The organism is Buttiauxella brennerae ATCC 51605, from assembly GCF_001654925.1.
GTDB classification, from domain to species: Bacteria; Pseudomonadota; Gammaproteobacteria; order Enterobacterales; family Enterobacteriaceae; genus Buttiauxella; species Buttiauxella brennerae.
The window spans coordinates 345,594-403,264 of record NZ_LXER01000006.1 but is presented as its reverse complement, the minus strand read 5'-3'; the positions used below and the strand labels follow the sequence as shown (position 1 = coordinate 403,264).

Annotated in this window: 50 protein-coding genes, 6 tRNA genes and 1 pseudogene (1 of these 57 only partly in view); 39 read left to right on the top strand and 18 right to left on the bottom strand. The window is 49.7% G+C overall.

Annotated features, from left to right (window positions below; genetic code table 11):
* The 3 genes from chiP to nagE form a co-directional block, all read right to left on the bottom strand.
* On the bottom strand, positions 1 to 477 hold the 5' portion of the coding sequence (gene chiP, locus M975_RS03100; RefSeq protein WP_064557223.1) for a chitoporin ChiP. Its footprint begins 921 nt before the window's first position; the window shows 477 of its 1,398 coding nt (coding positions 1-477); it begins with the start codon at positions 475 to 477; its stop codon lies beyond the left edge, outside the window.
* Between the two features lie 474 nt (positions 478 to 951).
* Positions 952 to 2,619 carry a glutamine--tRNA ligase gene (gene glnS, locus M975_RS03095; protein WP_064557222.1) on the bottom strand — a complete coding sequence of 556 codons (1,668 nt, stop codon included), beginning with the start codon at positions 2,617 to 2,619 and terminating at the stop codon, positions 952 to 954.
* A gap of 303 nt (positions 2,620 to 2,922) precedes the next feature.
* On the bottom strand, positions 2,923 to 4,944 hold the full coding sequence (gene nagE / locus M975_RS03090) for an N-acetylglucosamine-specific PTS transporter subunit IIBC (RefSeq protein ID WP_074388312.1): 2,022 nt from the start codon (positions 4,942 to 4,944) through the stop codon (positions 2,923 to 2,925).
* A gap of 336 nt (positions 4,945 to 5,280) precedes the next feature.
* Between nagE and nagB the strand changes: the two genes are divergently transcribed.
* The 13 genes and pseudogenes from nagB to M975_RS03020 all read left to right on the top strand — a co-directional run bounded on the left by nagB (position 5,281) and on the right by M975_RS03020 (position 14,194).
* A complete protein-coding gene (gene nagB, locus M975_RS03085; RefSeq protein WP_034494036.1) occupies positions 5,281 to 6,081 on the top strand; it encodes a glucosamine-6-phosphate deaminase in 801 nt (266 codons plus the stop codon).
* 83 nt (positions 6,082 to 6,164) lie between these two features.
* Positions 6,165 to 7,313 carry an N-acetylglucosamine-6-phosphate deacetylase gene (nagA, locus tag M975_RS03080; RefSeq protein ID WP_064557221.1) on the top strand — a complete coding sequence of 383 codons (1,149 nt, stop codon included), beginning with the start codon at positions 6,165 to 6,167 and terminating at the stop codon, positions 7,311 to 7,313.
* A gap of 7 nt (positions 7,314 to 7,320) precedes the next feature.
* Entirely contained in the window at positions 7,321 to 8,541 is a 1,221-nt protein-coding gene (nagC, locus tag M975_RS03075) for a DNA-binding transcriptional regulator NagC (RefSeq protein WP_064557220.1), read from the top strand.
* Positions 8,542 to 8,614: 73 nt separating this feature from the next.
* Positions 8,615 to 9,367, top strand: a complete 753-nt coding sequence (locus tag M975_RS03070) for an HAD-IIA family hydrolase (RefSeq protein WP_034456689.1) — start codon at positions 8,615 to 8,617, stop codon at positions 9,365 to 9,367.
* Positions 9,368 to 9,667: 300 nt separating this feature from the next.
* Positions 9,668 to 11,332 carry an asparagine synthase B gene (gene asnB, locus M975_RS03065; protein ID WP_064557219.1) on the top strand — a complete coding sequence of 555 codons (1,665 nt, stop codon included), beginning with the start codon at positions 9,668 to 9,670 and terminating at the stop codon, positions 11,330 to 11,332.
* 250 nt (positions 11,333 to 11,582) lie between these two features.
* Positions 11,583 to 11,659: transfer RNA gene (locus M975_RS03060), tRNA-Met, on the top strand.
* 16 nt (positions 11,660 to 11,675) lie between these two features.
* A tRNA-Leu gene (locus M975_RS03055) sits at positions 11,676 to 11,760 on the top strand.
* 19 nt (positions 11,761 to 11,779) lie between these two features.
* A tRNA-Gln gene (locus tag M975_RS03050) sits at positions 11,780 to 11,854 on the top strand.
* A gap of 39 nt (positions 11,855 to 11,893) precedes the next feature.
* Positions 11,894 to 11,968 (top strand) — tRNA-Gln (locus M975_RS03045).
* 25 nt (positions 11,969 to 11,993) lie between these two features.
* A tRNA-Met gene (locus M975_RS03040) sits at positions 11,994 to 12,070 on the top strand.
* Between the two features lie 6 nt (positions 12,071 to 12,076).
* Positions 12,077 to 12,151: transfer RNA gene (locus M975_RS03035), tRNA-Gln, on the top strand.
* 134 nt (positions 12,152 to 12,285) lie between these two features.
* A complete protein-coding gene (locus M975_RS03030) occupies positions 12,286 to 12,870 on the top strand; it encodes a hypothetical protein (protein ID WP_064557218.1) in 585 nt (194 codons plus the stop codon).
* Between the two features lie 118 nt (positions 12,871 to 12,988).
* Positions 12,989 to 14,194: pseudogene (locus M975_RS03020) on the top strand (ISL3 family transposase).
* A 6-nt stretch (positions 14,195 to 14,200) separates the two neighbouring features.
* Here the strand turns inward: M975_RS03020 and ubiF are convergent.
* Positions 14,201 to 15,376, bottom strand: a complete 1,176-nt coding sequence (gene ubiF, locus M975_RS03015; protein ID WP_064557215.1) for a 3-demethoxyubiquinol 3-hydroxylase — start codon at positions 15,374 to 15,376, stop codon at positions 14,201 to 14,203.
* A gap of 135 nt (positions 15,377 to 15,511) precedes the next feature.
* Between ubiF and miaB the strand changes: the two genes are divergently transcribed.
* The 9 genes from miaB (at position 15,512) to M975_RS02970 (ending at position 24,940) form a co-directional block, all read left to right on the top strand.
* Positions 15,512 to 16,939: a tRNA (N6-isopentenyl adenosine(37)-C2)-methylthiotransferase MiaB gene (gene miaB, locus M975_RS03010; RefSeq protein WP_064557214.1), complete on the top strand. Its 1,428-nt coding sequence runs from the start codon at positions 15,512 to 15,514 to the stop codon at positions 16,937 to 16,939.
* Between the two features lie 201 nt (positions 16,940 to 17,140).
* Positions 17,141 to 18,202, top strand: a complete 1,062-nt coding sequence (locus tag M975_RS03005; protein ID WP_064557213.1) for a PhoH family protein — start codon at positions 17,141 to 17,143, stop codon at positions 18,200 to 18,202.
* A complete protein-coding gene (ybeY, locus tag M975_RS03000; RefSeq protein WP_064557212.1) occupies positions 18,199 to 18,666 on the top strand; it encodes an rRNA maturation RNase YbeY in 468 nt (155 codons plus the stop codon). Before M975_RS03005 ends, ybeY begins: the two co-directional genes overlap by 4 nt.
* Positions 18,667 to 18,766: 100 nt before the next feature.
* Positions 18,767 to 19,645, top strand: coding sequence for a CNNM family magnesium/cobalt transport protein CorC (gene corC / locus M975_RS02995; RefSeq protein ID WP_064557211.1), 879 nt, complete (start codon positions 18,767 to 18,769; stop codon positions 19,643 to 19,645).
* Between the two features lie 7 nt (positions 19,646 to 19,652).
* On the top strand, positions 19,653 to 21,194 hold the full coding sequence (lnt, locus tag M975_RS02990; protein ID WP_064557210.1) for an apolipoprotein N-acyltransferase: 1,542 nt from the start codon (positions 19,653 to 19,655) through the stop codon (positions 21,192 to 21,194).
* A gap of 366 nt (positions 21,195 to 21,560) precedes the next feature.
* Entirely contained in the window at positions 21,561 to 22,472 is a 912-nt protein-coding gene (locus M975_RS02985; protein WP_064557209.1) for an amino acid ABC transporter substrate-binding protein, read from the top strand.
* Between the two features lie 328 nt (positions 22,473 to 22,800).
* Positions 22,801 to 23,541, top strand: coding sequence for an amino acid ABC transporter permease (locus M975_RS02980; protein ID WP_064557208.1), 741 nt, complete (start codon positions 22,801 to 22,803; stop codon positions 23,539 to 23,541).
* Positions 23,541 to 24,215, top strand: coding sequence for a glutamate/aspartate ABC transporter permease GltK (gene gltK, locus M975_RS02975; RefSeq protein WP_064557207.1), 675 nt, complete (start codon positions 23,541 to 23,543; stop codon positions 24,213 to 24,215). Before M975_RS02980 ends, gltK begins: the two co-directional genes overlap by 1 nt.
* The gene (locus tag M975_RS02970; protein WP_064517051.1) at positions 24,215 to 24,940 is read left to right on the top strand and encodes an amino acid ABC transporter ATP-binding protein; all 726 of its coding nucleotides are present in this window, start codon (positions 24,215 to 24,217) and stop codon (positions 24,938 to 24,940) included. The genes gltK and M975_RS02970 overlap by 1 nt, the downstream gene beginning before the upstream one ends.
* 51 nt (positions 24,941 to 24,991) lie before the next feature.
* On the opposite strand, the gene dctP is transcribed toward M975_RS02970, so the two are convergent.
* Positions 24,992 to 26,038 carry a TRAP transporter substrate-binding protein DctP gene (dctP, locus tag M975_RS02965; protein ID WP_064557206.1) on the bottom strand — a complete coding sequence of 349 codons (1,047 nt, stop codon included), beginning with the start codon at positions 26,036 to 26,038 and terminating at the stop codon, positions 24,992 to 24,994.
* Between the two features lie 24 nt (positions 26,039 to 26,062).
* A complete protein-coding gene (locus M975_RS02960) occupies positions 26,063 to 26,545 on the bottom strand; it encodes a zinc ribbon-containing protein (RefSeq protein ID WP_064557205.1) in 483 nt (160 codons plus the stop codon).
* A 253-nt stretch (positions 26,546 to 26,798) separates the two neighbouring features.
* Between M975_RS02960 and leuS the strand changes: the two genes are divergently transcribed.
* The 4 genes from leuS to nadD are packed head-to-tail and all read left to right on the top strand — an operon-like array spanning position 26,799 to position 31,693.
* Positions 26,799 to 29,381 (top strand): leucine--tRNA ligase, encoded by a 2,583-nt coding sequence (gene leuS / locus M975_RS02955; protein ID WP_064557204.1) that lies wholly within the window; start codon positions 26,799 to 26,801, stop codon positions 29,379 to 29,381.
* A 14-nt stretch (positions 29,382 to 29,395) separates the two neighbouring features.
* Positions 29,396 to 30,019, top strand: a complete 624-nt coding sequence (lptE, locus tag M975_RS02950) for an LPS assembly lipoprotein LptE (protein ID WP_064557203.1) — start codon at positions 29,396 to 29,398, stop codon at positions 30,017 to 30,019.
* Positions 30,016 to 31,047, top strand: coding sequence for a DNA polymerase III subunit delta (gene holA / locus M975_RS02945; RefSeq protein WP_064557202.1), 1,032 nt, complete (start codon positions 30,016 to 30,018; stop codon positions 31,045 to 31,047). The genes lptE and holA overlap by 4 nt, the downstream gene beginning before the upstream one ends.
* Positions 31,040 to 31,693 carry a nicotinate-nucleotide adenylyltransferase gene (gene nadD, locus M975_RS02940; protein ID WP_064557201.1) on the top strand — a complete coding sequence of 218 codons (654 nt, stop codon included), beginning with the start codon at positions 31,040 to 31,042 and terminating at the stop codon, positions 31,691 to 31,693. Before holA ends, nadD begins: the two co-directional genes overlap by 8 nt.
* Here nadD and cobD read toward each other — a convergent pair.
* Complete coding sequence (gene cobD, locus M975_RS02935) at positions 31,665 to 32,759, bottom strand: threonine-phosphate decarboxylase CobD (RefSeq protein WP_064557200.1); 1,095 nt, start codon at positions 32,757 to 32,759, stop codon at positions 31,665 to 31,667. The genes nadD and cobD overlap by 29 nt on opposite strands.
* 91 nt (positions 32,760 to 32,850) lie before the next feature.
* Between cobD and M975_RS02930 the strand changes: the two genes are divergently transcribed.
* The 11 genes from M975_RS02930 (at position 32,851) to lipA (ending at position 43,721) form a co-directional block, all read left to right on the top strand.
* Complete coding sequence (locus tag M975_RS02930; protein WP_064557199.1) at positions 32,851 to 33,462, top strand: adenosylcobalamin/alpha-ribazole phosphatase; 612 nt, start codon at positions 32,851 to 32,853, stop codon at positions 33,460 to 33,462.
* 245 nt (positions 33,463 to 33,707) lie between these two features.
* Positions 33,708 to 34,025 carry a ribosome silencing factor gene (rsfS, locus tag M975_RS02925; RefSeq protein ID WP_064557198.1) on the top strand — a complete coding sequence of 106 codons (318 nt, stop codon included), beginning with the start codon at positions 33,708 to 33,710 and terminating at the stop codon, positions 34,023 to 34,025.
* A 3-nt stretch (positions 34,026 to 34,028) separates the two neighbouring features.
* Positions 34,029 to 34,499, top strand: coding sequence for a 23S rRNA (pseudouridine(1915)-N(3))-methyltransferase RlmH (rlmH, locus tag M975_RS02920; RefSeq protein ID WP_034456714.1), 471 nt, complete (start codon positions 34,029 to 34,031; stop codon positions 34,497 to 34,499).
* Between the two features lie 27 nt (positions 34,500 to 34,526).
* Positions 34,527 to 36,428: a peptidoglycan DD-transpeptidase MrdA gene (mrdA, locus tag M975_RS02915; protein WP_064557197.1), complete on the top strand. Its 1,902-nt coding sequence runs from the start codon at positions 34,527 to 34,529 to the stop codon at positions 36,426 to 36,428.
* Positions 36,429 to 36,430: 2 nt separating this feature from the next.
* Positions 36,431 to 37,543, top strand: a complete 1,113-nt coding sequence (gene mrdB / locus M975_RS02910; RefSeq protein ID WP_064557196.1) for a peptidoglycan glycosyltransferase MrdB — start codon at positions 36,431 to 36,433, stop codon at positions 37,541 to 37,543.
* Positions 37,544 to 37,559: 16 nt separating this feature from the next.
* Entirely contained in the window at positions 37,560 to 38,690 is a 1,131-nt protein-coding gene (rlpA, locus tag M975_RS02905) for an endolytic peptidoglycan transglycosylase RlpA (protein ID WP_064557195.1), read from the top strand.
* Between the two features lie 143 nt (positions 38,691 to 38,833).
* Positions 38,834 to 40,045, top strand: coding sequence for a D-alanyl-D-alanine carboxypeptidase DacA (gene dacA, locus M975_RS02900; protein ID WP_064557660.1), 1,212 nt, complete (start codon positions 38,834 to 38,836; stop codon positions 40,043 to 40,045).
* 111 nt (positions 40,046 to 40,156) lie between these two features.
* Entirely contained in the window at positions 40,157 to 40,420 is a 264-nt protein-coding gene (gene ybeD, locus M975_RS02895) for a DUF493 family protein YbeD (RefSeq protein WP_064557194.1), read from the top strand.
* A 101-nt stretch (positions 40,421 to 40,521) separates the two neighbouring features.
* Positions 40,522 to 41,157 carry a lipoyl(octanoyl) transferase LipB gene (gene lipB, locus M975_RS02890; RefSeq protein ID WP_064557193.1) on the top strand — a complete coding sequence of 212 codons (636 nt, stop codon included), beginning with the start codon at positions 40,522 to 40,524 and terminating at the stop codon, positions 41,155 to 41,157.
* Between the two features lie 451 nt (positions 41,158 to 41,608).
* Positions 41,609 to 42,532: a YbeF family transcriptional regulator gene (locus M975_RS02885; RefSeq protein WP_064557192.1), complete on the top strand. Its 924-nt coding sequence runs from the start codon at positions 41,609 to 41,611 to the stop codon at positions 42,530 to 42,532.
* Positions 42,533 to 42,755: 223 nt separating this feature from the next.
* Positions 42,756 to 43,721, top strand: a complete 966-nt coding sequence (gene lipA / locus M975_RS02880; RefSeq protein ID WP_064557191.1) for a lipoyl synthase — start codon at positions 42,756 to 42,758, stop codon at positions 43,719 to 43,721.
* A gap of 97 nt (positions 43,722 to 43,818) precedes the next feature.
* On the opposite strand, the gene tatE is transcribed toward lipA, so the two are convergent.
* Both tatE and M975_RS02870 read right to left on the bottom strand, forming a co-directional pair.
* On the bottom strand, positions 43,819 to 44,022 hold the full coding sequence (tatE, locus tag M975_RS02875; protein ID WP_064557190.1) for a twin-arginine translocase subunit TatE: 204 nt from the start codon (positions 44,020 to 44,022) through the stop codon (positions 43,819 to 43,821).
* Positions 44,023 to 44,150: 128 nt separating this feature from the next.
* On the bottom strand, positions 44,151 to 44,939 hold the full coding sequence (locus M975_RS02870; protein ID WP_064557189.1) for a deaminated glutathione amidase: 789 nt from the start codon (positions 44,937 to 44,939) through the stop codon (positions 44,151 to 44,153).
* 106 nt (positions 44,940 to 45,045) lie between these two features.
* Here M975_RS02870 and crcB point away from each other — a divergent pair, with 106 nt between their 5' ends.
* Positions 45,046 to 45,429 carry a fluoride efflux transporter CrcB gene (gene crcB, locus M975_RS02865; protein ID WP_064557659.1) on the top strand — a complete coding sequence of 128 codons (384 nt, stop codon included), beginning with the start codon at positions 45,046 to 45,048 and terminating at the stop codon, positions 45,427 to 45,429.
* A 212-nt stretch (positions 45,430 to 45,641) separates the two neighbouring features.
* On the opposite strand, the gene cspE is transcribed toward crcB, so the two are convergent.
* From cspE to M975_RS02830, 7 genes are all read right to left on the bottom strand, one after another.
* Positions 45,642 to 45,851, bottom strand: a complete 210-nt coding sequence (cspE, locus tag M975_RS02860) for a transcription antiterminator/RNA stability regulator CspE (RefSeq protein ID WP_004100146.1) — start codon at positions 45,849 to 45,851, stop codon at positions 45,642 to 45,644.
* Between the two features lie 201 nt (positions 45,852 to 46,052).
* Complete coding sequence (gene pagP / locus M975_RS02855) at positions 46,053 to 46,577, bottom strand: lipid IV(A) palmitoyltransferase PagP (protein ID WP_064557658.1); 525 nt, start codon at positions 46,575 to 46,577, stop codon at positions 46,053 to 46,055.
* A 219-nt stretch (positions 46,578 to 46,796) separates the two neighbouring features.
* The gene (locus M975_RS02850) at positions 46,797 to 49,916 is read right to left on the bottom strand and encodes an efflux RND transporter permease subunit (protein WP_064557188.1); all 3,120 of its coding nucleotides are present in this window, start codon (positions 49,914 to 49,916) and stop codon (positions 46,797 to 46,799) included.
* Positions 49,913 to 51,367: an efflux RND transporter periplasmic adaptor subunit gene (locus tag M975_RS02845; protein WP_064557187.1), complete on the bottom strand. Its 1,455-nt coding sequence runs from the start codon at positions 51,365 to 51,367 to the stop codon at positions 49,913 to 49,915. Before M975_RS02845 ends, M975_RS02850 begins: the two co-directional genes overlap by 4 nt.
* A gap of 2 nt (positions 51,368 to 51,369) precedes the next feature.
* The gene (locus tag M975_RS02840; RefSeq protein WP_064557186.1) at positions 51,370 to 52,623 is read right to left on the bottom strand and encodes a TolC family protein; all 1,254 of its coding nucleotides are present in this window, start codon (positions 52,621 to 52,623) and stop codon (positions 51,370 to 51,372) included.
* 11 nt (positions 52,624 to 52,634) lie between these two features.
* Positions 52,635 to 52,988, bottom strand: coding sequence for a copper-binding protein (locus M975_RS02835; RefSeq protein WP_083967830.1), 354 nt, complete (start codon positions 52,986 to 52,988; stop codon positions 52,635 to 52,637).
* A gap of 63 nt (positions 52,989 to 53,051) precedes the next feature.
* On the bottom strand, positions 53,052 to 53,408 hold the full coding sequence (locus tag M975_RS02830; RefSeq protein WP_245164277.1) for a hypothetical protein: 357 nt from the start codon (positions 53,406 to 53,408) through the stop codon (positions 53,052 to 53,054).
* Between the two features lie 502 nt (positions 53,409 to 53,910).
* Between M975_RS02830 and dcuC the strand changes: the two genes are divergently transcribed.
* A complete protein-coding gene (gene dcuC / locus M975_RS02825) occupies positions 53,911 to 55,293 on the top strand; it encodes an anaerobic C4-dicarboxylate transporter DcuC (protein WP_064557655.1) in 1,383 nt (460 codons plus the stop codon).
* Between the two features lie 11 nt (positions 55,294 to 55,304).
* Here the strand turns inward: dcuC and dpiA are convergent, their stop codons facing one another.
* Together dpiA and dpiB are read right to left on the bottom strand one after the other, a co-directional pair.
* Positions 55,305 to 55,985 carry a two-component response regulator DpiA gene (gene dpiA / locus M975_RS02820; protein WP_064557185.1) on the bottom strand — a complete coding sequence of 227 codons (681 nt, stop codon included), beginning with the start codon at positions 55,983 to 55,985 and terminating at the stop codon, positions 55,305 to 55,307.
* Positions 55,954 to 57,618: a sensor histidine kinase DpiB gene (gene dpiB / locus M975_RS02815; protein WP_064557184.1), complete on the bottom strand. Its 1,665-nt coding sequence runs from the start codon at positions 57,616 to 57,618 to the stop codon at positions 55,954 to 55,956. Before dpiB ends, dpiA begins: the two co-directional genes overlap by 32 nt.
* Positions 57,619 to 57,671 lie beyond the last annotated feature (53 nt).

The window sequence follows — 57,671 nt, the reverse complement described above, 5'->3', positions numbered from 1 at the left end:
GAGCAAGGTTTGCCCGGTTGGCTGAATGTAACCACCACGCGCCCAGACCGGGCCGTATTTGAATTTTGCTGCGGCTTTATAGAGGCTAATACCACTCTTATCGCCAGAGTAATCTTCGTCGTAAGCTTTATTCGAAGAGGAAAATGCGATTTCGTTCGGGTGGCCGCTATCGCCATTTTCTGCCATTTCGATAGCAGTAAAGGCCGCGATATCCAGACCGAACATGTCAGCGGCGAAACCAGACTGGAAGTCCAGGTTGGCGTTCCAGGTGGAGTGCGCAAGGTTAGTTTCATATTTATCAGTCGTGACATCTTTACGGTCACGTTCACGCTGCCAGTAATAAACACCACCGGTCAGAGTCGAATCATCAATAAAACCTGCTGCACTTGCCTGAGGGATGACAACCAGTCCTGAAAGAGCCGTGACACCTGCAATTGCAAGCGCCAGTGCACTACGTTTGCCACTAAACGTACGCATATATTATTCCTCTTTGACGTATCAATAATCGCCGGACGTTAAAAGACGCCTTATGGCGAAAAAAAGTAAAAATGCCTAACGGCTAAAGCGGTTATGAATATTTGCCCGCATTACTGCTGTGCTTAAGACTATTTTTCGCGACGCGAATTATCAACGACTTTGTAAGAGTTCATTCCGATATTATGACAGAGAGCACATAATTTATGAGTATTTGTAACAAATCATGCCTTGAGAGTTTTATCTTGATAATTACAACTTATAAAATATAAAACTCCACATGAGAGCGCTCACATAATTAAAACAAGAATTTTTAATGCTCTGAGATTGACCAGAGAAAAGAGGAAGGAAAGAAGTGTAAATAACATTAATTCGCAACGCGAATGTGAAGATATGTTTAACCAAATGATTATAAAGCGAAAAAAAAACGCCGCTATTCGCGGCGTTTTTGCCAGCTATTGACTTAGGACTGAGGGGCTATTCGCCCATTTTCGCCCAGGTATCACGCAAGCCAACGGTACGGTTAAATACCAATTTTTCAGCCGTTGCATAACGGCTGTCCAGGCAGAAATAACCTTCGCGTTCGAACTGATACGCTTTGCCTTTTTCCGCACTTTGCAGACTTGGTTCGACGAAACCTTGCTTGATAACCAGTGATTCAGGGTTAATCGTTGCGAGGAAATCTTCCGCACCACCAGGGTTTGCAACACTGAACAGACGGTCGTAAAGGCGAATCTCAACAGGTAAAGCATGTTCCGCGCTTACCCAGTGAATAACACCTTTAACTTTACGGCCATCAGCCGGGTCTTTGCTCAATGTTTCCGGATCATAAGAACAATGCAGCGTGGTGATATTCCCTGCTTCATCTTTCTCAACACGTTCGGCTTTAATCACATACGCATTGCGCAGGCGGACTTCTTTGCCCAACACCAGACGTTTGTACTGTTTGTTGGCTTCTTCACGGAAGTCAGCACGATCGATATAGATCTCACGGCTAAACGGCACCTGACGGCTGCCCATCTCTGGCTTGTTCGGGTGATTTGGCATAGTCACCATTTCCACTTCGCCCTGCGGGAAGTTTTCAATGATCACTTTAACCGGATCGAGTACGGCCATCGCACGCGGCGCGTTCTCGTTCAGATCATCACGGATACAAGATTCCAGTGACGCCATTTCAACGGTGTTGTCTTGCTTAGTCACACCGATGCGCTTACAGAACTCGCGAATAGAAGCGGCGGTATAACCACGACGACGCAGACCAGAAATGGTCGGCATACGTGGGTCATCCCAACCCTCTACAACCTTCTCAGTCACCAGCAGGTTAAGCTTACGCTTAGACATGATGGAGTATTCGAGATTCAGGCGTGAGAACTCGTACTGACGCGGATGCGCAGGAATTGTGATGTTATCCAACACCCAGTCGTACAAACGACGGTTGTCCTGGAACTCAAGTGTACACAGCGAGTGTGTAATGCCTTCCAGCGCATCGGAAATGCAGTGGGTGAAGTCGTACATCGGGTAGATGCACCACTTGGTACCCGTCTGGTGGTGTTCGGCAAATTTAATACGATAAATCACCGGATCACGCATCACGATAAATGGCGAAGCCATATCGATTTTGGCACGCAGACACGCAGTGCCTTCAGCAAATTCACCGTTACGCATTTTCTCGAACAGCGCGAGGTTTTCTTCCACGCTACGATCACGGTAAGGGCTATTTTTACCAGGTGAGGTCAATGAGCCGCGATATTCACGGATCTGTTCCGGGGTCAGTTCGTCAACATACGCCAGACCTTTATTGATCAATTCAACAGCATAATTGAACAGCTGATCGAAATAATCGGAGGAATAGCGCACGTTGCCAGACCAATGGAAACCTAACCATTCAACATCGTGCTTAATTGAATCTACGAATTCGATATCTTCTTTTGCCGGGTTTGTATCATCGAAACGCAGGTTGCACTGGCCTTGATAATCTTGTGCGATTCCAAAGTTCAGGCAGATAGATTTTGCATGACCGATATGCAGATAGCCGTTTGGCTCTGGCGGAAAACGGGTGCAAATGCTGTTGTGCTTACCACTGGCCAGATCTTCATCGATAATCTGGCGAATAAAGTTAGTTGGGCGGGCTTCAGCCTCACTCATCGCGGGTTCCTCAATGCAAAAACTTTCGTTAACGGCATATGATCTAATAAGCAGGCGTCGGAAACAACCTTTAGTTGCATAAATAAGGGTATCGGGGAGGACGGACGGGATAGCATAAAAAAGCGGCTGGAGAAAAGACTCTCCAGCCGCTAAAGGCACAATCTTACCCTTCATACTTCAAGTTGCATCTTTGTTGGCTACGTTCACTCACCCAAATCACTTAGTACACTAAGCTCATCGGAACTCGTTCTCTTGCCGCCGCAATGCAACTCGCATTATTTTGGGTAAATAACTCAGGAGCGATTATTTGCCTTTAATTTCGTACAGAGGCGTTTGCCCTGCAACAACAGAACCTTGCGCCTGGAGAACCAGACCGCTGTAGTCGTCGATGTTGCTGCAAACCACTGGGCTAATCATGGAGCGAGCGTTGGCATTCAGGAAATCAAGATCCATTTCCAGAATTGGCTGGCCTGCTACCACTTCAGCACCCTCTTCTACCAGTCGAGTAAAGCCCTGGCCGTTCAATGCAACAGTATCAATGCCCATATGGACAACGATTTCTGCACCTTTCTCGGTTTCAAGACAGAACGCATGGTTGGTATTAAAGATTTTTACGATAGTGCCGGCAGCTGGCGCGACAACAGTTTTACCTGTTGGCTTAACAGCAACACCATCACCTACCGCTTTGCTGGCAAAGGCTTCATCAGGAACCTGGTCCAGCGCAACAACATCACCCGTTACTGGAGAAACCAGCGCGGCGATGGTGACAGCGTTTGGAACAGCCTGTGGTTTTGCAGCAGCAACAGGTGCCGCAGCAGCCGCGCTTACTGGAGCAGCAGCAACTTCACCCACAGTCTTCATGGAGTTAGCAATTTTCTCAGCCACAAAGCCGACGATGATTTGCACGCTGGTTTTGTTCAGACGGATAACACCGGTTGCACCCAGGCGTTTAGCCAGAGATTCATTGACCAATGAGGAGTCTTTCACGTTCAGGCGCAAACGAGTGATACATGCATCAATACCTGTCAGGTTAGCTGAACCGCCAACCGCTGCGATGTACTGACGAGCCAGCTCAGTAACATCTTGATTGGTATTGCCGCTGACATTCACGTCCTGACCATCAGTTTCATCACCTGCAACAGCCAGTTCACGACCTGGAGTCAACAGATTGAATTTGGTGATAGTGAAACGGAACACAACGTAGTAAATCACGAAGAACACGATGCCTTGCGGAATCAGCATGTACCAGTGTGTTGCCAGTGGGTTACGGGAAGAAAGCACCATATCCACCAGACCCGCACTGAAGCCGAAACCTGCAATCCAGTGCATGCTTGCTGCGATAAATACGGAGATACCGGTCAGCACTGCGTGGATCAGATACAGAACTGGAGCCACGAACATGAAGGAGAATTCCAACGGTTCAGTGATACCAGTAAAGAAGGCAGCAAACGCACCCGCCATCATGATACCCATGACTTTGGCTTTATTTTCAGGACGCGCACACTGGTAAATTGCCAGCGCAGCACCTGGAAGACCGAACATCATGATTGGGAAGAAACCAGCCTGATAACGACCAGTGATACCAACAATACCGGTACCTTCAGCGATGGATTTAGCACCACCAAGGAACTTAGGAATATCGTTAATACCTGCAACGTCGAACCAGAATACGGAGTTCAGAGCGTGGTGCAGGCCAACTGGGATCAGCAAACGGTTGAAGAACGCGTAAACGCCCGCGCCGATAGAACCCATTTTCTGGATGTGCTCACCAAAGTTTACCAGGCCGCTAAACACGATTGGCCAGATAAACATCATGATGAAGGCAACAGCAATCATGACGAAGGAGGTCAGGATTGGAACCAGGCGGCGGCCGCTGAAGAAGGACAACGCTCTTGGCAGTTCGACACTGCTGAAACGGTTGTACAACTCTGCGGAGATAATCCCCACCATGATACCTACGAATTGGTTCTGAATTTTAGAGAACGCAAACGGAACCTGATCCAGCGGAATGTGCTTGATCATAGAAACAGCCGCTGGCGAACAAAGCGTCGTCAGAACCAGGAAACCGACAAAACCGGTTAGTGCAGCAGCACCATCTTTATCTTTGGACATACCATAAGCCACACCAATGGCAAACAGCACACCCATGTTATCAATAATTGCAGCACCAGATTTGATGAACAACGCCGCTAATGCGTTATCACCGCCCCAACTAGTCGGGTCAATCCAGTAGCCAACACCCATTAATATGGCTGCGGCTGGTAATGTGGCTACCGGCACCATAAGCGCACGGCCAACCTTTTGCATGTAACCTAGAATACTCACGTTAATTCCCCCTATGAGACCCCGTTAAGGCTCGTTCAAAGCAGTTTTATTATTGTTTAACAAACCTTGAAAGCATGGCGAAGATTCACCAACCTTCTGAGTGTGTGAAAAATTAATTCGTATCGCAAATTAAACACCCTTTTTTTGTGATTAAAATCACCAAATATTGTTATTCCACTCCCCTCTGGCTAGCTATCGACTAAAACTTATTTTATCATCCGAAAAATCAAGACAGATTGATCCCGTAATGGCCAGCTTAAAACTGGTTTACCCTTAGAGGGTTTAGATAAGCAATCTGACTACATTCGTATTTCTATTTAACTTATGAGGTGAATGATGAGACTGATTCCCCTGGCTACCCCAGCGCAAGTTGGCAAATGGGCAGCACGCCATATCGTTAAGCGTATCAATGCGTTTAACCCAACAGCTGACCGTCCATTCTTGCTGGGCCTGCCAACCGGTGGTACTCCACTTGAAGCGTATAAAGCGCTGGTAGAGATGCACAAAGCGGGCCAGGTTAGCTTTAAAAACGTCGTCACCTTTAATATGGATGAATACGTTGGTCTGCCAAAAGAGCACCCAGAAAGCTATCATACGTTCATGCACCGTAATTTCTTTGATCACGTTGATATCCCGGCAGAAAACATCAACCTGCTGAACGGCAACGCCGAAGATGTTGACGCAGAGTGCCGTCGTTATGAAGAAAAAATTCGTTCATACGGCAAAATTCACCTGTTCATGGGTGGCGTAGGCAACGACGGTCACATCGCGTTCAACGAACCTGCGTCTTCTCTGGCTTCACGTACTCGTATCAAAACGCTGACTCATGACACCCGTGTTGCAAACTCCCGTTTCTTTGATGGCGATGTTTCTCAAGTGCCAAAATATGCGCTGACTGTCGGCGTGGGCACGCTGCTTGACGCTGAAGAAGTGATGATTTTGGTTCTCGGCCATCTGAAAGCACAAGCGCTGCAGGCAGCCGTGGAAGGTAATGTGAATCACATGTGGACGATTAGCTGTCTGCAACTGCACCCTAAAGCAGTGGTTGTGTGTGATGAACCATCGACCATGGAACTGAAAGTTAAGACACTGAAGTACTTCAATGAACTTGAAGCAGAAAATATCAAAGATCTTTAAATATTAACTTATACCCTAAATAATTCGAGTTGCAGCCAACACCCCTGCAACTTGAAGTATGACGGGTATAACCGGGGGTAACTATGTTTGCATTAACTCACGGTCGGATTTATACCGGCCATGAAATTCTTGATGATCACGCGGTTATTATCGCGAACGGCCTGATTGAACGCGTTTGCCCGCGCTCAGATCTCCCAGCGGGTATTGAGACTCGCGATGTGGGCGGTGCAATCATTGCCCCCGGTTTTATTGATGTGCAGCTTAACGGCTGTGGCGGTGTTCAGTTCAATGATTCTGCTGATGCAGTTACCGTTGAAACGCTGGAAATCATGCAGAAAGCCAATGAGCGTTCTGGCTGTACCAGCTATTTACCTACGCTAATCACCACCAGCGATGAACTGATGAAGCAAGGCGTGAAAGTGATGCGCGAATACCTGGCGAAGTATCAGCACCAGGCACTCGGTCTGCACCTTGAAGGCCCATGGCTGAACATGGTGAAAAAAGGGACGCATAACCCAAGTTTCGTGCGTCAACCAGATGCAGAACTGGTTGATTTCCTGTGTCAAAACGCAGATGTCATCACCAAAGTCACGCTGGCACCAGAAATGGTTGCGCCTGAAGTCATCAGTAAACTGGTCGCTTCTGGCATTATCGTTTCAGCAGGGCATTCCAACGCTACTGTAAAAGAAGCCAAGGTTGGTTTCCGCGCCGGTATCACCTTTGCAACCCACCTGTTCAACGCAATGCCATACATTACTGGCCGCGAACCAGGTCTTGCAGGTGCAATTTTTGATGAACCCGATGTTTACTGCGGTATCATTGCCGATGGTTTGCATGTGGACTATGCCAATATACGTACTGCGAAAAAGGTCAAAGGCGACAAGCTTTGCCTGGTGACTGATGCAACTGCTCCGGCAGGCGCAAATATCGATGAGTTCATTTTCGCAGGAAAAACAATATACTACCGCGATGGTTTATGCGTAGATGAGAACGGTACGCTGAGCGGTTCTGCCCTGACAATGATTGAAGGGGTACGTAACCTGGTCGAGCATGCTGGCATTGCCTTAGACGAAGTCCTGCGTATGGCTGCCCTCTACCCTGCCCGTGCGATGGGTGTAGAACAACAATTAGGTACAATCGAAGCAGGGAAAGTCGCCAACCTGACGACCTTTACCCGCGATTATAAAATCACCAAGACCTTTGTTAATGGTAACGAGGTCGTAACTGAGTAATTAAGGCATGACGACTGGCGGACAGGCTCAAATTGGTAATGTCGATCTGGTAAAACAACTGAACAGCGCGGCGGTTTATCGCCTGATTGACCAGCATGGGCCAATCTCTCGCATTCAGATTGCCGAACAGAGCCAGCTAGCACCTGCCAGCGTTACGAAAATTACTCGACAGTTAATTGAGCGCGGACTGATCAAAGAAGTTGATCAGCAGGCTTCCACCGGGGGCCGCCGCGCTATCTCAATTATCACTGAAACCCGCAATTTCCACGCCATTGGCGTGCGTCTTGGTCGCCACGACGCGACCATCACACTGTTTGATCTCAGTGCTAAACCGCTTGCCGAAGAGCATTATTCCCTTCCTGAACGTACTCAGGAAACGCTCGAACACGCCCTACTTAACGCAATTTCTCAGTTCATCGAATTGTACCAGCGCAAAATGCGTGAGCTGATTGCAATATCAGTGATCCTGCCAGGTCTTGTCGACCCGGAAAGCGGCGTTATCCGCTACATGCCGCATATCCAGGTGAATAACTGGTCGCTGGTCGATAGCCTTGAAAAACAGTTCAAAGTGACCTGTTATGTCGGCCACGATATCCGTAGTCTTGCACTTGCTGAGCACTACTTTGGTGCAACACACGACTGCGATGACTCCATTTTGGTGCGCGTGCACCGTGGAACCGGTGCCGGTATTCTGTCAAACGGGCGCATTTTTATTGGCCGGAATGGCAACGTAGGTGAAATTGGTCACATTCAGGTGGACCCTTTAGGTGAACGTTGCCACTGCGGAAACTTTGGCTGCCTGGAAACCATTGCTGCGAATGCCGCAATCGAACACCGTGTGCGTCATTTGCTTGAGCAAGGCTATAACAGCCGTCTGACGCTTGATGAATGCGATATTACGGCGATTTGCAAAGCCGCGAATAAAGGCGATGCTCTGGCTTGTGAAGTCATTGAGCATGTTGGCCGCCATCTGGGCAAAGCCATCGCCATTGCAATAAACCTGTTTAACCCGCAAAAAGTGGTGATTGCCGGAGAAATTATTGAAGCAGAGAAAGTGCTGCTTCCAGCCATCGAAGGCTGCATCAACACCCAGGTGCTGAAAGAATTCCGTAAAAACCTGCCTGTTGTACGTTCCAGACTCGACCATCGTTCCGCGATTGGCGCTTTTGCGTTGGTAAAACGCTCGATGCTAAACGGCGTTCTGCTGCAGCGTTTGCTGGAAAGTTAATCCAGTCACACGCTTTTTTACGCTATAGTTACGCCTTCTTTACGCCCTCCAGAAATGTGAGCATGAGCTGTTAATGACCATTCAGAATGTAATTTGTGATATCGACGGCGTGCTGATGCACGACAACGTCGCCGTACCAGGTGCTAATGAATTTTTAGCCCGCATCATGGAAAAGGGTATGCCGTTAGTTCTGTTGACTAACTACCCGTCGCAAACAGGCCAGGATCTGGCGAACCGTTTTGCTTCCGCAGGTATTGATGTCCCGGACAGCGTCTTTTATACCTCCGCAATGGCAACCGCTGACTTCCTGCGCCGCCAGGAAGGCAAAAAAGCGTACGTCGTGGGTGAAGGCGCATTGATTCATGAGCTGTATAAAGCAGGCTTTACTATCACCGATATCAACCCTGACTTTGTTATCGTCGGTGAAACGCGCTCTTATAACTGGGAAATGATGCACAAAGCCGCCTACTTTGTGGCTAATGGCGCTCGCTTTATTGCGACTAACCCAGATACACATGGCCGTGGTTACTATCCAGCCTGTGGGGCACTGTGTGCGGGTATTGAGAAAATTTCAGGCCGTAAGCCATTCTGTGTCGGCAAACCAAGCCCGTGGATTATCCGTGCAGCGCTTAACAAGATGCAGGCGCATTCCGAGCATACCGTGATTGTTGGCGATAACTTGCGTACTGATATCCTCGCAGGCTTCCAGGCTGGTTTAGAAACCATTCTGGTACTGTCGGGTGTTTCGACGCTAAACGACATTGATGCTATGCCGTTCCGCCCTTCCTGGATTTACCCGTCAGTCGCTGAAGTCGATATTATCTAATTTGCCATTCGCCTGGTTTTCGCCAGGCGTTTTATCGATCCAACACTCTTTTTCTCTCTCACTGAATGTCAGCCTGGCGATTTTGCCAAAAATTGCCGATCCGTTAATTATTCCGTCTATTCCCTCATCATTTTTCAATAATCAACAATCAACATTGACCTATTTATCACTGAAAGACTAAAGGACTTGCATTCCCGTCAATGATTGCGCATTTTCATAGTCATGCAACGCAGCTATTACCCAAAATAAGAAGGGTAAAAACAATTTAATGGCTCACAGAAGCATTACGGAGAGAGTTCTATGTGTTCAATTTTTGGTGTTCTGGATATTAAGACCGATGCGGTCGAATTGCGTAAGAAAGCGCTCGAATTATCTCGCCTGATGCGCCACCGCGGCCCGGACTGGTCTGGTGTTTACGCGAACGATAAAGCCATTCTTTCTCACGAACGTCTTTCGATTGTTGACGTTAACGCTGGTGCTCAGCCGCTGTATAACAAAGAAAAAACTCACGCACTGGCAGTAAACGGCGAAATCTACAACCACCAGGCATTGCGCGCAGAATACGGTGACCGTTACGAATTCCAGACGGGTTCTGACTGTGAAGTCATCCTCGCGCTTTACCAGGAAAAAGGCCCTGAATTCCTTGACGATCTGCAAGGTATGTTTGCCTTCATTCTGTATGACGAAAAACAAGACGCCTACCTGATTGGTCGTGACCATATCGGCATCATCCCGTTGTATATGGGTTATGACGAACACGGCAACATGTACGTTGCTTCCGAAATGAAAGCGCTGGTTCCGGTTTGCCGCACCATTAAAGAGTTCCCGGCAGGCAGCTACCTGTGGAGCAAAGACGGTGAGATCCGCAGCTACTACCAGCGTGACTGGTTCGAATATGATGCAGTAAAAGATAACGTGACTGACAAAAACGAGTTGCGTCAGGCGCTGGAAGATTCCGTAAAAAGCCACCTGATGTCTGACGTGCCATACGGCGTGTTGTTGTCCGGTGGTCTGGATTCATCTGTTATCTCAGCAATTACCAAGAAATTTGCTGCGCGCCGTGTAGAAGATGAAGAGCGTTCAGAAGCCTGGTGGCCACAGCTGCATTCCTTTGCGGTTGGCCTGGTCGGTTCTCCTGACCTGATAGCAGCGCAAGAAGTGGCAAACCACTTAGGTACTGTGCACCACGAAATTCATTTCACCGTGCAAGAAGGCCTGGATGCGATTCGCGATGTTATCTACCACATTGAAACTTACGATGTGACGACCATTCGTGCCTCTACCCCAATGTATTTGATGTCCCGCAAAATCAAAGCAATGGGTATCAAGATGGTCCTGTCTGGTGAAGGTTCTGATGAAGTGTTTGGTGGTTACCTGTACTTCCATAAAGCGCCAAACGATAAAGAACTGCACGAAGAGACCGTTCGCAAGCTGCAAGCACTGCATATGTTTGACTGTGCGCGTGCTAACAAAGCGATGTCAGCCTGGGGCGTTGAAGCTCGTGTACCGTTCCTGGACAAGAAATTCCTTGATGTAGCGATGCGCATCAACCCGAAAGACAAAATGTGCGGCAACGGCAAGATGGAAAAACATATCCTGCGTGAATGTTTTGAATCTTACTTGCCAGCAAGCGTTGCATGGCGTCAGAAAGAGCAATTCTCTGATGGTGTAGGTTACAGCTGGATAGACACGCTGAAAGAAGTTGCAGCGGGCCAGGTAACCGACCAACAGTTGGAAACCGCAAGCTATCGCTTCCCGTACAACACACCAGGCTCTAAAGAAGCTTATTTGTATCGTGAAATCTTCGAAGAATTATTCCCACTGCCAAGCGCTGCGCAATGTGTTCCAGGCGGCCCATCCGTTGCCTGTTCTTCCGCTAAGGCCATCGAATGGGATGAAGCGTTCAAAACAATGAATGATCCATCAGGCCGTGCAGTAGGCGTTCACCAGTCCGCTTACAAATAATTGAGCAAAATGAAACACACGGGCCTACGGGCCCGTTTTTGTTTCTGCAATATTCCCCACCTCTTATCTGGGCCTTTCCCTCACATAAAACCACGAAATAACCGATTTTTGACGAATATTGCATCAAGCTGTTCGTAAGCTAATCAAACAGACAATTTACGCCAATTTTTGGGAAAAAATTGTTGACGCTAGAAGGCCAACTACGCATAATGCGCCCCGCAACGCCGATAAGGTTACGCAGAAAAAAGAAGGCTACTTAGCTCAGCTGGTTAGAGCACATCACTCATAATGATGGGGTCACAGGTTCGATTCCCGTAGTAGCCACCATTATTCTTTTTTTAGCGCGGGAGTGGCGAAATTGGTAGACGCACCAGATTTAGGTTCTGGCGCCGCAAGGTGTGCGAGTTCAAGTCTCGCCTCCCGCACCATTTTAAAGCGTTGCATAGTTGGGGTATCGCCAAGCGGTAAGGCACCGGTTTTTGATACCGGCATTCCCTGGTTCGAATCCAGGTACCCCAGCCAATTTTTTGACATAGCACGTTAGTTTTGTGCGCCCACAGTTGGGGTATCGCCAAGCGGTAAGGCACCGGTTTTTGATACCGGCATTCCCTGGTTCGAATCCAGGTACCCCAGCCAGTCAAAAAATAAAGTTTTAAAATTAGGCTACTTAGCTCAGCTGGTTAGAGCACATCACTCATAATGATGGGGTCACAGGTTCGATTCCCGTAGTAGCCACCATATTTTTGGGGTATCGCCAAGCGGTAAGGCTCTGGTTTCTGATACCAGCATTCCGAGGTTCGAATCCTCGTACCCCAGCCAAAAATAAAAAGCTCGCCTCGGCGAGCTTTTTGCTTTTCTGCGTTTCGTCCAGATTCCGACAAACCCTCATTTCATCTACCTTACACCAAACCCTGGTGATAAAGTGCATACCTTTTCAGCAAAAGGATATTGCGATGAATTATCAGATTTTTTCACCCTTTTCAAATCGACTGTCGACTTTTTTCGTTTTTGTGCTCAGCATTGTTTCGGCATGGTTAGGCCTGTCTGCGCCAGTAAGTTATTTCTTTTTATTGGGATTTGTTTTTCCCATTATCATTTCCATGCGCCTGCATCGGCTCAACGAAACAGGCACAGCGTATACGCTAACCGAAAATACTCACTGGACAATCTATCTGTATGGTTTTCCCAGTCAAGAACAGCGGGCTGTGCTTAAAAACCCCTGCTTCTGGTCATCCGATAGAATAAAGCAGTTTTTCATCCGCAGCTTTGTCGCTAAATCCCTTTTGCAGTGCGCATGTCTTACCATTCTGGCTCAGGAACGCATCAAGCTGGCACAAAATCCCATGCTGGTGATTATCGCTTTACCGGTGTTGCTATGCTTGCTGTATGCCGTGGGCAAAAGTCTCTACATGCTCTATCTGATCATGACCGATAAATGGCAATGTGAATCTCTGGTTACTGAAACTGGTAGTGTCTGGTATCAAGGCTTTATGGAAAAAGATGGCGTTCGGGAACCCCTATTTTCACGATTACTTTAAGCCGTTGGTCATTTTAAAGGTTCATCGCGGATAAGCGTGAACCAATAGAAAACGGCGGTAAAAGTGGTTAGTTTTGTATTCGCCAAAACACTCACCAGCCACTCAACCGCCGTCTGCCATGAATGCTAATCTTTCTTCCCTGTTCTGGGAAGGCTTCACTGTTGATTCCTTTACGCATCCTGCCCCTGATGCTCTGCTTATTACGCTCCGGCCTGACCCCGGTCTTACGCCGTCCTGCCGCCGGTGTGGTCGCACAGACTGTGCTGTCCATGATGTCTCCGTACGTCGGGTTCGTGATCGCGATTGACTCCACTGGCGTGTCACTCTTCAAATCCCCGTCCGCCGTCTGCGCTGCTCTCGCTGCGGGATTGCCACTGAGCACATCTCATGGTTGCCTGAACGCCAGCGTTACACGTCCTCGTTAGCGACCTGGGTGGAAACGCTCACCCGGTTATTGCCCATTAAACATGTGGCACAGTTGACGGGTCTGCACTGGCACACCATTAAAAATATCGACTGCCGACGCCTGCGGCGGGAACTCCGGGAGCCCGAACGGCAGACTCTCCGCCGCCTGATAATGGATGAGTTCGCGCTGTTTAAAGGTCATCGCTATGCCACGGTTGTGGTGGATGCAGAGACGCAACAGGTGCTGTGGGTTGGCGAAGGCCGTAGTCGTGTAGCCGTCCGCCCGTTCTTCACCTGGCTGGGGCAGGAAGGCTGTGCCGCTATCGAATCTGTCGCGATGGATATGAATACAGCCCTGGACCTGGAGGTGAGAGAGCAATGTCCGCAGGCGGAAGTCGTCTATGACCTGTTCCATGTGGTGGCGAAGTTCGGCCGGGAAGTCATCGACAGAGTGAGGGTCGACCAGGCAAATCAGCTGCGTGACGACAAAAAAGCACGGAAGGTCATTAAACGCAGCCGCTGGTTGCTGTTGCGTAATGCGGAGAATCTGCCGGACGGTCATGAGGTGAAACTGGCAGAGTTGCTGGCGGCGAACCAGCCGTTAAATACGGTGTACGTGATGAAAACGGCGCTGAAAGAGCTGTGGTATGCGCCGGATGAGGAGGTTGCGCAGCGTCGCTGGAATGAGTGGTACAGGCAGTCACAGGAAAGTGGTATTAAGGCGTTGCAGCAGTTCGCGGATAAGCTGAAGAGTTACGTGAGCGGCATAATCGCGAGTGCCACGCATCGTCTGAATACCAGCGTGCTTGAGGGAATGAATAACAAGATCAAGGTGATAAAAAGGATGGCATATGGATACCGGGATAACGACTACTTTTTTATGAAGATAAAAGCAGCGTTCCCCGGTAAAGCGCGATGAACCATTTTAAAGCCCTAACGCATACTTCAACGCCTGGCGTTTCAGTGCACCGCCACGCTCAGCCGCCATTAGTCCTAAATTACGGATGACGCGTAGCGGCGCTAAATTATTGCTGAACCCGGCGTAGAACAGATCCATGCCGCTTTGCATCAGGAAGTTATCTGTTTGCCTACGTGTCTGGTAGCGTTTTAATACATGCGCTTGCGCCCAGTTTTCGCCATAACTACGCGCATTGATCATCACATCAAGCAATGCATCCACGTCGCGATAACCGAGATTCACGCCCTGCCCGGCTAACGGGTGAATGGTATGAGCAGCATCGCCAATCAATGCCAAACCTTGCTGTGTATATTGCAACGCATGGCGACGCGTCAGAGGGAATGCGCCGCGGGCAACCGGAGTGATTTTTCCTAAACGCTGAGGGAAGCTCGTTTCAATCGCTTTTTGCAGCTGCGGCATCGTCATACTCTGCAACTGGCGAATACGGGCCGGAGAGTCGTACCACACCAGCGAAGCCCAGTTATCAAAGAGGGGTAAAAATGCATGCGGCCCTGCCGGGGTGAAATGCTGCCAGGTGCTGTCACCGGGCGATTGCTCGCACTTCACGGTAATCAACATGCAAGACTGCCGATAATCCCAGGCATGAATCCCGATTCCCGCCCAACGACGAACCTGCGAATTCGCGCCATCTGCGCCAATCACCATCGGCACCGTCAAAGTCTGGTCATCCGCAAACTGTAGCGTCCACTGCCCTGCCTCGCCGTGCATACCCGTCAGTTGCGCCGGACAGAGTAATGTGACGTTAGAATGAGCCTCCAGCGCCTGCCACAAAGCAAGTTGCAGCACCGAGTTCTCAACCATATAACCTAGTTCTGGCAGGCCCAGTTCCTGCGCCTTAAAGCTCACATGAGCGCTTTCCCACTCCCAGGTTTCGAGCTGGCGATACGCATGGCTACGCATTGCCCGAACGGTATCCCACACACCAAGTGATTTCAGTAACGCGACTGAGGCGCTGCTGATGGCCGAGATGCGTACATCAGGTGGGCTTGTTGCGTCAAAAGCAGCAGGAGCCTGATGCTCAATCACCGCGACCTGAAAACCATTTTGCGCGAGGCCAAGGGCTGCAGCCGCACCGACCATACCTCCGCCGACTATCGCAACGTCAATTGACTGGTTCAACATGATAATTTTGTCCTTAAATTGTCTATATTGATTCTACCGGATTTTTACCCAGGTTTCGTAGGCTGGTCACATCAAGGCCAAAGCATTACAATACGCCGCCTGAATTCCTGGCTTTAACTGAGCAATGGCAAGTCGATGACAAAAAAACTCCATATCAAAACCTGGGGCTGTCAGATGAACGAATACGATTCATCGAAGATGGCCGATCTGCTGAATAGCACGCATGGCTATACGCTGACGGATAACCCAAAAGAAGCGGACGTATTGCTGCTCAATACCTGCTCTATCCGTGAAAAAGCCCAGGAAAAAGTGTTCCATCTGCTTGGCCGCTGGAAACTCTTAAAGCGTAAAAATCCCAATATCATTATTGGCGTTGGCGGCTGCGTTGCTTCCCAGGAAGGTAAGCTGATTCGTAGCCGTGCACACTATGTTGATATTGTTTTCGGACCGCAGACACTGCATCGCCTGCCTGAAATGATCAACAAAGTGAGTGGCAACCGTAGCCCAATCGTTGACGTCAGCTTCCCGGAAATCGAAAAGTTTGACCGCCTGCCTGAGCCAAAAGCCGATGGCCCAACAGCTTTCGTTTCTATTATGGAAGGCTGTAACAAGTATTGTACTTACTGCGTGGTGCCTTATACACGCGGTGAGGAAGTGAACCGCCCGTGTGATGATGTGCTGTTTGAAATCGCACAGCTCGCAGCGCAAGGCGTACGTGAAGTGAATCTGCTCGGCCAGAACGTGAATGCTTACCGCGGGCCGACTTTCGATGGCGGTATTTGTTCATTCGCTGAACTGCTGCGCCTGGTGGCTGCAATTGATGGTATTGACCGTATTCGTTTCACCACCAGCCACCCGATTGAATTCACCGACGATATCATCGAGGTTTATCGCGACACGCCTGAGCTGGTGAGTTTCCTGCACCTGCCGATTCAGTGTGGCTCAGATCGCGTATTAAATCTGATGGGTCGTACCCATACCGCGCTGGAATACAAATCCATTATTCGCAAACTGCGCGCCGTGCGCCCGGAAATTCAAATTAGCTCTGATTTCATTGTTGGCTTCCCTGGCGAAACCCAGCAGGACTTCGAGCAAACCATGAAGGTCATTGGCGAAGTGAATTTTGACGTGAGCTATAGCTTCGTCTTTTCTTCACGCCCGGGCACACCCGCCGCCGATATGGTGGATGACGTGCCAGAAAAAGAGAAATTGCAGCGCCTCTATATTCTGCAAGAGCGTATCAACCAGCAGGCCATGGAATTTAGCCGTAAGATGGTTGGCACCACGCAGCGTGTCCTTGTCGAAGGCACCTCACGCAGAAACATTATGGAGCTGACCGGACGTTCTGAACACAACCGTGGCGTCAACTTTGCGGGCACCCCGGACATGGTCGGTAAATTTGTCGATGTCGAAATTACTGAAGTGGCCACTAACAACTCACTGCGCGGTAAAGTCGTTCGTACCGAAGATGAGATGGGGCTGCGTATTGCCGAGTCTCCTGAGTCAGTAATTGCTCGCACACGTAAAGAAAACGAGATCGGCGTCGGGATTTATCAGCCATAATTCCACTCAATGCCCGAGGGTTAGCTAACGCCGTGAACCCATGGGCATTTTCATTTTTTGCACTTGTGTTGCACTTACATTCGGAAGCATCCACCCAAATATCAAAAAGCAGGCTTGCGCCATCCGCCCACGCCGTAAATAATCATTTTTATGGCCTGCATTAATGCAGCAACACATTCTACTGGCCCTGCGAGGATAAGTTTGAATATCGAAACACGTGAAATTACGCTAGAACCCGCAGACAATGCGCGTCTGCTAAGCCTGTGTGGCCCATTTGATGACAACATCAAGCAGCTTGAACGTCGGCTGGGGATCGAAATCAATCGTCGTGACTATCACTTCAAGCTCACGGGCCGCCCGATTCTGGTCAATGCTGCCGCAGATATTCTGCGTAACCTGTATGTCGATACTGCGCCGATGCGCGGTGAAATTCAGGATATAACACCGGAACAAATCCACCTTGCCATTAAAGAAATCCGTGTGCTGGAGCAGTCTGCTGAAAGCGTTCCAGAGTACGGCAAAGCAGTAAACATCAAGACTAAACGTGGTGTCATCAAGCCACGCACGTCGAACCAGGCGCAATACATTGCCAATATTCTGGATCACGACATCACCTTTGGTGTCGGCCCTGCGGGGACCGGTAAAACTTATCTTGCCGTTGCAGCAGCAGTCGATGCACTGGAACGCCAGGATATTCGCCGCATTCTGCTGACCCGCCCGGCCGTTGAAGCGGGTGAAAAGCTCGGCTTCTTGCCAGGCGATTTAAGCCAGAAAGTGGACCCTTACCTGCGCCCGTTGTACGACGCGCTGTTTGAAATGCTCGGCTTTGAGCGTGTTGAGAAGCTCATAGAGCGCAACGTTATTGAAGTCGCGCCACTCGCGTATATGCGTGGACGTACTTTAAACGATGCATTTATCATCCTGGATGAGAGCCAGAACACCACCATCGAGCAGATGAAGATGTTCCTGACACGTATTGGCTTTAACTCAAAAGCCGTGATTACCGGCGATGTCACGCAAATTGACCTGCCAAAAAATCTGAAATCGGGCTTGCGCCACGCTATTGAAGTGCTCGCCGAAGTCGATGAAATCAGTTTTAACTTCCTTAATAGCGAAGACGTAGTACGCCACCCGGTTGTGGCACGCATTGTGAATGCCTATGAGGCGTGGGAAAACGCGGAACAGGTTCGTAAAGATGAACTCGCTGCAGTTCGCAAGCGAGAAGCGATGGCAATCAATGCCGCCGCTCAGGAGAGTAAATGAGTCAGGTTATACTGGATTTACAGGTCGCGTGTGAAGACGCAAACGGCCTGCCGACGGAAGAACAATTTCAGGCATGGCTTGATGCGGTCATCCCACAATTTCAGGAAGAGTCAGAAGTTACGATTCGCCTGGTGGATGACGCAGAAAGCCACGATCTGAACCTCACTTATCGTGGGAAAGATAAATCCACCAACGTGCTGTCATTCCCGTTCGAAGCGCCTCCGGGCATTGAACTGCCGTTATTGGGCGACCTGATTATTTGCCGTCAGGTTGTGGAACAAGAAGCAAAAGAGCAGCAAAAACCGCAGGATGCGCATTGGGCACATATGGTCATCCACGGCAGTTTGCATCTGCTTGGTTATGATCATATTGAAGATGAAGAAGCCGAAGAGATGGAATCCCTGGAAACAGAGATAATGCTTGCTCTTGGGTATGCTGATCCGTACATTGCCGAGAAAGAATAGTCTCCGTAGGGATTTACGCTGCAGAGCAAATACAGACAGGTAGCGCATCATTAAGCTGCCTGTTTTCAGTAACGAACATGAGGTAATAAAACCTAACGCCATGAGCGACGACAACTCACAAAACAGTGACACGCCTGCCAGTAAGAAGGGGTTCTTTTCCCTGATTCTCAACCAGCTATTCCACGGTGAACCGAAAAACCGTGATGATCTGCTGACACTCATCCGTGATTCTGAGCAAAATGATCTGATCGATCAGGATACCCGCGACATGCTGGAAGGCGTCATGGATATCGCCGACCAACGCGTCCGCGACATCATGATCCCTCGCTCGCAAATGGTAACGCTCAAACACAACCAGACGCTGGACGAATGCCTCGATGTCATCATCGAATCCGCACACTCCCGCTTCCCGGTGATCAGTGAAGACAAAGATCATATCGAAGGGATTCTGATGGCCAAAGATCTGCTGCCGTTTATGCGCAGCGATACTGAGCCATTTAGCATGGAAAAAGTGTTACGTCAGGCTGTTGTTGTGCCAGAAAGTAAGCGTGTTGACCGCATGCTCAAAGAGTTTCGTCAGCAGCGCTACCATATGGCGATTGTGATTGATGAGTTTGGCGGCGTCTCCGGGCTTGTCACCATCGAAGATATTCTCGAACTGATTGTTGGGGAAATTGAAGATGAGTACGACGATGAAGAAGATGGCGATTTCCGCCAGCTAAGCCGTCACACCTGGACGGTGCGCGCGTTAGCCTCAATAGAAGATTTTAACGACACCTTCGGAACCCATTTCAATGATGATGAAGTGGATACCATTGGTGGCTTAGTTATGCAGGCCTTTGGCCACTTACCTGCCCGTGGCGAAACCATTGATATTGATGGTTATCAGTTCAAAGTCGCGATGGCAGATAGCCGCCGTGTGATTCAGGTTCATGTCAGAATTCCGGACGACTCGCCACAACCGAAACTGGAAGATTAATTCAAAGATGGCTATAGCCCTACTCCTTCAACGCCAGCGTGTGCGTCTGCTGCTGGCGCTGCTTTTTGGTGCCTGCGGAACGCTGGCTTTCTCCCCTTACGATTTTTGGCCTGCTGCGATTGTTTCTTTGGCAGGGCTTCAAGGGCTGACACTTAATCGACGCGCTATTCAAAGTGCATGGATTGGTTTCTTCTGGGGGCTGGGGCTATTTGGCTCAGGCATTAACTGGGTATATGTCAGCATCGCGCAGTTTGGCGGTATGCCTGGCCCGGTTAATATCTTCCTGGTGGTGCTGCTTGCGGCTTACTTGTCGCTGTACACCGGTTTGTTTGGCGGTTTCCTCAGCAAGCTTTGCCCCAAAACCACCTGGTGGCGTGTGGCTATTGCAGCACCCATGCTGTGGCAACTCACCGAATTCCTGCGCGGCTGGGTACTCACCGGCTTCCCGTGGCTGCAATTTGGTTACAGTCAGATTGATGGCCCGCTAAAAGGCATCGCTCCGATTCTCGGTGTTGAAAGCGTCACCTTCCTGCTGATGATTATCAGCGGCCTGCTGGTGTTTGCGCTGCACGAACGTAATTGGCGCCCGGCGGTCATTGCCGCGGCGTTGCTGTTACTTCCGTGGCCATTGCGTTCTATTCAGTGGTATCAGCCACAAACAGCACGCACTGTTGATGTGGCGATGGTTCAGGGTGATATCCCGCAATCCCTGAAATGGGATGAAAACCAGCTGCTTAATACTCTGAAGATCTATCTCGATAAAACGCAGCCACAGATGGGGAAATCCCAGCTGATTATCTGGCCTGAATCAGCGATCCCGGATCTTGAGATTAACCAACAGCAATTCCTGACGATGATGGACGACCTGTTGCGCTCGAAGCACAGCTCGCTCATTACCGGTATTGTTGATGCGCGTTTGAATAAACAGAATCGCTACGACACCTACAACACCATTATCACACTCGGCGAAGGCAATCAGTACAGCTACAACAGCGCCGATCGTTATAACAAGAACCATCTGGTGCCGTTTGGTGAGTTCGTACCTTTAGAGTCGATTCTGCGCCCACTGGCTCCCTTCTTTGATTTGCCGATGTCGTCATTCAGCCGTGGCCCGTATTTACAGCCACTGCTCGAAGCCAACGGTATTAAGCTCACGCCGGCTATCTGTTATGAAATTATCCTCGGTGAACAGGTGCGTGATAACTTCCGCCCGGATACTGACTTCTTGCTGACAATTTCAAACGATGCGTGGTTCGGTAAATCAATTGGCCCGTGGCAGCATTTCCAGATGGCACGTATGCGTTCACTGGAGTTGGGTCGTCCGCTTTTGCGTAGCACTAATAACGGGATTACCGCTGTGATTAATGCTAACGGCGATGTTGACGCAATGATCCCGCAATTTACGCGCCAGGTTCTGGAAGCTAAGGTCACGCCAACCCGTGGTATTACGCCGTATGCACGCTTTGGTAATTGGCCACTATGGGGTACAACACTGATATTTGGTTTCATCTCTATTTTGTTGGCACTGCGTACACGCCGTAAATCCTGACTCCGCATCACCTAAAATGGCCAGCCTATGCTGGCCATTTTCATTTCTGGCACAACCTTTGCAAATTATTACTCACCAGAAACACACAAAATGCTGAATCACTACCCTGTGGGTAGCATGAAGCATTGAGCTGCACCAAACGATGACATTACGAGCACTAAAGTAGTGCAACGGAAGATTTTTGCCTCTAAACGGTGCGGCACGCTTCGCAAAAATAAACATCTGGATAGCAAAATCTTTACATTAAGCTAGGTTAAGTGTTAACAAAAAGACAAAAGAATTACGCTTATTCAGTAACACACAACAACAAAACAACACTCACAACGGGTATCAGTGCTAAATGGCACTAAGAAAAAGGAGTTGTTCATGCAATTACGTAAACTAACCTCAGCCTTGCTGGTAATGGGTTTAGGCGCAGGAATCGCACACGCCGAAGATGCTAAACCTGCTGCTCAACAAAGTACTCTTGATAAGATCGCCGCAAACGGCGTCATTGTGGTCGGTCACCGTGAGTCTTCTGTTCCTTTCTCTTACTACGATAACCAACAGAAAGTTGTCGGCTATTCACAGGATTACTCCAACGCTATCGTTGAAGCCGTGAAGAAAAAACTGAACAAACCTGACCTGCAGGTTAAGTTGATCCCGATTACTTCACAAAACCGTATTCCATTGCTGCAAAACGGCACCTTCGATTTTGAGTGTGGCTCTACCACCAACAACCTGGAACGCCAGAAACAAGCATCGTTCTCTGACACGATCTTCGTCGTCGGTACGCGTTTGCTGGTGAAAAAAGGTGGCGATATTAAAGACTTCGCCGACCTGAAAGGTAAAGCGGTCGTTGTGACCTCTGGTACCACTTCTGAAGTTCTGCTGAACAAGCTGAATGAAGAGAAGAAAATGGATATGCGTATCATCAGCGCTAAAGACCATGGTGACTCGTTCCGTACTCTGGAAAGTGGCCGTGCCGTTGCTTTTATGATGGATGATGCGTTGCTGGCGGGTGAACGTGCTAAAGCGAAGAAACAAGATAACTGGGAAATCCTCGGCACTCCACAATCTCACGAAGCTTACGGCTGTATGCTGCGTAAAGACGACACCGAGTTTAAAAAGCTGATGGATGACACTATCGCTCAGGCGCAAACCTCTGGTGAAGCGGCTAAATGGTTTGATAAGTGGTTTATGAACCCGATCCCACCGAAAAACATCAATATGAACTTTGCACTGTCTGACGATATGAAAGCGTTGTTCAAAACACCAAACGATAAAGCACTGAACTAAACATACCCGCTAGCATTCGAGTTGCAGGTAGGCGGCCAGTGAGCTTATCCCGAATCACTTACTTCAGTAAGTGATTCGGGTAAGTGAGTGCAGCCAACACCCCTGCAGCTTGAAGGATGGCGGGTATAGAACCAGGGGCCGGGATGACCCAGCCCTCTCGATTGACGAACTGAAGCTCGGACAGACTATGCGTCGGATGGCCGTTCCCCATCCGGCGTGAAAGCACCCCAATAAATCTCAGGCATAGATCTGAAATCAGGTGCAAGCTTCTCATCAATCTTCGAGGGTAGCGTAACTCGCTACCCTCAATTTTTTCTCGGAGTATGTTATGTCTATAGACTGGAACTGGGGAATATTTCTACAGCCCGCCCCGTTCGGCAACACCACCTATTTGGGCTGGATTTGGAATGGCTTCCAGGTCACCGTCGCCCTGTCCATCTGTGCATGGATAATCGCTTTCCTCGTCGGCTCTATGTTCGGCATTTTACGTACCGTTCCCAATAAATGGCTGTCGAGCCTTGGCACGCTGTATGTCGAGCTGTTCCGTAACGTGCCGCTTATCGTGCAGTTCTTTACCTGGTACTTAGTGGTGCCAGAATTACTGCCTGAAAATCTCGGCATGTGGTTTAAATCTGAGCTTGACCCGAATGTTCAATTCTTCGTGTCATCAATGATTTGCCTTGGCCTGTTTACCGCCGCTCGCGTATGCGAACAGGTTCGTGCAGCCATTCAGTCTTTGCCACGCGGCCAGAAAAATGCCGCACTGGCGATGGGGCTAACACTCCCACAAGCATACCGCTACGTGCTGCTGCCAAACGCTTATCGCGTTATCGTGCCGCCAATGACATCTGAAATGATGAACCTGGTGAAGAACTCAGCCATTGCGTCAACTATCGGTCTGGTCGATATGGCCGCTCAGGCGGGTAAACTGCTGGATTACTCCGCGCACGCTTACGAATCCTTTACCGCAATCACCCTCGCGTATGTCCTGATCAACGCCGTGATTATGCTGGTCATGTATGTCGTTGAACGCAAAATTCGCCTGCCTGGCAATATGGGAGGCAAATAATGTACGAGTTTGACTGGAGTTCCATTCTTCCCGCCATGCCTTACCTGATGCAGGGGTTAGTTATCACCCTGAAAATCACCGTTACGGCGATTATTTTCGGTATCGTGTGGGGTACATTGCTGGCGGTGATGCGCCTGTCACCGATTAAACCTGTTGCCTGGTTTGCCAGCGCCTATGTCAACGTTTTCCGCTCTATCCCGTTAGTCATGGTGCTGCTGTGGTTCTATCTGGTTGTACCGGGGATCCTGCAAAAAGTACTGGGTCTTTCTCCGCAAACAGATATTCGACTGATCTCTGCCATGGTAGCGTTTTCAATGTTTGAAGCCGCCTACTATTCCGAGATTATTCGTGCCGGTATTCAGAGTATCTCTCGAGGGCAGTCCAATGCCGCCCTTGCGCTGGGGATGACGCACTGGCAATCAATGAAACTGATTATCCTGCCACAGGCGTTCCGCGCCATGGTGCCATTGCTGTTAACGCAAGGCATCGTCTTGTTCCAGGATACGTCACTGGTATATGTATTAAGTCTGGCTGACTTCTTCCGTACCGCTTCCACCATTGGTGAGCGCGACGGAACCCAGGTCGAAATGATCCTGTTTGCCGGTGTGGTGTATTTCGCAATCAGCCTGAGTGCTTCGCTGTTGGTCAGCTACTTGAAGAAAAGGACAGTGTAATGATTTCCCTGAAAAATGTTTCTAAATGGTATGGCCACTTTCAGGTGCTAACCGACTGCTCAACAGAAGTCAAAAAAGGTGAAGTGGTGGTCGTTTGTGGACCATCGGGTTCCGGTAAATCAACGCTTATCAAAACGGTAAATGGACTTGAGCCGGTGCAAAAAGGCGAGATCGTGGTTAACGGCACCCAGGTTAACAACAAGAAAACCAATCTTGCTGAGTTACGCTCGCACGTCGGAATGGTGTTCCAGCACTTTGAGCTGTTCCCGCATCTGTCGATTATCGAAAACCTGACGCTTGCTCAAGTAAAAGTGCTCAAACGCAACAAAGAAGAGTCGCGTAAAAAAGGGCTGAAACTGCTCGAGCGCGTTGGGCTAACCGCTCATGCCGATAAGTTCCCGGCACAGCTATCCGGCGGCCAGCAGCAGCGTGTCGCCATTGCGCGTGCGCTGTGTATGGACCCTGTGGCAATGCTGTTTGATGAACCGACCTCGGCCCTTGACCCTGAGATGATCAATGAAGTGCTGGACGTTATGGTTGAGCTGGCACACGAAGGAATGACCATGATGGTGGTGACCCACGAGATGGGCTTCGCCCGTAAAGTGGCAAATCGCGTTATCTTTATGGACGAAGGGAAGATTGTTGAAGACTCGAATAAAGAGGATTTCTTCAACAACCCACAATCTGAGCGTGCAAAGGACTTCCTGGCGAAAATCCTGCATTAATTGTTTTGATACCCGCGCAATCCCTGGTTTACTGGTGATTGCGCGGTCATATTAGTTCATCGTATTTTTCATTAATGCCGTGACCTTTTCAAGTGTCGGACCAGCCTGTTTCACCCCTTGGCTCTCTTGATCCTGCACCCACTTGTTTTGCACTTCCTGGTAACGGGTTGATGTTTCCCAGTGCTGCACTTCATCAGGCTTCAACTCGCGAATATTCACACCAATACTGCGCAGCTCTTTCACCATTCCCGCAAAACTTGTCTCCATAACCGGACCCAATGTTGCCGAGGATTTCTCAGCCGCACGCCTGATCGCTTGTTTATCTTCATCAGGAAGTTTGTCCCAGGTGTTTTTATTCATCACCAGCGGGTAAACATGGCCGAGCCACAAATCTTTGGAGATCAGCACATTGGGCGCAGTTTTATGCACGTTCAGTTCATAACCGCTGTCAACGTTAACCATCAGCCCATCAAGGCTGCCCGCTTTTAGCGCATCATAAATCCCATCGCCCCACGGCATGGAAACCGGAATGGCGCCGCTGTTTTTCAGGAAGTCCTGATGCCAAAAGCTTGCGGAACGCCATTTCGTGCCCTTGATATCATCGAGCTTATTGCGTGGTTGAGTACTGAAAAAAGCCACGGGATAGCCGGTCGCGAGGAAGATATTCACCACATTTTGCCTGGTAAACTCATCCTGTAACGCTGGGATAGTGGCATAAGCCTTGCGGAAGAATTCGACCTGTTTATCCCCTGTCGGCCCCACCGGGAAACTTTTGAAAATCTGTTGCAGAGGGAACTCTTTCGGCGTGTATTCCGGTACCACGACCGCCATATCGGCTGCCTTCCCTTCTTTCACTACACCCAATGCGTCGTAGCTACGCGACAGTTCGCTGTTCCAGTGAGCCTCTACTTTCAGCCTCCCGTGGGATTCCTTTTCGATTTGCGCAAAGAACACATCATTAATGAACGTGGTGCGCATACCGCCCAACGGTTCGTGATCGGTGTACTTAAGAATTTGTACGGCTGATGCCGTCACAGGCATCAACAACGTGCTGAGGATAATGGCCCACGTTTTGCGGGCCAGGAGATTTCGTTGCATTGCGGTTCCTTCGCGTTGTGAAAATTAAGGTTCAAATGGGCGACGGCTAAACTGGTTATGCCCACATTTCGGGCAAACGGGCAGCACATCGGGGGTATAAATGGCCAGATGGAAATGGCAGTTCTCACAGACCAAATTCCCAAGTCCAACCACTTCGCCGCTATGATAAACGCCATGATGATTGAGATCCTGGAAAACTTCGCGCCATTCGAGCTGCGTTTTGTCTGTGATATCAGCCAGTTCCTGCCAAAGACTCTCTTTGATTACACGCATGAAAACGCTGTCGGTAAATTCACCCTGGCTTTCGTTATAGCTGCGAGCAAACTCTTCTAAATCCCGGCGGACAGCGCGCGTCACTTCATCGACTTCAGTACGAGTCAGCTCCCCGGTTTCGTTCATGCGTTTACGCGCGCTGGCGACCAGTTCGTCAATATCGCGCTCTCCATTACGTAGCCGTTCGGTGAGTGAGGCCACCAGTTCACGGTAAAATTCAGCAACCTTGTTCATCGTCTGCCTGCCTCCTTGAAGAGATTCATGCGTTCAGTGTCATGTAACTGACTATAATAGTAGACCTTAATCAGCTATCGCTTTGTTAGATTGCCCACAAGCAAGGTAAATATCTGCAAATGAGAAATGGTGATCCCAACCCTTGAAAGGCTGTTTTGCCGCACTCTTATCGGCTATGCTATGCGGATCAAATCACACGTTAGGAATGAAACCTAACCTGTAGCTGTTTTTCATCACAGGACCATTGGCTGCCATGCAAGAGCAATATCGCCCGGAAGAGATAGAATCCAACGTACAGCTTCACTGGCAAGAGAAGCGTACTTTCGAAGTAACTGAAGACGAAGGCAAAGAGAAGTATTACTGCCTCTCGATGCTCCCCTATCCTTCTGGCCGACTACACATGGGCCACGTTCGTAACTACACCATCGGTGACGTTATCGCGCGTTACCAGCGCATGCTTGGCAAAAACGTTCTGCAGCCAATCGGCTGGGATGCGTTCGGTTTGCCAGCAGAAGGGGCGGCGGTAAAAAACAACACCGCTCCAGCGCCATGGACTTACGACAACATCAACTACATGAAGAACCAGCTCAAAACGCTGGGCTTTGGTTATGACTGGAGCCGTGAGCTGGCGACCTGTACCCCGGAATACTACCGTTGGGAACAGCAATTCTTTACTCAGCTATATACCAAAGGGCTGGTTTATAAAAAGACCTCCGCGGTTAACTGGTGCCCGAACGACCAGACTGTTCTTGCAAACGAACAAGTTATCGACGGTTGCTGCTGGCGTTGTGACTCCAAAGTTGAGCGTAAAGAGATCCCTCAGTGGTTTATTAAAATCACCGCTTACGCAGACGAGCTGTTAAACGATCTGGATACGCTGGACCATTGGCCTGAGCAGGTCAAAACCATGCAGCGTAACTGGATTGGCCGTTCCGAAGGTGTTGAGATCACATTCGACGTTGAAAACAGCGCTGAGAAACTGACTGTTTACACCACGCGCCCGGATACCTTTATGGGCGTGACCTATCTGGCCGTTGCCGCAGGTCACCCTATCGCGCAGCAAGCCGCATTGAACAACCCGGCGCTGGCTGAATTCGTTGAAGAGTGCCGTAATACCAAAGTTGCCGAAGCTGAAATGGCAACCATGGAGAAGAAAGGCGTTGCTACTGGCATTAACGCTATTCACCCACTGACTGGCGAGTCTGTTCCAGTTTGGGTGGCAAACTTCGTCCTGATGGAATACGGCACGGGCGCGGTAATGGCTGTTCCTGGTCACGACCAGCGCGACTGGGAATTTGCCACCAAATACGGCCTGCAAATCAAACCCGTAATTCTGAATGCCGATGGCAGCGAGCCGGACCTGGCGGCTGCCGCAATGACCGAAAAAGGCGTGCTGTTTAATTCAGGCGAGTTCGACGGTCTGGACTTCCAGAATGGATTTAACGCCATTGCCGATAAACTGGCGGCGAAAGGTGTCGGTGAGCGTAAAGTTAACTATCGCCTGCGCGACTGGGGTGTTTCCCGTCAGCGTTACTGGGGCGCACCAATTCCGATGGTCACCCTGGAGGACGGCACCGTAATGCCAACTCCTGCGGATCAACTACCGGTTATCCTGCCTGAAGATGTCGTGATGGATGGTATCACCAGCCCAATTAAAGCCGATCCTGAGTGGGCGAAAACCACCGTTGACGGCAGGCCTGCGCTGCGTGAAACCGATACCTTCGATACCTTCATGGAATCGTCCTGGTACTATGCGCGTTACACTTGCCCGCAGTACGACAAAGGTATGCTGGACTCCAAAGCGGCTAACTACTGGCTGCCGGTTGATATTTACATTGGTGGCATCGAACACGCCATCATGCACCTGCTCTACTTCCGCTTCTTCCACAAACTGATGCGTGACGCAGGCATGGTGACCTCTAATGAGCCTGCGAAGCAGTTGCTGTGTCAGGGTATGGTTCTGGCTGATGCGTTCTATTACACCGGTGTTAACGGCGAGCGTAACTGGGTTTCCCCAGTTGATGCGATTGTCGAGCGCGACGAGAAAGGCCGTATTATCAAAGCATCTGACGCGCAAGGCCACGAACTGGTCTATGCTGGCATGAGCAAAATGTCGAAGTCGAAAAACAACGGCATCGACCCACAAGTCATGGTTGAACGCTACGGCGCAGATACTGTTCGCTTGTTCATGATGTTTGCCTCTCCTGCGGATATGACGCTCGAATGGCAGGAGTCTGGCGTTGAAGGGGCTAACCGCTTCCTGAAACGTGTCTGGAGACTGGCTTACGAGCACACCAGCCGTGGCGCTGCACCAGCGTTAGACGTTGCTGCACTGAACGAAGATCAAAAAGCATTGCGCCGTGATGTTCACAAAACCATCGCGAAAGTAACCGATGATATTGGTCGTCGTCAGACCTTTAACACCGCAATCGCTGCCATCATGGAATTGATGAACAAACTGGCGAGAGCACCGCAGGATGGCGATCAAGACCGCGCCCTGCTGAACGAAGCGCTGATTGCTGTAGTTCGTATGCTTTATCCGTTCACCCCGCACGTCTGCTTCGATATGTGGCAGTCTCTGGGCGGTGAAGGCGATATCGACAACGCGCCATGGCCACAGGCGGATGAATCTGCCATGGTTGAAGATTCTGTGCTGGTTGTTGTGCAAGTGAACGGCAAGGTTCGTGGCAAAATCACTGTTCCCGCTGATGCAACGCAAGAACAAGTGCAAGAACGCGCAGGTCAGGAACATCTGGTTGCGAAATATCTTGAGGGTGTGACCGTGCGTAAAGTGATTTACGTGCCGGGCAAACTGCTCAATTTGGTTGTGGGCTAAGCGCAGGAGGAACCGTGCGACATCCCTTTTTCAGCTTGTTAATTACTTTGGCGGTGCTTGTCACCGCCGGGTGCGGTTTTCACCTGCGTGGCAGCACGCAGGTTCCGGATCAAATGAAAACCATGATCCTGAACTCAGGCGATCCCAACGGCCCATTAGCGCGTGAAGTCCGCTCTCAGTTGCGTCTGAACGGTGTCACACTTGTGGATGATACTGGAACGGGTGTTCGCAAGGATATTCCGTCTCTGCGCTTGCTGGGCAGTTCACTCGGAAAAGATACTGCGTCTGTCTTCCAGGATGGTCGTACAGCGGAATATCAGATGGTCATGACTGTCTCGGCACAAGTACTGATTCCGGGACATGACATTTATCCGATTAGCGCCAAAGTATATAAATCATTCTTTGATAACCCACTTGCTGCACTGCAAAAAGATGCAGAGGAAGATTTGTTAATCAAAGAGATGTACACCACAGCGGCACAGCAGCTTATTCGTAAGCTGATGACGGTACACGTTGCGGATGTAGAAGAAACCAAAGACGCCGAGAAACCTGTGAAAGACTCGACTTCGACGCCTGCTCCGGCAGCGTCAACAAGCCGTACGTCAACCACGCTTTCGGCGACATCTGGTAGCCAATGATTCGTTTGTACCCTGAACAACTCCGCGCGCAGCTCAGTGAAGGGCTGCGCGCGGCGTATCTGCTACTCGGAAACGATCCGCTATTACTTCAGGAAAGCCAGGATGCGATTCGCCAGACGGCAAGCACCCAGGGTTTCGAAGAACATCATACCGTTCAGATTGATGTCAGTACCGACTGGCAAGATCTGTTCTCTATTTGCCAGACGTTGAGCCTGTTCGCAAGCCGCCAGACGCTTTTGTTATTGTTACCAGAAAACGGGCCAAACGCCGCCATTAATGCGCAACTCGAAACGCTGATTTCGCTGCTGCACGATGATATTTTACTGCTGGTACGGGGTAACAAATTCACTAAAGCGCAGGAAAATGCCGCATGGCTGACAAAGCTTGCTGATCGCAGTGTCATTGTGACATGCCAGACACCAGAGCAAGCCCAACTGCCGCGCTGGGTCGCTCAACGCGCCAAACAGATGAATCTCCAGCTTGATGATGCGGCCAATCAGTTGCTGTGTTATTGCTACGAAGGCAACCTGCTTGCCCTGTCGCAAGCGCTGGAACGCCTGTCATTGATCTGGCCTGATGGCACGCTGACGTTGCCACGTGTTGAACAAGCAGTGAATGATGCGGCACATTTCACCCCATTCCATTGGGTTGATGCCATTCTTGCCGGAAAAAGTAAGCGGGCGCTGCATATTCTGCAACAGCTTCGGCTCGAAGCCAGCGAACCGGTGATTCTACTGCGTACAATTCAGCGCGAGCTACTGCAACTGGTTAATCTCAAACGCCAGTCAGCGCACACTCCGCTGCGTACTTTATTTGACCAACAGCGCGTGTGGCAGAATCGTCGTGCGCTGGTGACGGAAGCACTCAATCGTTTATCTGCGGAGCAGCTTTTTCAGGCAGTTCGTTTGCTGAGTCAAATCGAAATGACGCTGAAAAAAGATTATGGGCAATCGGTTTGGGCTGAGCTGGAAGGGCTTTCTCTGCTGCTGTGCCATAAAGCGTTGCCGGAAATTTTCATTGATGGCTAACAGCACTTCACGTTTATGTGCCCTGTATGGCGGGACATTCGACCCCATCCATTACGGGCATTTAAAACCGGTTGAAGCGCTGGCAAAACAGGTGGCGCTGCAACACGTCACTATCATGCCGAATAACGTCCCACCACATCGCCCTCAGCCCCTGGCGAATAGCCAGCAGCGTAAGACAATGGTGGAGTTGGCTATTTCCGGGAACTCGCTATTTAAGCTAGACGACCGTGAATTACAACGTGAAACACCGTCGTACACCGTTGAAACTCTGGAACAGTTGCGTGCTGAGATTGGCACAGAACAACCTTTGGCCTTTATTGTGGGCCAGGATTCGCTACTTAGTTTGCAACGCTGGCATCGTTGGGAAACGCTGCTGACGTTATGCCATTTGCTGGTTTGCCAGCGTCCCGGCTATTCCTTGTCGATGAAAACACCAGAAGAACAACAGTGGCTTGATAAGCACCAGACGACATCGGTTGAACAACTTCACAGTCAGCCTGCAGGTAAAATTTTCCTCGCGCAAACACCGTTGTACGACATTTCAGCCACCGCCATCCGCCAGCGTTTAGAGCAACACCAACCTTGTGATGACCTGCTCCCTCCAGCCGTAGCTGAGTTTATTCGCCAGCACCATCTGTATTGCTGAGTACTCTCTGCAAAGCATCGAGTAATTTGTCGTTATCCGCCGAGCTTTTAATCGCCACGCGATAATAGCGTGCATCCAGTCCCGGGTAATTTGCACAATGACGGATCAAGATATTTTCTTCGAGCAACCGGCGTTGCAAATCTAATCCATCAACGTCACAACGCATAAAGATATAGTTCGCGCTGGGTGGCCAAACCTTAATTCCACGAAGCCCGTTCAAGCCATTAAACAACCGTGGCTGTTCGGTGCTTAACCAGTGATAACTCGCCTCAATATACCCGCAGTCATTGAGAATCACCTCCCCTGCCAGGGCCGCAAAAGCGTTTATCGTCCAGGGTTCTCTTTGCTCCCGAATATGCCCGACCGTTTTGCTGTCCGCACTGACCAAATAGCCAAGCCGCAGCCCGGCAATAGCAAAAAATTTAGTCAGCGAGCGCAAAATATAGAGTTGGGGGAAATGGGATAGATGCGGAATTAAACCCGGCTCATCAGGCAGAAAATCGAGAAAGGCTTCATCAACAATCAACGCAATATGGTTTTCGCGACAACGATGGGCAATCGCAAGCAGCAATTTCTTGTCCAGCAGCAAACCGGTTGGGTTATTTGGCGTGCATAAAAACAGACAATCCACATCGGGTGTTAATGCCTGTAAAAATGATTCATCCGGTTGCCAACCTTGTGCCTCGGAAAGGTGGAAATCCGTTACCTCGCAGCCAATGCGAGCAAGTGCACGACGATATTCAGCAAACCCCGGCGTCAACAACAGTGCCTTACGTGGCGAGAGCTGTTGTACAAGGTTAAATATCAGCTCCGTCTCACCATTACCCGCAAGTACCCACTCTAGTGGGACTTGATGATGCTTAGCCAGCGCCTGATGCAACGCACGATATTCCACGTCCGGGTAACGCTCGGCCAGTGTCAAGTTTTCAACTATCGCACGCTTTAAAGAATCCGGCATACCGAGAGGATTAATATTAGCGCTAAAGTCGATCAGCAAATCCGCCTCTACACCAATTGCCGCTGCCGCTTCAATAATATTGCCACCATGCTGACTGCTAAACGCCATATTCACTCCGATAAAACAGACTTCGTAACCTGAGCCGCAATGATACACTTATGCCTGTGTCAGCCACAGCCAACATTTGCGCGAGGAATGAATGAAATTATGGTTAGTGCGCCATGGGCAAACCCAGGCAAATGTAGACGGTCTATACAGTGGTATTTCCGAAACCCCATTGACTGAGCAAGGTGTGGCTCAGGCCGTTGCTGTCGGCAACATGTTAGGCCAGGTTGCTTTTGAAAAGGTTCTTTGCAGCAAATTGGGCCGGGCGCAACACACCACGCAATTGATTCTCCAGCAACGCCAAATCCCGGTTGTGACCGAGGCACGTCTTAATGAGATGAATTTTGGTGACTGGGAAATGCGTCACCATCGCGATTTACAGCGACTGGATGCAGAAAACTATGCGGCCTGGTGCAATGACTGGCAAAACGTTATTCCGAAAAATGGTGAAGGCTTCCAGATTTTTTCACAACGTGTGAGTGAGTTTGCTAAAGCGTTATCTTCTCAAACGGAAGCAGAAAATATTCTGATTGTGAGCCACCAGGGTGTGCTGAGCTTGCTGATTGCCACCCTGCTTAACATGCCCCCAGCGTCACTGTGGCATTTTATTATTGAACAAGGGGCCTGGAGTTACATTGAGATTCGCGATGGCTTTACCACGCTCAGAACCCTCAATAATCGCGCTATTTACTCCCCGCAGCCGTAAACTGTATGAGCTACAGTTGCCGTCAACCATTGACACTACAGTCCAGGCTGTTATGCTCCGCTGCCATAATTTCCTGCCCGCAAGCATGATTTTCCAAAATAGTTTTACAAAAATGGCGATGCAAACCAGGTCACTCAGTGGGATGATATCCCGCTTTGAGCGACGCATTGCCCGTAAAGCTGCCCCATTCATTGGGTATAATGCGGGCTCAATTGAACACACTCTACTTTTCCCAGGGGGAACACTTGCAGGGTAAAGAATTTCAAGATTTCATCGTTGATAAAATCGACGATCTCAAAGGCCAGGACATCATTGCTCTGGATGTTCACGGTAAATCAAGCATCACTGATTGCATGATTATCTGTACCGGCACCTCTAACCGTCACGTTATGTCCATCGCTGAACACGTCGTAGAATCATCTCGCAAAGCCGGTTTTGAAGCTTTGGGCGTGAAAGGCGTGAATGCGACCGACTGGGTGGTTGTTGACCTTGGCGAAGTTATCGTCCACGTCATGCAAGAAGAGAGCCGCCAACTGTACGAACTGGAAAAGCTCTGGGGTTAATGCGTGAAGCTGCAACTAGTCGCAGTTGGCACTAAAATGCCTGACTGGGTACAAACCGGCTTTACCGAGTACCTGCGTCGTTTTCCCAAGGATATGCCATTTGAACTGGTAGAAATTCCTGCGGGGAAACGCAGCAAAAATGCCGACATTAAACGCATTCTCGAAAAAGAAGGCGAAATGATGTTGGCGGCGGCCGGCAAGGGCAACCGAATTGTCACGCTGGATATCCCAGGCCAACCTTGGGATACACCGCACCTTGCCGTGCAACTTGAACGCTGGAAACAGGATGGTCGAGATGTCAGCTTGCTGATTGGTGGCCCGGAAGGCCTTGCTCCGGCGTGCAAAGCTGCCGCAGAGCAAAGCTGGTCGCTGTCGAATCTGACCATGCCCCACCCTTTAGTGCGAGTGCTGGTAGCAGAAAGCCTGTACCGCGCGTGGAGCATCACGACAAACCATCCTTATCACCGTGAGTAAATATCGTCAGGTAGAACAAAGCTGCGGATGAAATTACAGAATTCTTTTCGTGACTATACAGCTGAGTCTGCGCTCTTTGTGCGCCGGGCGCTGGTCGCGTTTCTCGGTATTTTGGTGCTAAGCGGTGTGCTTGTCGCCAACCTTTATAATTTGCAAATCGTCCGTTTCACTGACTACCAAACCCGCTCCAATGAAAACCGCATAAAACTCGTCCCAATCCCACCTAGTCGCGGCATTATTTATGACCGCAATGGCACGCCACTGGCACTCAACCGCACCATTTATCAGGTGGAAATGATGCCGGAGAAAGTGGATAACGTGCAGGATACGCTTGAAGCGTTACGCTCGGTGGTGGATTTAACTGACGACGATATTGCCAACTTTAAGAAAGAGCGCGCGCGCTCCCATCGCTTTACCTCTATTCCGGTTAAAACCAACCTCACCGAAGTGCAAGTGGCGCGTTTTGCTGTGAATCAATACCGCTTCCCGGGTGTTGAAGTTAAAGGCTATAAGCGCCGCTTCTACCCGTACGGTTCAGCGTTAACGCACGTCATCGGCTACGTTTCTAAAATCAACGATAAAGACGTTGAACGCCTGGATAAAGACGGCAAGCTGGCAAACTACGCCTCAACGCATGATATCGGTAAGCTGGGTATTGAGCGTTACTACGAAGACGTTCTGCATGGCCAAACGGGCTATGAAGAAGTCGAAGTGAATAACCGTGGTCGTGTCATTCGCCAGCTCAAAGAAGTGCCACCACAAGCCGGGCACGATATCTATCTGACTATCGACCTGAAGCTGCAGAATTATATTGAAACCTTGCTGGCGGGAAGTCGCGCTGCGGTTGTGGTCACTGACCCTCGCACCGGCGGTATTCTGGCGCTGGTTTCCATGCCGAGTTACAACCCAAACTTGTTTGTTGATGGTATCTCAAGCAAAGACTATTCCGGTTTGCTCAATGACCCGAATACGCCACTGATTAACCGCGCAACACAGGGGGTTTACCCTCCGGCCTCGACGGTGAAACCGTATATGGCAGTGTCCGCATTAAGCGCTGGGGTGATCACCCGTAATACGTCGCTGTTTGACCCGGGCTGGTGGCAGTTACCCGGTTCTGAAAAACGCTACCGTGACTGGAAAAAATGGGGCCATGGCCGCCTGAACGTCACTAAAGCGCTTGAGGAATCTGCGGATACTTATTTCTATCAGGTAGCCTATGACATGGGCATCGACCGCATGGGTGAGTGGATGCGCAAGTTTGGCTATGGTCATTATACGGGGATCGACCTTTCCGAAGAACGTTCCGGTAACATGCCAACACGCGAATGGAAACAGAAGCGCTTTAAAAAGCCGTGGTATCAGGGTGACACCATTCCTGTTGGTATCGGCCAGGGCTACTGGACGGCGACTCCAATTCAAATGAGTAAAGCGATGATGATCCTGATTAACGACGGCATCGTTCGTGTCCCTCATTTTTTGTCGAGCACCGTCGAGAACGGCAAAAAAGTGCCGTGGCAGCAGCCGGTTCAACCGCCGGTTGGCGATATTCACTCAGGTTACTGGGAAATTGCCAAAGACGGGATGTATGGCGTTGCCAACCGCCCTAACGGTACAGCCCATAAATACTTTGCCAATGCACCGTACAAGATTGCTGCGAAATCAGGGACCGCACAGGTCTTTGGCCTGAAAGCCAATGAAACCTATAACGCCCATAAAATTGCTGAACGCTTACGCGACCATAAACTGATGACCGCTTTCGCTCCATACGATAACCCACAGGTTTCCGTCACCATGATTCTGGAAAACGGCGGCGCAGGCCCCGCTGTAGGCACCATCATGCGCCAGATCCTCGACCATATTATGCTTGGGGATGACAATACGGTTCTGCCTACTGAAGCACCGGCAGCAGCAGGTGCAGAGGATCAATAACCATGACTGATAATCCAAATAAAAAGTCGTTCTGGGATAAAATCCACATCGACCCGCTCTTCCTGGTCACCGTTCTGGCACTGCTTATCTTTAGTGCGCTGGTTATCTGGAGCGCCAGTGGCCAGGACATGGACATGATGGAGCGAAAAATTGGCCAGATCCTGATGGGGCTGGTTGTGATGATCGTGATGGCACAGATCCCCCCTCGCGTGTATGAAGGTTGGGCGCCATATCTCTATATCGTCTGTATCATACTGTTGGTTGCGGTGGATGCGTTCGGTGCGATTTCTAAAGGTGCACAGCGTTGGCTTGACCTCGGTATTGTGCGTTTCCAGCCCTCTGAAATCGCAAAAATTGCGGTGCCATTGATGGTCGCACGCTTTATCAACCGCGATGTCTGCCCGCCAACGCTGAAAAACACCGGTATTGCGCTAATATTGATTTTCATGCCGACGCTGCTGGTAGCCGCGCAACCCGATCTGGGTACGTCGATTCTTATCGCCGCATCCGGCCTGTTTGTGCTGTTCTTATCAGGCATGAGCTGGAAACTGATTGGCGTTGCCGTTTTGCTGGTCGCCGCGTTCATTCCCATCTTGTGGTTCTTCCTTATGCACGATTACCAGCGTGCGCGTGTGATGATGCTGCTTGATCCGGAAAGTGACCCGCTTGGCGCCGGTTATCATATTATTCAGTCTAAAATAGCGATTGGCTCCGGCGGATTGCGTGGTAAAGGTTGGCTGCATGGCACGCAGTCACAGCTTGAGTTTTTACCCGAACGCCATACTGACTTTATCTTTGCGGTTCTTGCCGAAGAGTTGGGTCTGGTAGGTGTGCTGGTATTGCTGGCGCTCTATCTGTTACTCATTATGCGTGGCCTTATCATTGCCGCTCGCGCACAAACCACATTCGGCCGAGTGATGGCTGGCGGGTTGATGTTAATTTTATTCGTATATGTGTTTGTTAACATTGGCATGGTTAGTGGTATCTTACCGGTGGTCGGCGTACCTTTGCCGCTGGTGAGCTACGGGGGCTCGGCCCTGATCGTTCTGATGGCCGGGTTTGGTATCGTCATGTCGATACATACCCACAGAAAAATGTTATCAAAAAGCGTGTAAGTGGATGAGGTGCGTAATGGTTAAGCGTTGGCTTGGGATCTGTGTCGTTGCTGCAATACTGGCTGGCTGCTCGTCTGATGACGGCGACCAACAGCAGGTAAATCAGCAGCCACAACCCGCGGTGTGTAATGGCCCGATGGTTGAAATAAGCGGCGCTGACCCGCGCTTCGAACCGTTGAATCCTTCGGTAAACCAGGATTATACGAATAACGGTAAGAACTACAAAATTGTGCAAAACCCGGCGAACTTCAGCCAGGCAGGTTTTGCGGCGATTTATGATGCCGAGCCAGGTAGCAACTTAACCGCATCAGGCGAAAATTTTGACCCGACAGCGCTGACCGCCGCACACCCAACACTGCCCATTCCAAGCTATGCGCGTATTACTAACCTCGCGAATGGCCGTATGACTATCGTGCGCATCAACGACCGTGGCCCTTATGGTAACGACCGTGTTATTTCGTTATCCCGCGCGGCTGCCGATCGCCTGAACACGTCAAATAATACCAAAGTGCGTATCGACCCGATTATTGTGGCGCAAGACGGCACAATGTCCGGACCTGGTACAGTGTGTACCACCGTTGCTAAACAAACCTACGCCCTGCCCGCTCGCCCTGATTTAAACGGCGGAATGGGAAGCGCCTCTTCTGGTATGCCAGCAACAATCCCGGAAGGTGATGTGCGCGCTATTAGTAATTCGACACTGCAAAGTGAAGACACCACGGGTGCTCCGGTGAATAGTAGCGGGTTCTTAGGTGCTGCAACACCCCTTGCGCCGGGCGTAATAGAAAGTGAGCAGCCAGCCGTTGTCGCAGCTCCGGTACAAACGGCTGCACCCGTGCAGCAAACGGCACCGGTCACAGCACCTGCCTCCGTGCAAGGTAACGTACAGGCCGCAGCACCGGTTGCTACCGCATCCGGGCGCTATGTCGTGCAGGTGGGCGCAGTCAGCGACCAGACTCGGGCAACACAGTGGCAGCAGAAACTGAGCCAGCAATTTGGTGTACCCGGTAAGGTTTCCAGTAATGGTGCCATGTACCGTGTACAACTTGGGCCATTTGGTAGTCGTGGCGAAGCCGCTGCACTGCAACAACGCTTGATGAGCGAAGCCCAACAGCAATCTTTCATCACTAACGCACCCGCTATGTAAGTGGTTGTGTCTGGTATCCGTCGTGCGTCAGTTAATGTAAATTCCATTAACAAATGATGCGCAAAGACGGGTGCCAGCGAAAATCGCTTTTGCTATAGTAAGGCACTTTTTTTATTCCTATCATGGATGTCGTTGTTCTAATCATGAATACAGCCCCTTCTTTTCGTTTTGTTAAACGCTTGGCGCTTACTACGGCCATCACTCTTTCGGCGATAACTGCCGCGCATGCTGACGACCTGAACATCAAAACCATGATTCCAGGTGTGCCGCAGATTGATGCCGAAGCGTACATCCTGATTGATTACAATTCCGGTAAGGTTTTGGCTGAATCCAACGCCGATACCCGCCGTGATCCTGCCAGTTTGACCAAAATGATGACCAGCTACGTCATCGGTCAGGCCATGAAAGCAGGCAAATTTAACGAAAGCTCAATCGTGACTGTTGGGCAAGATGCGTGGGCAACCGGTAACCCGGTATTTAAAGGCTCATCGTTGATGTTCCTGAAGCCTGGTATGCAGGTTCCTGTGTCACAACTGATTCGCGGTATTAACCTGCAATCAGGTAACGATGCTTGCGTTGCAATGGCCGATTTTGTAGCCGGTAGCCAGGACGCGTTTGTTGGCCTGATGAACAGCTATGTTTCTGCATTGGGTCTGAAGAACACCCATTTCGGGACCGTACACGGTCTCGATGCCGAAGGCCAATTCAGCTCAGCGCGTGATATGGCGTTGATTGGTCAGGCGCTGATTCGCGATGTGCCGAACGAATACGCTATCTACAAAGAAAAAGAGTTCACCTTCAACAATATCCGCCAGACAAACCGTAACGGCTTGCTGTGGGATACCAGCCTGCAAGTTGATGGCATCAAAACAGGCCATACAGATGCGGCGGGTTACAACCTGGTCGCTTCTGCAACCGAAGGCCAGATGCGTCTGATCTCCGCAGTACTGGGTGGCCGTACCTATAAAGGGCGCGAAACCGAAAGCAAAAAACTGCTGACCTGGGGCTTCCGCTTCTTTGAAACCGTCTCCCCACTGAAAGCCGGTAAAGAGTTTGCTTCTGAGCCAGCCTGGTTTGGCGATAACGACCGCGCGTCCCTGGGTGTGGATAAAGACGTCTTCCTGACCATTCCACGTGGCCGTATGAAAGATTTGAAAGCCAGCTACGTGCTTAACACCACTGAACTGCACGCACCTTTGCAGAAAAATCAGGTTGTTGGGACTATCAATTTCCAACTTGATGGCAAGACTATCGAACAACGTCCGCTGGTCGTGCTTCAGGAAATGCCTGAGGGTAACTTCTTCAGCCGTATCATTGATTACATCAAACTGATGTTCCATCACTGGTTTGGTTAATAATTGAACACTTGAAAGAGTGGAAGCCGTCCCCATATACTATGAATCAAAGCAACTCCCGCCCCTGCTGGCGGGAGTTATTATTTTTAATGCCGTAACGCTGGAGCTACCATGAAAACCAATCTGAAAGAATTGCTCGAATTCCCGACGTCCTTTACTTACAAAGTGATGGGTCTGGCGAAGCCTGAGCTGGTTGATTTGGTCGTTGAGGTGGTGCAGCGCCACGCACCTGGTGACTACACCCCGCAGGTTAAACCGAGCAGCAAAGGTAACTACCATTCTGTTTCGGTTACCATTACTGCGACCCATATTGAGCAAGTTGAAACGCTGTACGAAGAGCTGGGCAATATCGAAATCGTTCGTATGGTGTTGTGATCAACGACCCTGAATAATGAGCACACCCGGCCCTGGCCGGGTTTTTTGTTCCTGCTGTGGTATAATTCGCCCACCTTTTGTTACCTACCGGGGACAGTACTTTGTCTCAAGATACGATTCAAATCCGCCAACTTGGCCTGCAACCGTACGAACCTATTTCGCAGGCAATGCATGACTTTACCAATACCCGCGATGAAACAACCGCCGATGAAATTTGGCTGGTCGAACACCAGCGCGTATTTACACAAGGCCAGGCAGGTAAAGCGGAACATGTATTAGTTCCAGGAGACATCCCGGTGATCCAGAGTGACCGTGGCGGCCAAGTGACATATCACGGGCCAGGCCAGCAAGTCATGTACGTGCTGCTTAATCTTAAACGCCGTAAACTCGGGGTCAGAGAACTGGTCACTATCCTTGAGCAAACCGTGGTTAACACGCTGGCAGAATTGGGGATAAACGCTTACCCACGCGCCGATGCGCCAGGTGTCTATGTCGATGGTCGCAAAATTTGCTCTCTCGGCCTGAGGATCCGTAAAGGGTGTTCATTCCACGGATTAGCATTAAACGTTGATATGGACCTCAGCCCTTTCCTGCGGATCAACCCTTGTGGTTATGCCGGTCTGGAAATGACACAGGTGAGTGCGCTACGAGCGGGGACTTCGCTTAATGATATTCAGCCGCTTCTCATCAATAGCTTTATTCAATTATTAAATAATCCACCAACTGAATATATTTAGTCTTAATATATATATTTTTTAATAACTGCACTACCTATGGTGCAGTTATTAATGGTTAACCATTAAGCGCCGCTTTACTTCATAGTTAGTTTTGTATAATCTCCTCCGGTTAAATAATCGAAATCTATACCAAAAATAATTCAAGATGCAGGAAGGCGGCAAGAGAACGAGTCCCGATGAGCTGACTCAGGTAAGTGATTCGGGTGAGTAAGCGCAGCCAACGCACATGCAACTTGAAGTATGACGGGTATATACTTATGCGCTCACGGGTCTACAACACCCTACGAAACTCTAACAAATAAAATCTATATAATAGATTAAATGAATGATACAAACGCCAACCTCCCTTTTATTATGAAATAGTAATCATTTAATGCTATTTACATAAGGTAATGGTAAATATTTAGCATGGCTGTAATCCAAGGTTAGCCAAAACAAGGATGGAAATATCATGGAAAGAAATGAAGAAGATAATTACCCAACATTCAAAACATTACACAATATCGACCTGAATTTATTGACCGTTTTTGAGGCGGTCTATGTGCACAAAGGCATTGTCAATGCGGCAAAAGTACTGAATCTAACGCCTTCAGCTATTAGCCAGTCCATCCAGAAGCTTAGATCAACTTTCCCAGACCCACTGTTTATCCGTAAAGGGCAAGGCGTCACGCCGACTGCCTATGCTGCTCATTTGCATGAATATATCAGTCTCGGATTTGAATCGATTCTGTGTGCACTGGATGTTAATAATAATTACGATAAGCAAAGAACCATTACTCTTGCAAGCCAGCCTTCAATTGGGGCCTTGTTGATGCCGAGAATCCACTCAGCCATTCAAAAGGTAAACCCTAATTTATCTATTCGTCACGTACCGATAGTAAAAAACCAGTTATCGCAATTCCAGGCCGATATTGCCATCGACACAAACCCGCATCATGGCCCTGCGATCGCAAGTTATAATCTTTATAATGACGACCTGGTTGCGGTATGCCGCCATGATCACCCCACAGCAGCGACCCTATTTAATGAAGGTGATACTCAAAATTTGAATTGCACCTTTTTGACCATGCCGGACGATCTGTTAGTCAATGCACGTCTGCTCATTAGCGAAAAGTTGCCTAACCGTCAGATATCTTTTAGTAGCTATAACATTTTAACCATTGCCTCAATGATAAGCACAAGTGACATGATTGGGTTTATGCCGTATAAGTTATTCGAGATGTTTTCTCGCTCTTTTCAGCTTAAAGTCATCGAGAGCACACTTTTCTCAAGCACGACCATCACTACCACAATGCACATTAATAAACTCAGTTCACGAGATGCGGTGCTGAAGGAAGTCATGGATACCATCCTGCATGAGTTTCAGACTGCATAGTGACTTCGGCCTCTGGCTCACAACCTTGAGGTCGACTTGCCAATTGTTAACGCTTAAAAGCGCACAAACCAACAACTCATTTACAATTCTTTCCCCATTTCCTGCTCTGCCAGGCTGATTTATCCCCTTCAGTGATGATATACTTCAGTCGTTATTAAAAAATAGTTGATAAATAAAACATTCGATTAGCCTGACTTTTTTCAGCAACTGGAACACGTACGATATGAGTAAACCTATTGTCATGGAACGCGGCGTCAAGTACCGCGACGCCGATAAAATGGCTCTGATCCCGGTTAAAAACGTGGTAACAGAGCGCCAGGAGCTGTTAAGAAAGCCAGAATGGATGAAGATCAAACTTCCATCTGACTCGACCCGAATTCAGGGTATCAAAGCAGCAATGCGCAAGAACGGCCTGCACTCTGTGTGTGAAGAAGCTTCCTGCCCGAACCTGGCAGAATGTTTCAACCACGGTACTGCAACTTTTATGATTCTTGGTGCAATCTGTACTCGTCGCTGCCCGTTCTGCGATGTTGCTCATGGCCGCCCTGTTGCGCCAGACACCAATGAACCCGTTAAACTTGCCCAAACTATCGCTGACATGGGATTACGCTATGTGGTTATCACATCCGTTGACCGTGATGATCTGCGTGATGGTGGTGCTCAGCATTTTGCCGATTGCATCAGCGCGATTCGTGAAAAAAACCCAACCATCAAGATTGAAACATTGGTTCCCGACTTCCGTGGCCGTATGGATAAAGCGTTAGAGATCCTCACCGCTACGCCACCGGATGTCTTCAACCACAACCTGGAAAACGTGCCGCGTATCTACCGTAAAGTACGCCCAGGTGCTGACTACAACTGGTCACTGAAATTGCTGGAACGTTTTAAAGAAGCGCACCCGGATATCCCGACTAAATCAGGGTTGATGGTGGGTTTAGGTGAAACGAATGCAGAAATTGTGGAAGTGATGCGCGATTTACGCCGCCACGGTGTCACCATGTTGACGCTGGGCCAGTATTTACAGCCAAGCCGTCACCACTTGCCAGTGCAACGTTATGTTAGCCCTGATGAGTTTGAAGAGATGAAAGCAGAAGCGCTGGCGATGGGCTTTACCCATGCAGCTTGCGGCCCGTTTGTCCGCTCTTCTTACCATGCAGACCTGCAAGCCAAAGGCATGGAAGTCAAATAACGACGTAACAAATTGTTACTTTTATTTTGCGGCGACCACAAAAAAACCGGCACATTTGATGCCGGTTTTTTATATCTGTTCGAAAGCTGTTTCGTAATCAGTCTTTATGCGTAATACGATCACCTGCGGTATCCGCAGTGTTGGCAGATTTCGCGCTAGTTTCGTCGTCATTCATGGCTTTCTTGAAGCCCTTGATTGCCGAGCCGAGGTCGCCACCGAGGGTGCGCAACTTCTTGGTGCCAAATAACAAAACAATCAGCGCACCGATCACCAACAACTTTGTAATACTAATCTCACCCATAACAACCTTCTTTAATCATGCGTGCCGTGAATACGGCGAATAATACACTGAGACAATTAACGGTCATTTTCTCGTGCGATACAATAGCAACCTGTAACAAGTTGAATCAACATCGGCTCAAAAAACAATCATAACAACCGCGGGGAAGCAAAACGACGATTTTTTAGGACCGGCAACATCGCTCGCACTTCGGTGAGGTGTTGGCTTTCCAGTTCAGCATAGATCATTGTCGGTTTCTGATTTGCCGCTGCAATCACAACCCCGAGCGGATCAACAACCCGACTATGGCCAATATTCTTATTGCCACATTCACCGGAAGCAACAATATAGCAGGTTGTATCGAGCGCACGAGCCGCAAGCAATGTTGCCCAGTGCATCTCTTTATTCGGGCCGCGTAACCATGCTGCAGGTAACACTAAAATATCTGCTCCCGCCAGCGCCAGGCTCAGGGCCATCTCCGGGAAGCGCAGATCGTAGCAGGTCATCAACCCCACTTTAAAGCCAGCAACATCAATCAATGGCGGCAGACTATTGCCGGCATCAACCAGCCGAGATTCTTGCACATTAAACGCATCATAAAGATGAAGTTTTTGATAACGAGCGATCACCTCACCACCGCGAATGGCCAGTAAGGTATTTGCCGCCCGCCCTGCCGTCGTTTTGATATGAAGCGTCAGAATCGTTGTCATCTGGTCATGACGACTTTGCCCGCACAGTTTGTCGATAAACGCGTCATTCATCGTTTGTGCAGACTTCACCGACAAATCGGGGTCGTTATCATCGCGAGCCAGTACAGCCTCGGGTAACACAAGCAATTGTGCTCCAGCAGCTTGCGCTTGAGTCATCAAGTCCAGGCAAGTTTGTACATTTTCCTGCCATACCTTAGTGACCGCAAATTGTCCTACCGCAACTTTCATGAAAGTCCCTCAAAAGACGCTGAATAATTTCAGTATACCCGGTGTGAAACTTACTGTGCGGGCGTTACACTCAAACACTTACGAATATAAAAAGCAGGAAACTATCGTGTTGCAAATGCTATTAGCCGTATTTATTGGCGGTGGAACGGGGAGTGTTGTGCGTTGGTTAGTGAGTATGAAGCTAAACCCGGTGCATGGCGCTATCCCGGTTGGAACATTAACGGCAAACCTGGTCGGGGCGTTTATCATCGGTCTGGGGTTGGCGCTGTTCACCAGAATGACGCACCTCGATCCAGTGTGGAAATTGTTAATCACCACGGGCTTTTGCGGTGGCCTGACAACTTTTTCAACATTTTCAGCCGAAGTGGTGTTCTTGCTGCAGGATGGGCGTTTAGCCTGGGCCGGGCTCAATATACTTCTGAACCTTGCGGGTTCTCTGACTATGACAGCAATCGCATTTTGGTTAGTTTCTTTGACATACGGCCACTGATTCTCAGCACGTTAAGGTTAGCTTAATTTTTGTCTGCCAATCTGGATGAAAATTAGCGTGGGGCCAAATAATGAAAGAACGTGTTGCTGGATGGGCGGCGGTGCTGATGAGCACGCTGATTGTGATGTGCTTTGTGAAAATTTATCTGTTTTCCTGAATTCAGAGCAAAAAAAACCCGCCTTAGCGGGTTTTTATATTCTGCTGGTAAAGCCTTAGATAGGCATTACGTTTGCAGCAGATGGGCCTTTGGCACCGTTAGTGATTTCAAACTCAACGCGCTGACCTTCTGCCAGGGTTTTGAAACCATTGCTCTGGATTGCAGAGAAGTGAACAAACACATCTTTGCTACCATCTTCCGGAGTAATGAAGCCAAAGCCTTTTGACTCGTTAAACCACTTAACGTTACCTTTAATCTTAGACATCTAAATTACCTTTACATGAAAAACGACACAAATGCTGTGTCGGACATCAGTACACCAATTGTGATGGATTTTGTCCAGCCCAGAATTGCTAAAAAGTGATAAAAATTGCTACCTATTTTAAAAAATGTGCAGCAGCACGTATTTTTGAACTATAGATAGCAAAGTCGCTGGTTTGGTTTGATTCCTGGTGCTTACGGCTATTCAGAACTGGAAGCGCAACCAGGCAAAGTAAACGTTACCGTTGTTGTAAGTTCCAGGGATATACGTCATCTGGAACGTGGCCCGGCCATAACCTACAGAGGCCAGCGGCAACACCACTGGCAGCGGGATGTAGCTCCAGTTATCTCGCGCCGTGACCCCGAGCGTATACCCCAGCCCTAAGTGGAAATTATCGTCTTTTAACGGGCGCCAGATCTTCTCCCAACCGTAGCCGCCGATCGGCTCCCACTTGTTAAAAGAGTCTTTGAAAGCCATCACATACAGGCCATGCCAGTTACCACTCTCATCCCAACGTGTTTGCCCAAACCCGATGCCCCAGGGGCGTTCGTTATACTCGTCTGTTTTTTCTTTATCGTAGGCAAAACGAGCGTGCCAGGTTATTGCTGGCACATACAAATCATAATGTTGTGGCTCATTCCACGTTTGCGAAACGTTTGACGACAAGCTGTTCCAGGCATCGCCTAACACACTATTTTGACCGGCCAAAGCGCTGGAAATACCCAGCATCGGTGAGAACGACAAAAGAATAGAAATGAGAATTTTATTTGTTAAAGCCACATTAATTTCCACATCAAAATCTAATACGCAACTTAACAAATTGTATATTAACCAAACCTAAATGAATCCGTGCTTAATTCCTAAATATTGTGTTTTTTGTTTAATGACTCAACATTAATAGTTACCACACCACTTACAGGTCATTATAAACGATGTGGTAACTAATTCTTATTTATGCTTTTTTAGTAACACGTACATCGCCGGAATGACCAGCATCGACAATAAAGGTGCTGTAATCATGCCGCCAATCATTGGCGCGGCAATACGCCTCATCACTTCAGAACCCGTCCCATCGCCCCACATTATTGGCAACAGACCCGCCATAATTGTCGCAACCGTCATCACTTTTGGCCTGACACGCAGCACTGCACCTTCATGGAGCGCGCGCATAAGCATCAGTTTTCCGCCTTGTGGGTCCAGTGCTTTATGCCTCGCAATCGCCTGATTTAAATACAGTACCATTATTACGCCAAATTCAGCCGCCACCCCGGCAAGGGCAATAAAACCCACTGCCCCAGCAACCGATAAATTATACCCCAACAAATAAAGCAGCCAGACACCACCAATAAGAGAGAATGGCAGAGTGCCCATTATTAAAAGCGCATCACTTACCCGCGAGAATGTCACGTAAAGTAAGACGAAAATAATAACCAGCGTGAATGGTAAGACTATTCTCAATTTAGCGCTCGCTCGCTCTAAATATTCAAATTGCCCGGACCAGGATAATGAAACACCATCAGGTAATTTGACTTGCTGCGAAACGGCACGCTGCATATCTTCCACCGCCGATTTCAGATCCCGGCCCCGTAAGTCGACATAAACCCAATTCGACAAACGTGCATTCTCACTTTTTAGCATGGGTGGGCCATCGGTAATGCTGATATCCGCCAGCTCAGAAAGTGCAATCTGGCTACCATTGGCCGTGATTACCGGTAAATTTCGCAGTTTCTGGACGTTATCCCGCACTTCTCGTGGGTAACGAACATTAATAGGATAGCGTTCACGCCCCTCGATGGTTTCACCTATGTTTTGCCCACCAATGACCGTCGCCACTAATGATTGCAACTCTTTGACTGACACGCCATACCGTGCCGCTTTTAGTCGGTCGATATTAATATCAATATAACGCCCACCGCCGAGCCTTTCCGCCAGCGCCGACGTGACGCCCGGCACCTGCTTCACCACTCGTTCAATTTGCTCAGCAACTTGCTCAATAACCGCAATATTGTTGCCATTCACCTTGATACCTACCGGGCTTTTGATACCCGTCGCCAGCATATCCAGGCGATTGCGGATCGGTGGAACCCAAACATTGGCGATGCCGGGCACCTTCACCACGCTATCAAGTTCACTGACCAGTTTGTCCATCGTCATTCCCGGCCGCCACTGGTCGCGAGGTTTAAAGCGAATCGTCGTCTCAATCATGGTCAGCGGTGCCGGGTCCGTTGCAGTATCCGCCCGCCCGGCTTTACCAAATACCGTCGCCACCTCAGGAACCATTTTGATTAAGCGGTCGGTTTGTTGCAGTAAGCGCCCGGCTTCACGCGCAGAAATGCCCGGCAACGTTGATGGCATATACAGCAAATCACCTTCATCGAGCGGCGGCATAAATTCACTGCCCAGGCGACTGAGCGGCCATAACGTGGCAAGCAATACCAGTCCTGCAACCACCAGCGTGGCTTTAGGCCGCGCCAGCACTTTATCCAACAACGGTTCGTAGGCAGCTATCAGCCAGCGGTTGATAGGGTTGGCTTTTTCATCCGGGATTTTCCCGCGAATAAAATAGCCCATCAGCACCGGTACCAGCGTAATTCCCAGCCCGGCGGCGACCGCCATGGCATAGGTTTTGGTGAATGCCAGCGGTGAGAACATCCGCCCTTCCTGCGCTTCAAGGGAAAACACCGGAATAAAGGACAGCGTGATAATCAGCAAACTACAAAACAGTGCAGGTCCGACTTCGACAGCGGCTTGCTCTGAAATGCGCCAGTAATCGCCACTTGTGGGCTGTTTGTCAGGGTTATCGTGCCGCCACTGCTCCAGCACTTTGTGCATGTTTTCGATCATCACGATCGCCGCATCGACCATGGCACCAATCGCGATCGCGATCCCCCCCAGGGACATAATGTTCGCGTTCACTCCCTGGTAATGCATGACGATAAATGCACCCAGAATCCCCAGCGGCAACGTGATCATCGCCACCAGTGCCGAACGGAAATGGAATAAGAACAACGAGCAGATAATCGCCACGACGATAAACTCTTCCAGCAGCTTGTGGGAGAGCGTTTCAATCGCGTTTTCAATGAGATGTGAACGGTCATAAACCGGCACAATTTCCACGCCCGCAGGCAAACTCTTCTGGATTTGCTGAAGTTTCGCTTTGACAGCGTTAATCGTGTCAAGCGCGTTTTTGCCATAACGCATCACAATAATGCCGCCTGCAACCTCACCCTCACCGTTGAACTCTGCCACTCCCCGGCGAATTTCCGGCCCCATGCGCAATGTCGCCACATCACTCAGTAAAACCGGTACACCTTCTCGCGTAGTGATCACGACCTGTTTAAAGTCATCAAGATTTTTCAGGTAGCCTGCGGTGCGCACCATATATTCGGCTTCACCCATTTCAATGACTGAGCCCCCACCTTCCTGGTTGGCACTTTGCACGGCATCAATCACTTGCTGATGGGTGATATTCAGCGCACGCATGCGTTGCGGATCGAGCACTATTTGATACTGCCGCACCATCCCGCCAACGCTTGCCACTTCTGAAACGTTAGGAACAGTTTTAAGCTCAAACTTGAGCGTCCAGTCCTGCAAGGCACGTAAATCGGCCAGGCTGTGTTTCCCGGTTCTGTCCACCAGCGCATATTCATATACCCAGCCAACCCCGGTGGCATCAGGCCCTAAGGATGCCTTTGCCTCTGGTGGAAGCTGCGACTGAACCTGGCTTAAGTATTCAAGAACCCGTGAGCGCGCCCAATACGGATCGGTGCCGTCTTCAAACAAAATGTAGACATACGAATCGCCAAACATCGAAAAACCGCGCACGGTTTTCGCGCCCGGCACCGAAAGCATGGTGGTGGTGAGCGGATAAGTGACCTGGTCTTCAACCACCTGCGGTGCTTTGCCCGGATAGTTGATACGAATGATCACCTGCACATCCGAGAGATCCGGTAGTGCATCAAGCGGTGCTCGTTGTAGCGACCAGATACCCCACGCCGCCATCATGATTGCCGCCAACAAAACCAGCAGCCGGTTTTTTAGGGACCAGCGAATGACAGCGGCAATCATTTCATCGCCCCCGCCATCGGCATCAGGTGCGTGATCACCGCACCTTGCTCATCATCCATCGTGAAGCTGAACATCACGTGTTCACCCACTTTGACGCTCTTAGCATCCGCTGGGGATTTCAGCACAAAGTCCATGGTCATCGCCCCCCATTTAAGCGCACTAATTGGCTGGTGCGAAAGGGTAATCGCCTCATCGGAAATCTCTTTTACCACCGCTTCGCCCTGATATTCAGGCGTTGGTGTAGCGGCCGTTTTTTCCTGAGGTAATGCGCTGCGAAGGCTTGCCTCAGAATCAATCAGGAACTGCCCGGAGGTGACAACCTTATCGCCCTCTTTTAGCCCCTGTTTTATCTCAACCCAACCGTTTTGCGCGGCTCCAACCACGACATTCACCGGGTTAAAATGACCATCATCCTGAGTGACCAGCACCCGACTGGCGCTGCCGGTTTCAATCAACGCTTCTTCAGGAATAGCCAGAACCGCGGGAAGTGTGGGTTGGCTGGCGAGCTTCACATTGAGGTACATTCCAGGCTTGAGTTTCATTTGTCGGTTTTCCAGCACAATGCGCGCTTTCAGCGTACGGGTCGTGGCTTCCATATTCGGCAGCAATTCACTGACCCGCCCGTGAAACACCTCGCCAGGCCAGCTATCGTTAGAGGCCTGAATCTCGCTGCCCACTTGCAGCACCTGCGCCTGAGACTGCGGGTAATCAATCACAATCCATACCGACTCGAGACTGGCAATCTCAAACAATGGTGCTGTTGCCGTGACTTGCGCACCTTCGCGGGTATCCAGTTTATTAATGTAGCCGGCCTGCTTCGCGCGAACCGTTACGCGAGTTTGCGGTTTCCCGGTCTGTTCAACCTGGCGAATAATTTCCGCAGGCATAAACTGCAGTTGCAGGCGCTCACGCGCGGCGGAACTTAATGCGCTATCGCCCAGGCGGCGTACCGCCAGATATTCTTGCTGAGCCGCGGTCCACTCCGGTATCCAGAGCTGTGCCAGCGGTTCACCAGCTTTCACAAATTGCTGCGGTGCGTTGACGAAAAGCCTCTCAACCAGGCCATTGGCGCTGGCGGGAATAATCTGCACGCTTCGCTCATCCGTTGAAACCGTCGCAAACGCATCGAACTGATAATTCAAAATTTTCTTTTCAACGACTGCGGTTTTAATCCCAAGGTTTTGCTGCTGGCGAGAACTGACCGTCACACCACCGTCTTCGGTTGCTTCATCGGCATAACGCGGCACTAAATCCATATCCATAAACGGCGATTTCCCCGGTTTATCGAAGCGCTGGCCAGGAGTCATCGGGTCATACCAATAGAGGACTTTTCGTTCTGACTGAACCGGCTGTGCCGTTGTGCTATGGCTTTGTTTACCCGCGTAATACCCAATACCCAGAGCTGCAGCGATAGTGAGCGCTAACAAAGAATATTTCGTCATCGTTTTCATTATTAGTTGTTCCCCTGTGGGGTCAGGTAGCGAATAGCGACCCAGGTTTCAGCCACGGTTTTTTCTGCGCTATGGGCGCTCAGTTCGGTATCAAGCAATGTACGGCGGGCGTTGAGTAAATCGGCAAGCGTGGATTGTCCGGAACGGTATTGCGCTTCTATCAGGGAAAGGCGTTGTTGTTGAAGAGGTAGGATTTCCTCTTGCTGGCGCTGCCAGAGTGTTTGAGCGGCCTGATACTGCGCCACCAGTGTGCGCACTAAAGCCACTCGCGCACGGCTGGCAATGGCCAGCTCATCATTGGCTTCCATTGAACGGGACATATCTGCCGCCAGGTCTTTGTCCTGGCGTTGTGATTTGAACAGCGGTAAATCGACGGTAAACATCACGCCAGCCATATCGTCGTAGTCGTCTGCGCGATGGGAGTAATAGACTTCGACACCCACATTCGGTTTGGCTGCTACCGCCGATTGCGCTGAACGTGCTTTGGCGACATCCGCCTCACGCGCAGCTTCCACCACTTCCGGGTGCTCGCCTACGCTTTGTTCAAGTATTTCAGGGTCTGCTGGCAAACGCTGATAACGCGGCAGTGTGCCGCTGGTGTTATCAATTTTTTCACCGGTCAGTTGCAGCAAACGCGTCTGAGCAAGCACCACATCACGCTGTGCCAGCGTCACTTTGTCCTCCATTCCCAGCAGCGCCATGCGAATATCCACGACGCTTGATGCGGGTGAACTGCCGCTAGCAACCGTCGCCTTTTGCACACCTACCTGGCGTTCGGTTTCATTAACGAGTTTTTGCGCCGTCACCACTATTTTTTGTGACAACGCCAGATCCAACCACGCCTGAGCGGTTGCTCTTTGTAGCGTCGCGCGAATCACCTCCGCTTTTGCCGCACTGCTGGCGGACTGCGCCAGTATGGTTTCCGCTTTGCGGTCGCGTTTTTCCTCGCTAACGTAATCTTGCATGATGCCAATACGCTGCATGGTCATGCCTTCACGTGTGAATCGGTGGCTGTTACTGCCTTGTACCGGCACATTTTCAATGCCGAATTTCAATTTTGGATCGGGTAATTCGCGTGCAGAATCCGCCATCGCACTCAGCGCATTACTCTGATTACGGTTGGCAGAAAGTTCTGCGGAATAGTGTTCAGCAGCCGTCAGGGTCTGTTGCAGGCTGAACTCTGCCGCATGAGCGGCAGAGACAGACGCAGCAAACAGCACCCCGCTAAGCCAGAAGCTCAGGGAATGTTGTTTCATCATGACCTCAGTTACTTAGTCGGCGTAACCGAAGCGAGCTTGTAGCCTTCAGCTTGCTGGCTGAAAGTGAAGTCAACCGTTTCGCCTGCGTTAACTTCCGGCAATGTTCCGGCTTCAGGCAGGCTGAAAGTCATCGTCATTGCAGGCCAGTTAAGGGCCGGGATAGGTTTGTGGGCGATGGAAATCGAATTGGGGGTGACTTTCTTTACTACACCGTGGCCGTGGTAAATCTCGACAGCCATGGGTTGAGCCATCGGCATCGACATCTCGTGGGACATCTCATGAGATGCAGCGTAAGTGACATTAAAGAAAGCAAATACCGGCAGCGCAACGGCTGCAAAAAAACGTGCAGAAAAAATAGACATAAAAATCTCCAGAACTTGAGTCAAAGGGTGGCAAAAGGCCAATAAACCAAGACAGTGCTGGAGTTATTCTCTAAAACGACAAAACCGAATTGTGGCCGGAGGGCCAGTTGCAGGTGGTGTAAGTAATTCAACAGAGGTGACGGTTTCAGTACATTCCGGAACCACTAAGGCCAAAGTCGCGCTGACGGGTAATGCAGCCAGGGAACTGTGACCATTATCTTTTTGCATAACATCAGGAATGCAATGTTTCTCACACAGCACACCCTTTGCTTTTATCATGTCCCGATCACCATCCATCAGCATATGTTCGTTATGCTGAATAGAAAGTAACTGGGCATTAATTTCTACCGGGCAATCATGTGATGCCACCGCGACCTGGCTGTTGACGAACAGCCAGCCGAACGCCAACAGCAGCATCATGAGATGCTTTCTGAAAATGCGTAAACGACTTGTCGACCAGAAAGTGGATTGCAACATGTTGACCAAATAATGAGAGCGACACCAGGGATGGTAAAAGAACGAGCCCTGAAATAAGCGAGTCGGCAGTATAAGCATCAGACCCTTTTATTTTAAAGTGATTTTTAGTTGTTTTACATTCAACCTGTTAATTAACAATTCTGTAATAGTTTTTTAATTTAACAACCTTCATATGGTTATTAATAGACCGATTACTTGTACAAATAAATAACGCTTATCAATAACTAAATGTCATAATTGCAAGGCTGCCTGCAAATGTGTCATGGCAGAGGTACGAAGCTTACTAAATTTGATGCTCATCAGAAATCTGCGCTCACTCTTCAGGCAGATTGGCACCGTTTTCACTGACGACAACAAAGCGTCTTATTTTTTTATTTTTCTGGCATGGCGTTACGTTCAGGTGCGGCCAATAGATGCCGAATACCAAACGCAACAGGGGGCTTTAATGCTAACAGCTATTGAATTACTTATTGGGGTTGTAGTGATTGTTGGTGTAGCTCGCTACATCATCAAAGGCTACTCCGCGACCGGCGTCTTATTCGTTGGTGGTTTAACACTACTGATTGTCAGTGCCTTAATGGGCCACAAAGTTTTACCTGCCAGTGCTGAAAGCACCGGTTATACCGCAACCGATATTGTCGAATATGTCAAAATCCTGCTGATGAGCCGTGGTGGCGATCTCGGCATGATGATCATGATGCTGTGCGGTTTCGCATCTTATATGACGCACATTGGCGCCAATGACATGGTGGTTAAGCTGGCCTCAAAACCACTGAAGATCATCAACTCACCTTATATTCTGATGATCGCGGCCTATTTCGTCGCGTGTCTGATGTCTCTGGCGGTTTCTTCTGCAACCGGTCTGGGCGTGTTGTTGATGGCAACGCTGTTCCCGGTAATGGTGAACGTGGGTATTAGCCGTGGCGCTGCCGCCGCAATTTGCGCCTCACCCGCTGCAATTATCTTGTCGCCAACGTCCGGTGACGTGGTGCTGGCAGCAAAAGCCGCTGAAATGACGCTGGTTGATTTCGCTTTCAAAACCACCGTGCCAATTTCAATTGCCGCCATTATCGCGATGGCGATTGCTCACTTCTTCTGGCAACGCTACCTGGATAAAAAAGAAAACATCAGCCATGAAATGCTCGATGTCAGTGAAATCCAGACTACTGCGCCTTCTTTCTATGCCATTTTGCCATTTACGCCAATCATCGGCGTGTTGATTTTCGACGGCAAATGGGGACCACAGCTCCATATCATCGCCATTCTGGTTATCTGTATTCTGATTGCCGCAGTGATTGAATTCTTCCGCAGCTTCAAAGCGCAGACCGTATTCTCCGGCCTGGAAGTGTGTTACCGCGGTATGGCTGATGCTTTCGCAAACGTCGTCATGCTGTTAGTTGCCGCAGGCGTATTCGCCCAGGGTCTGAGCACCATCGGCTTTATCCAGAGCCTGATTTCGATTGCAACTTCGTTCGGTTCGGCAAGTATCATTCTGATGCTGGTGCTGGTCGTGTTAACGATGCTGGCGGCCATGACCACCGGTTCCGGTAACGCACCTTTCTATGCCTTCGTTGAGATGATCCCAAAACTGGCTCACTCTTCCGGCATCAACCCGGCGTACCTTGCGATTCCAATGCTGCAAGCCTCCAACCTGGGTCGTACCATTTCCCCGGTTTCAGGTGTTGTCGTAGCCGTTGCAGGCATGGCAAAAATCTCACCATTTGAAGTCGTCAAACGCACATCCGTACCGGTTGCTGTGGGTCTGATTGTGGTCATTATTGCCACTGAAATCCTGGTGCCTTCTGCAGCCGTTGTGGTTGGCGGCTAAAAGCACTCCGCTCACAGCGCTCTGTAGGTGCGCTGTGGGCGTCCCACTTTTCCATAAACAATTTCAGCCATAATTTGCTGGCGGCTTGCACAAAACTCCAGATAACGCCTGGCTGTAGTACGGCTGAGCTTTAATGCTGTAGCCACCGTTTCAGATGTATGGCGAGCCTCAGAGTCAGTAAACAACAACTGCACTTTCTCAAGTGTCAGCTCATCAATCCCCACTGGCAGCACATCTTTTTGCTCCCCTCGCGCATACGCATTGAACATGTCGTCAATCTGGCGCTGGCTGGCACTGGCATTATTTGCCAGCATTTGCATTCGCTGCTGATAGCGCTCTAGCGTTTGTTCAAGTCGCTCATAAGCGATAGGTTTCACCAGATAATCGAACACGCCACCGCGCACAGCATCAGAAACGGTGTCCATATCGCTCGCGGCGGTGGTGAAAACCACGCCCCCGGGGAAACGAGCCTGAGTCAACTCGTGGAGCAACGTAATACCGTGGCCATCGGGCAAATAGTTATCCAGCAAAATGAGATCGGGCTTAAAACGCTCAATCATCATTCTCGTTTGAGCCAAATTGCCAGCCAGCCAAACTTGCTTGCAACCCGGCATCTGGCGAATAAACTCCGCATGCATTTCTGCAAGCGACGTTTCATCTTCAACAATCAGAATCGTAATCGGTTGAGTCATTGCTCTCTTTCACTTTCGGAATAAAAACAGAAAATAAAGAACCACAGGGTTCGTTGTCTTCAAGCGTAATTACCCCGCCACAGCGACTGATATAACTGACTATCAGATACAGCCCAATGCCGTGTGCGTCCTTGTTATCGGTTTTGGTGCTTACACCTTGTTCAAAAATAGCTTCGCGTAATGCCTCAGGTACACCACAACCCTGGTCGGCAACATCAATAACAACCTCAGTACCTTCATCACTCAGATAAAGCTCGATGATTTTATTACCGTCGGGATTTTTTAGACTGGCATCAAATGCGTTATCCAATAAATTGCCAACAATGGCCGAAAACTCCGTGCTGTCCAGCCCATCAGGCAGCTGAAATAACTGGCTTCCAGGAGCAATATTCAACACCAATCCTAATTCTCGCGCCCGCTGAGACTTGCCAAATAACAGGCCAGCAACCTGCCTGTCGTTAAAAGAGCGACGCAGCGTATCGATAAGCTCCTGTTGTGCCTGAGACTCTCCCTTTACCATCTCCAGCACCCGGTCATATTCCTTCATTTGCAGCAGCCCGCTGAGTGTCGACATCCAGTTTAAATGTTCATGCCGCAGGGTGCGCAGACTCTCCACATACTGTTTAATTTGCGTTAACTGCGCATTCAGCGTGCTAATTTCATCTTTACTGCGAAAACTCACAATCACACCAGCCGGCGCCCCATGGCTGCAATGAATCGCGCCACGGTTGGCAATCACGTTTAACCCATTAAATGTACACACCACATCCTGGCGCTTTTGGGCAATGTTTTCGGTAAAAAAGCCCGCAGGCTGCACAACATCTGTAATAGGTTTCCCCAGCCATTGCCTGCCAGGGGAACTTAAGCCAAGCATTTTACGTGCATTACGATTAATTGCGGTGATGAAGCCCTCGCTATCAACGGCAATTAACCCTTCATATACCGAACCGAACAACGCCTCTTGCTGGCGCACTACGCGCGCAATCTGGCGCGGTTCCATCCCCAACATTTGCCGGCGAATATGCGCAGCGAACAACCAGGACAACAGCATTAAAATAACCAGAATCACCACGAAAACCCCGGCGAGCGGCAGCAGGAAATCCAGGCGCCAGCTATCAATTTTGCTGACCAGATAACCAAGCGACACCACGCCAATCACTTTGCCCTGCTCGTCAAAAATCGGCGTTTTAGCGCGCATGGCCATGCCAATCGAGCCTTCGCCGGTAATAAAATAGCTCTCGCCTTTTTCCAGCGCGCCGGGTTTTGTCCACTGCATCGGGTAACCAATTTTTGCCGGATTAGGGTGGTAAAGGCGAATGGAGTGGCTGTCTCCAATGACGACGTAATCAAAATCAGAACCGGTAGATAATTTGCCGACAATCGCGCCCAGGCGTGTGCTGTCGCGGTTTTTAACCGCTGCGATAAGGCTGTCGTTCGAGGCGATAATCCGCGCCTGGTTCATCGCCATATCGCGGACGTGGTTGAGGAGATAATCTTCAAAACTTGCCGATAAATACTGACCCAATGCGGCAATCAATAAAGTCGATACCAGCAAGAGCAGTAAAAAGATTCGCAATGGGAAAGCAATTTGCTGGAAAAATCGCAATACACCCATTTTTTCTTTTCCCGGCATTCACGTTCCTTGTTCTGGCGCTCGCCAAATGTAATGAATTTGTTTCTAAAATA

Excerpts from the sequence above, each read along its gene's own strand:
- glnS (WP_064557222.1), bottom strand. The coding sequence starts at position 2,619 with ATGAGTGAGGCTGAAGCCCGCCCAACTAACTTTATTCGCCAGATTATC.
- nagB (WP_034494036.1), top strand. The coding sequence starts at position 5,281 with ATGAGACTGATTCCCCTGGCTACCCCAGCGCAAGTTGGCAAATGGGCA.
- nagA (WP_064557221.1), top strand. The coding sequence starts at position 6,165 with ATGTTTGCATTAACTCACGGTCGGATTTATACCGGCCATGAAATTCTT.
- nagC (WP_064557220.1), top strand. The coding sequence starts at position 7,321 with ATGACGACTGGCGGACAGGCTCAAATTGGTAATGTCGATCTGGTAAAA.
- M975_RS03070 (WP_034456689.1), top strand. The coding sequence starts at position 8,615 with ATGACCATTCAGAATGTAATTTGTGATATCGACGGCGTGCTGATGCAC.
- asnB (WP_064557219.1), top strand. The coding sequence starts at position 9,668 with ATGTGTTCAATTTTTGGTGTTCTGGATATTAAGACCGATGCGGTCGAA.
- M975_RS03030 (WP_064557218.1), top strand. The coding sequence starts at position 12,286 with ATGAATTATCAGATTTTTTCACCCTTTTCAAATCGACTGTCGACTTTT.
- ubiF (WP_064557215.1), bottom strand. The coding sequence starts at position 15,376 with ATGTTGAACCAGTCAATTGACGTTGCGATAGTCGGCGGAGGTATGGTC.
- miaB (WP_064557214.1), top strand. The coding sequence starts at position 15,512 with ATGACAAAAAAACTCCATATCAAAACCTGGGGCTGTCAGATGAACGAA.
- ybeY (WP_064557212.1), top strand. The coding sequence starts at position 18,199 with ATGAGTCAGGTTATACTGGATTTACAGGTCGCGTGTGAAGACGCAAAC.
- corC (WP_064557211.1), top strand. The coding sequence starts at position 18,767 with ATGAGCGACGACAACTCACAAAACAGTGACACGCCTGCCAGTAAGAAG.
- lnt (WP_064557210.1), top strand. The coding sequence starts at position 19,653 with ATGGCTATAGCCCTACTCCTTCAACGCCAGCGTGTGCGTCTGCTGCTG.
- M975_RS02985 (WP_064557209.1), top strand. The coding sequence starts at position 21,561 with ATGCAATTACGTAAACTAACCTCAGCCTTGCTGGTAATGGGTTTAGGC.
- M975_RS02980 (WP_064557208.1), top strand. The coding sequence starts at position 22,801 with ATGTCTATAGACTGGAACTGGGGAATATTTCTACAGCCCGCCCCGTTC.
- gltK (WP_064557207.1), top strand. The coding sequence starts at position 23,541 with ATGTACGAGTTTGACTGGAGTTCCATTCTTCCCGCCATGCCTTACCTG.
- M975_RS02970 (WP_064517051.1), top strand. The coding sequence starts at position 24,215 with ATGATTTCCCTGAAAAATGTTTCTAAATGGTATGGCCACTTTCAGGTG.
- dctP (WP_064557206.1), bottom strand. The coding sequence starts at position 26,038 with ATGCAACGAAATCTCCTGGCCCGCAAAACGTGGGCCATTATCCTCAGC.
- M975_RS02960 (WP_064557205.1), bottom strand. The coding sequence starts at position 26,545 with ATGAACAAGGTTGCTGAATTTTACCGTGAACTGGTGGCCTCACTCACC.
- leuS (WP_064557204.1), top strand. The coding sequence starts at position 26,799 with ATGCAAGAGCAATATCGCCCGGAAGAGATAGAATCCAACGTACAGCTT.
- holA (WP_064557202.1), top strand. The coding sequence starts at position 30,016 with ATGATTCGTTTGTACCCTGAACAACTCCGCGCGCAGCTCAGTGAAGGG.
- nadD (WP_064557201.1), top strand. The coding sequence starts at position 31,040 with ATGGCTAACAGCACTTCACGTTTATGTGCCCTGTATGGCGGGACATTC.
- cobD (WP_064557200.1), bottom strand. The coding sequence starts at position 32,759 with ATGGCGTTTAGCAGTCAGCATGGTGGCAATATTATTGAAGCGGCAGCG.
- M975_RS02930 (WP_064557199.1), top strand. The coding sequence starts at position 32,851 with ATGAAATTATGGTTAGTGCGCCATGGGCAAACCCAGGCAAATGTAGAC.
- mrdA (WP_064557197.1), top strand. The coding sequence starts at position 34,527 with ATGAAATTACAGAATTCTTTTCGTGACTATACAGCTGAGTCTGCGCTC.
- mrdB (WP_064557196.1), top strand. The coding sequence starts at position 36,431 with ATGACTGATAATCCAAATAAAAAGTCGTTCTGGGATAAAATCCACATC.
- rlpA (WP_064557195.1), top strand. The coding sequence starts at position 37,560 with ATGGTTAAGCGTTGGCTTGGGATCTGTGTCGTTGCTGCAATACTGGCT.
- dacA (WP_064557660.1), top strand. The coding sequence starts at position 38,834 with ATGAATACAGCCCCTTCTTTTCGTTTTGTTAAACGCTTGGCGCTTACT.
- ybeD (WP_064557194.1), top strand. The coding sequence starts at position 40,157 with ATGAAAACCAATCTGAAAGAATTGCTCGAATTCCCGACGTCCTTTACT.
- M975_RS02885 (WP_064557192.1), top strand. The coding sequence starts at position 41,609 with ATGGAAAGAAATGAAGAAGATAATTACCCAACATTCAAAACATTACAC.
- lipA (WP_064557191.1), top strand. The coding sequence starts at position 42,756 with ATGAGTAAACCTATTGTCATGGAACGCGGCGTCAAGTACCGCGACGCC.
- tatE (WP_064557190.1), bottom strand. The coding sequence starts at position 44,022 with ATGGGTGAGATTAGTATTACAAAGTTGTTGGTGATCGGTGCGCTGATT.
- M975_RS02870 (WP_064557189.1), bottom strand. The coding sequence starts at position 44,939 with ATGAAAGTTGCGGTAGGACAATTTGCGGTCACTAAGGTATGGCAGGAA.
- cspE (WP_004100146.1), bottom strand. The coding sequence starts at position 45,851 with ATGTCTAAGATTAAAGGTAACGTTAAGTGGTTTAACGAGTCAAAAGGC.
- pagP (WP_064557658.1), bottom strand. The coding sequence starts at position 46,577 with ATGCTGGGTATTTCCAGCGCTTTGGCCGGTCAAAATAGTGTGTTAGGC.
- M975_RS02850 (WP_064557188.1), bottom strand. The coding sequence starts at position 49,916 with ATGATTGCCGCTGTCATTCGCTGGTCCCTAAAAAACCGGCTGCTGGTT.
- M975_RS02845 (WP_064557187.1), bottom strand. The coding sequence starts at position 51,367 with ATGAAAACGATGACGAAATATTCTTTGTTAGCGCTCACTATCGCTGCA.
- M975_RS02840 (WP_064557186.1), bottom strand. The coding sequence starts at position 52,623 with ATGAAACAACATTCCCTGAGCTTCTGGCTTAGCGGGGTGCTGTTTGCT.
- M975_RS02835 (WP_083967830.1), bottom strand. The coding sequence starts at position 52,988 with ATGTCTATTTTTTCTGCACGTTTTTTTGCAGCCGTTGCGCTGCCGGTA.
- M975_RS02830 (WP_245164277.1), bottom strand. The coding sequence starts at position 53,408 with ATGATGCTGCTGTTGGCGTTCGGCTGGCTGTTCGTCAACAGCCAGGTC.
- dcuC (WP_064557655.1), top strand. The coding sequence starts at position 53,911 with ATGCTAACAGCTATTGAATTACTTATTGGGGTTGTAGTGATTGTTGGT.
- dpiA (WP_064557185.1), bottom strand. The coding sequence starts at position 55,985 with ATGACTCAACCGATTACGATTCTGATTGTTGAAGATGAAACGTCGCTT.
- dpiB (WP_064557184.1), bottom strand. The coding sequence starts at position 57,618 with ATGCCGGGAAAAGAAAAAATGGGTGTATTGCGATTTTTCCAGCAAATT.